The 57,671-nt window shown below is 41.0% G+C and carries 57 protein-coding genes (2 of these 57 cut by a window edge); 49 read left to right on the forward strand and 8 right to left on the reverse strand.

The window, feature by feature from the left end:
- The 30 genes from glpX to fabZ form a co-directional block, all read left to right on the forward strand.
- Positions 1-807, forward strand: partial view of a class II fructose-bisphosphatase gene (gene glpX / locus ACFSY7_RS04235; RefSeq protein ID WP_020189086.1) — the 3' portion only. It extends 162 nt beyond the left edge of the window; only the last 807 of its 969 coding nucleotides appear in the window; its start codon lies off the left edge, out of view; its stop codon occupies positions 805-807.
- A gap of 184 nt (positions 808-991) precedes the next feature.
- Positions 992-2,275 carry a transcription termination factor Rho gene (rho, locus tag ACFSY7_RS04240; protein ID WP_020189087.1) on the forward strand — a complete coding sequence of 428 codons (1,284 nt, stop codon included), beginning with the start codon at positions 992-994 and terminating at the stop codon, positions 2,273-2,275.
- Positions 2,276-2,434: 159 nt separating this feature from the next.
- Positions 2,435-2,635 carry a 50S ribosomal protein L31 gene (gene rpmE, locus ACFSY7_RS04245; protein ID WP_020189088.1) on the forward strand — a complete coding sequence of 67 codons (201 nt, stop codon included), beginning with the start codon at positions 2,435-2,437 and terminating at the stop codon, positions 2,633-2,635.
- A gap of 212 nt (positions 2,636-2,847) precedes the next feature.
- Complete coding sequence (locus ACFSY7_RS04250; RefSeq protein ID WP_020189089.1) at positions 2,848-3,450, forward strand: thymidine kinase; 603 nt, start codon at positions 2,848-2,850, stop codon at positions 3,448-3,450.
- A gap of 156 nt (positions 3,451-3,606) precedes the next feature.
- Entirely contained in the window at positions 3,607-4,686 is a 1,080-nt protein-coding gene (prfA, locus tag ACFSY7_RS04255) for a peptide chain release factor 1 (protein WP_020189090.1), read from the forward strand.
- The gene (gene prmC, locus ACFSY7_RS04260; protein ID WP_380146971.1) at positions 4,670-5,533 is read left to right on the forward strand and encodes a peptide chain release factor N(5)-glutamine methyltransferase; all 864 of its coding nucleotides are present in this window, start codon (positions 4,670-4,672) and stop codon (positions 5,531-5,533) included. Before prfA ends, prmC begins: the two co-directional genes overlap by 17 nt.
- 16 nt (positions 5,534-5,549) lie before the next feature.
- Entirely contained in the window at positions 5,550-6,575 is a 1,026-nt protein-coding gene (locus ACFSY7_RS04265; protein ID WP_020189092.1) for an L-threonylcarbamoyladenylate synthase, read from the forward strand.
- Positions 6,576-6,713: 138 nt separating this feature from the next.
- The gene (locus ACFSY7_RS04270; RefSeq protein ID WP_020189093.1) at positions 6,714-7,145 is read left to right on the forward strand and encodes a low molecular weight protein arginine phosphatase; all 432 of its coding nucleotides are present in this window, start codon (positions 6,714-6,716) and stop codon (positions 7,143-7,145) included.
- Between the two features lie 12 nt (positions 7,146-7,157).
- Entirely contained in the window at positions 7,158-8,441 is a 1,284-nt protein-coding gene (locus ACFSY7_RS04275) for a methyl-accepting chemotaxis protein (protein WP_380146972.1), read from the forward strand.
- Positions 8,442-8,745: 304 nt separating this feature from the next.
- Positions 8,746-9,189, forward strand: a complete 444-nt coding sequence (rpiB, locus tag ACFSY7_RS04280) for a ribose 5-phosphate isomerase B (protein WP_020189095.1) — start codon at positions 8,746-8,748, stop codon at positions 9,187-9,189.
- Between the two features lie 12 nt (positions 9,190-9,201).
- A complete protein-coding gene (locus tag ACFSY7_RS04285) occupies positions 9,202-9,759 on the forward strand; it encodes a TIGR01440 family protein (RefSeq protein ID WP_126990935.1) in 558 nt (185 codons plus the stop codon).
- A 44-nt stretch (positions 9,760-9,803) separates the two neighbouring features.
- Entirely contained in the window at positions 9,804-11,057 is a 1,254-nt protein-coding gene (gene glyA / locus ACFSY7_RS04290; RefSeq protein WP_020189097.1) for a serine hydroxymethyltransferase, read from the forward strand.
- A gap of 361 nt (positions 11,058-11,418) precedes the next feature.
- Positions 11,419-12,048 (forward strand): uracil phosphoribosyltransferase, encoded by a 630-nt coding sequence (gene upp / locus ACFSY7_RS04295; RefSeq protein WP_020189098.1) that lies wholly within the window; start codon positions 11,419-11,421, stop codon positions 12,046-12,048.
- 18 nt (positions 12,049-12,066) lie between these two features.
- Entirely contained in the window at positions 12,067-13,173 is a 1,107-nt protein-coding gene (gene wecB, locus ACFSY7_RS04300; protein WP_020189099.1) for a non-hydrolyzing UDP-N-acetylglucosamine 2-epimerase, read from the forward strand.
- A gap of 485 nt (positions 13,174-13,658) precedes the next feature.
- Positions 13,659-14,030 carry an ATP synthase subunit I gene (locus ACFSY7_RS04305; RefSeq protein WP_020189100.1) on the forward strand — a complete coding sequence of 124 codons (372 nt, stop codon included), beginning with the start codon at positions 13,659-13,661 and terminating at the stop codon, positions 14,028-14,030.
- A 36-nt stretch (positions 14,031-14,066) separates the two neighbouring features.
- The gene (gene atpB / locus ACFSY7_RS04310) at positions 14,067-14,780 is read left to right on the forward strand and encodes a F0F1 ATP synthase subunit A (protein ID WP_380146973.1); all 714 of its coding nucleotides are present in this window, start codon (positions 14,067-14,069) and stop codon (positions 14,778-14,780) included.
- Positions 14,781-14,856: 76 nt separating this feature from the next.
- Positions 14,857-15,078 carry a F0F1 ATP synthase subunit C gene (gene atpE / locus ACFSY7_RS04315; RefSeq protein ID WP_020189102.1) on the forward strand — a complete coding sequence of 74 codons (222 nt, stop codon included), beginning with the start codon at positions 14,857-14,859 and terminating at the stop codon, positions 15,076-15,078.
- Between the two features lie 212 nt (positions 15,079-15,290).
- Positions 15,291-15,815: a F0F1 ATP synthase subunit B gene (atpF, locus tag ACFSY7_RS04320; protein WP_020189103.1), complete on the forward strand. Its 525-nt coding sequence runs from the start codon at positions 15,291-15,293 to the stop codon at positions 15,813-15,815.
- The gene (locus ACFSY7_RS04325) at positions 15,812-16,348 is read left to right on the forward strand and encodes a F0F1 ATP synthase subunit delta (protein ID WP_020189104.1); all 537 of its coding nucleotides are present in this window, start codon (positions 15,812-15,814) and stop codon (positions 16,346-16,348) included. The genes atpF and ACFSY7_RS04325 overlap by 4 nt, the downstream gene beginning before the upstream one ends.
- Positions 16,349-16,377: 29 nt before the next feature.
- Positions 16,378-17,898 (forward strand): F0F1 ATP synthase subunit alpha, encoded by a 1,521-nt coding sequence (atpA, locus tag ACFSY7_RS04330; protein WP_126990933.1) that lies wholly within the window; start codon positions 16,378-16,380, stop codon positions 17,896-17,898.
- A 44-nt stretch (positions 17,899-17,942) separates the two neighbouring features.
- Complete coding sequence (gene atpG, locus ACFSY7_RS04335) at positions 17,943-18,797, forward strand: ATP synthase F1 subunit gamma (RefSeq protein ID WP_020189106.1); 855 nt, start codon at positions 17,943-17,945, stop codon at positions 18,795-18,797.
- Positions 18,798-18,848: 51 nt separating this feature from the next.
- Positions 18,849-20,273 carry a F0F1 ATP synthase subunit beta gene (atpD, locus tag ACFSY7_RS04340; RefSeq protein WP_020189107.1) on the forward strand — a complete coding sequence of 475 codons (1,425 nt, stop codon included), beginning with the start codon at positions 18,849-18,851 and terminating at the stop codon, positions 20,271-20,273.
- A 25-nt stretch (positions 20,274-20,298) separates the two neighbouring features.
- Positions 20,299-20,706 (forward strand): F0F1 ATP synthase subunit epsilon, encoded by a 408-nt coding sequence (locus ACFSY7_RS04345; protein WP_380146974.1) that lies wholly within the window; start codon positions 20,299-20,301, stop codon positions 20,704-20,706.
- Between the two features lie 580 nt (positions 20,707-21,286).
- Positions 21,287-21,532 carry a DUF1146 family protein gene (locus ACFSY7_RS04350; RefSeq protein ID WP_380146975.1) on the forward strand — a complete coding sequence of 82 codons (246 nt, stop codon included), beginning with the start codon at positions 21,287-21,289 and terminating at the stop codon, positions 21,530-21,532.
- 316 nt (positions 21,533-21,848) lie between these two features.
- Positions 21,849-23,156 carry a UDP-N-acetylglucosamine 1-carboxyvinyltransferase gene (murA, locus tag ACFSY7_RS04355; protein WP_380146976.1) on the forward strand — a complete coding sequence of 436 codons (1,308 nt, stop codon included), beginning with the start codon at positions 21,849-21,851 and terminating at the stop codon, positions 23,154-23,156.
- Positions 23,157-23,466: 310 nt separating this feature from the next.
- Complete coding sequence (gene mreB, locus ACFSY7_RS04360) at positions 23,467-24,480, forward strand: rod shape-determining protein MreB (protein WP_380146977.1); 1,014 nt, start codon at positions 23,467-23,469, stop codon at positions 24,478-24,480.
- Between the two features lie 16 nt (positions 24,481-24,496).
- Positions 24,497-25,333, forward strand: a complete 837-nt coding sequence (locus ACFSY7_RS04365) for a flagellar hook-basal body protein (RefSeq protein WP_126990929.1) — start codon at positions 24,497-24,499, stop codon at positions 25,331-25,333.
- A gap of 13 nt (positions 25,334-25,346) precedes the next feature.
- Positions 25,347-26,192, forward strand: a complete 846-nt coding sequence (locus ACFSY7_RS04370; protein WP_380146978.1) for a flagellar hook-basal body protein — start codon at positions 25,347-25,349, stop codon at positions 26,190-26,192.
- Between the two features lie 21 nt (positions 26,193-26,213).
- The gene (locus ACFSY7_RS04375) at positions 26,214-26,510 is read left to right on the forward strand and encodes a DNA-directed RNA polymerase subunit beta (protein ID WP_380146979.1); all 297 of its coding nucleotides are present in this window, start codon (positions 26,214-26,216) and stop codon (positions 26,508-26,510) included.
- A gap of 53 nt (positions 26,511-26,563) precedes the next feature.
- Positions 26,564-26,998: a 3-hydroxyacyl-ACP dehydratase FabZ gene (gene fabZ, locus ACFSY7_RS04380; protein WP_020189115.1), complete on the forward strand. Its 435-nt coding sequence runs from the start codon at positions 26,564-26,566 to the stop codon at positions 26,996-26,998.
- A 34-nt stretch (positions 26,999-27,032) separates the two neighbouring features.
- Here fabZ and ACFSY7_RS04385 read toward each other — a convergent pair whose 3' ends face one another.
- Positions 27,033-27,461: a YwpF family protein gene (locus ACFSY7_RS04385; RefSeq protein WP_380146980.1), complete on the reverse strand. Its 429-nt coding sequence runs from the start codon at positions 27,459-27,461 to the stop codon at positions 27,033-27,035.
- Between the two features lie 179 nt (positions 27,462-27,640).
- On the opposite strand from ACFSY7_RS04385, the gene ACFSY7_RS04390 reads away from it, so the two are divergent.
- Positions 27,641-28,060: a single-stranded DNA-binding protein gene (locus ACFSY7_RS04390; RefSeq protein WP_083851411.1), complete on the forward strand. Its 420-nt coding sequence runs from the start codon at positions 27,641-27,643 to the stop codon at positions 28,058-28,060.
- Positions 28,061-28,185: 125 nt separating this feature from the next.
- Here ACFSY7_RS04390 and tnpB read toward each other — a convergent pair whose 3' ends face one another.
- The 3 genes from tnpB to ACFSY7_RS04405 all read right to left on the reverse strand — a co-directional run bounded on the left by tnpB (position 28,186) and on the right by ACFSY7_RS04405 (position 33,838).
- Positions 28,186-29,331, reverse strand: coding sequence for an IS200/IS605 family element RNA-guided endonuclease TnpB (gene tnpB / locus ACFSY7_RS04395; RefSeq protein ID WP_380146981.1), 1,146 nt, complete (start codon positions 29,329-29,331; stop codon positions 28,186-28,188).
- 173 nt (positions 29,332-29,504) lie between these two features.
- Positions 29,505-32,270 carry a DEAD/DEAH box helicase gene (locus ACFSY7_RS04400; RefSeq protein WP_380146982.1) on the reverse strand — a complete coding sequence of 922 codons (2,766 nt, stop codon included), beginning with the start codon at positions 32,268-32,270 and terminating at the stop codon, positions 29,505-29,507.
- A complete protein-coding gene (locus tag ACFSY7_RS04405) occupies positions 32,267-33,838 on the reverse strand; it encodes an SWIM zinc finger family protein (RefSeq protein ID WP_380146983.1) in 1,572 nt (523 codons plus the stop codon). The genes ACFSY7_RS04400 and ACFSY7_RS04405 overlap by 4 nt, the downstream gene beginning before the upstream one ends.
- A gap of 297 nt (positions 33,839-34,135) precedes the next feature.
- Between ACFSY7_RS04405 and ACFSY7_RS04410 the strand changes: the two genes are divergently transcribed.
- From ACFSY7_RS04410 to ACFSY7_RS04475, 14 genes are all read left to right on the forward strand, one after another.
- The gene (locus ACFSY7_RS04410) at positions 34,136-34,582 is read left to right on the forward strand and encodes a transcriptional regulator (RefSeq protein ID WP_020189120.1); all 447 of its coding nucleotides are present in this window, start codon (positions 34,136-34,138) and stop codon (positions 34,580-34,582) included.
- 138 nt (positions 34,583-34,720) lie between these two features.
- Positions 34,721-35,551: a flagellin N-terminal helical domain-containing protein gene (locus ACFSY7_RS04415; protein ID WP_380146984.1), complete on the forward strand. Its 831-nt coding sequence runs from the start codon at positions 34,721-34,723 to the stop codon at positions 35,549-35,551.
- Between the two features lie 377 nt (positions 35,552-35,928).
- The gene (locus tag ACFSY7_RS04420; RefSeq protein ID WP_020189122.1) at positions 35,929-36,744 is read left to right on the forward strand and encodes a basic amino acid ABC transporter substrate-binding protein; all 816 of its coding nucleotides are present in this window, start codon (positions 35,929-35,931) and stop codon (positions 36,742-36,744) included.
- A 110-nt stretch (positions 36,745-36,854) separates the two neighbouring features.
- Complete coding sequence (locus ACFSY7_RS04425; protein WP_233600585.1) at positions 36,855-37,511, forward strand: amino acid ABC transporter permease; 657 nt, start codon at positions 36,855-36,857, stop codon at positions 37,509-37,511.
- Positions 37,512-37,523: 12 nt separating this feature from the next.
- The gene (locus tag ACFSY7_RS04430) at positions 37,524-38,252 is read left to right on the forward strand and encodes an amino acid ABC transporter ATP-binding protein (protein WP_020189124.1); all 729 of its coding nucleotides are present in this window, start codon (positions 37,524-37,526) and stop codon (positions 38,250-38,252) included.
- A gap of 302 nt (positions 38,253-38,554) precedes the next feature.
- A complete protein-coding gene (locus tag ACFSY7_RS04435) occupies positions 38,555-39,721 on the forward strand; it encodes an aminotransferase class I/II-fold pyridoxal phosphate-dependent enzyme (RefSeq protein WP_020189125.1) in 1,167 nt (388 codons plus the stop codon).
- A 184-nt stretch (positions 39,722-39,905) separates the two neighbouring features.
- Positions 39,906-40,619, forward strand: coding sequence for an IspD/TarI family cytidylyltransferase (locus ACFSY7_RS04440; RefSeq protein WP_380146985.1), 714 nt, complete (start codon positions 39,906-39,908; stop codon positions 40,617-40,619).
- The gene (locus tag ACFSY7_RS04445) at positions 40,619-41,644 is read left to right on the forward strand and encodes a ribitol-5-phosphate dehydrogenase (protein WP_020189127.1); all 1,026 of its coding nucleotides are present in this window, start codon (positions 40,619-40,621) and stop codon (positions 41,642-41,644) included. Before ACFSY7_RS04440 ends, ACFSY7_RS04445 begins: the two co-directional genes overlap by 1 nt.
- Complete coding sequence (locus ACFSY7_RS04450) at positions 41,632-42,765, forward strand: CDP-glycerol glycerophosphotransferase family protein (protein WP_020189128.1); 1,134 nt, start codon at positions 41,632-41,634, stop codon at positions 42,763-42,765. The genes ACFSY7_RS04445 and ACFSY7_RS04450 overlap by 13 nt, the downstream gene beginning before the upstream one ends.
- Positions 42,766-42,796: 31 nt before the next feature.
- Positions 42,797-43,972, forward strand: a complete 1,176-nt coding sequence (locus ACFSY7_RS04455; protein ID WP_020189129.1) for a CDP-glycerol glycerophosphotransferase family protein — start codon at positions 42,797-42,799, stop codon at positions 43,970-43,972.
- 12 nt (positions 43,973-43,984) lie between these two features.
- Positions 43,985-45,523 (forward strand): glycosyltransferase, encoded by a 1,539-nt coding sequence (locus tag ACFSY7_RS04460; RefSeq protein WP_380146986.1) that lies wholly within the window; start codon positions 43,985-43,987, stop codon positions 45,521-45,523.
- Between the two features lie 346 nt (positions 45,524-45,869).
- Entirely contained in the window at positions 45,870-46,439 is a 570-nt protein-coding gene (locus ACFSY7_RS04465) for a TetR/AcrR family transcriptional regulator (protein ID WP_380146987.1), read from the forward strand.
- An 84-nt stretch (positions 46,440-46,523) separates the two neighbouring features.
- Positions 46,524-49,829, forward strand: coding sequence for a YhgE/Pip family protein (locus tag ACFSY7_RS04470; protein ID WP_380146988.1), 3,306 nt, complete (start codon positions 46,524-46,526; stop codon positions 49,827-49,829).
- Positions 49,830-49,968: 139 nt separating this feature from the next.
- Positions 49,969-50,796 (forward strand): methyl-accepting chemotaxis protein, encoded by an 828-nt coding sequence (locus ACFSY7_RS04475; RefSeq protein ID WP_380146989.1) that lies wholly within the window; start codon positions 49,969-49,971, stop codon positions 50,794-50,796.
- 48 nt (positions 50,797-50,844) lie between these two features.
- On the opposite strand, the gene tagD is transcribed toward ACFSY7_RS04475, so the two are convergent.
- Together tagD and ACFSY7_RS04485 are read right to left on the reverse strand one after the other, a co-directional pair.
- A complete protein-coding gene (tagD, locus tag ACFSY7_RS04480; RefSeq protein WP_020189133.1) occupies positions 50,845-51,234 on the reverse strand; it encodes a glycerol-3-phosphate cytidylyltransferase in 390 nt (129 codons plus the stop codon).
- Positions 51,235-51,247: 13 nt separating this feature from the next.
- On the reverse strand, positions 51,248-52,399 hold the full coding sequence (locus ACFSY7_RS04485; protein WP_020189134.1) for a CDP-glycerol--glycerophosphate glycerophosphotransferase: 1,152 nt from the start codon (positions 52,397-52,399) through the stop codon (positions 51,248-51,250).
- Between the two features lie 278 nt (positions 52,400-52,677).
- Here ACFSY7_RS04485 and ACFSY7_RS04490 point away from each other — a divergent pair, with 278 nt between their 5' ends.
- The 3 genes from ACFSY7_RS04490 to ACFSY7_RS04500 are packed head-to-tail and all read left to right on the forward strand — an operon-like array spanning position 52,678 to position 55,893.
- Entirely contained in the window at positions 52,678-53,487 is an 810-nt protein-coding gene (locus ACFSY7_RS04490; protein WP_126990922.1) for an ABC transporter permease, read from the forward strand.
- A gap of 11 nt (positions 53,488-53,498) precedes the next feature.
- Complete coding sequence (gene tagH, locus ACFSY7_RS04495) at positions 53,499-54,296, forward strand: teichoic acids export ABC transporter ATP-binding subunit TagH (protein ID WP_380146990.1); 798 nt, start codon at positions 53,499-53,501, stop codon at positions 54,294-54,296.
- A gap of 52 nt (positions 54,297-54,348) precedes the next feature.
- Positions 54,349-55,893, forward strand: a complete 1,545-nt coding sequence (locus tag ACFSY7_RS04500) for a glycosyltransferase (protein ID WP_380146991.1) — start codon at positions 54,349-54,351, stop codon at positions 55,891-55,893.
- A 229-nt stretch (positions 55,894-56,122) separates the two neighbouring features.
- Here the strand turns inward: ACFSY7_RS04500 and ACFSY7_RS04505 are convergent, their stop codons facing one another.
- Together ACFSY7_RS04505 and ACFSY7_RS04510 are read right to left on the reverse strand one after the other, a co-directional pair.
- Entirely contained in the window at positions 56,123-56,320 is a 198-nt protein-coding gene (locus ACFSY7_RS04505) for a hypothetical protein (protein ID WP_380146992.1), read from the reverse strand.
- A gap of 69 nt (positions 56,321-56,389) precedes the next feature.
- Positions 56,390-56,944, reverse strand: coding sequence for a thioredoxin family protein (locus ACFSY7_RS04510; protein ID WP_380146993.1), 555 nt, complete (start codon positions 56,942-56,944; stop codon positions 56,390-56,392).
- Positions 56,945-57,058: 114 nt separating this feature from the next.
- On the opposite strand from ACFSY7_RS04510, the gene ACFSY7_RS04515 reads away from it, so the two are divergent.
- Positions 57,059-57,671, forward strand: the start of a protein-coding gene (locus tag ACFSY7_RS04515; RefSeq protein WP_380146994.1) for a glucosaminidase domain-containing protein. Its footprint extends 914 nt past the window's final position; only the first 613 of its 1,527 coding nucleotides appear in the window; the start codon lies at positions 57,059-57,061; its stop codon lies beyond the right edge, outside the window.

Raw genomic sequence — 57,671 nt, forward strand, 5'->3', positions numbered from 1 at the left:
ATCGGTGAAGGCGAAATGGACGAAGCGCCAATGCTTTACATCGGTGAAAAATTGGGTTCTGATAAAAACGGTCCACAAGTGGATATCGCAGTTGACCCTCTTGAAGGCACAAACATCGTTGCTGCAGGTAGCGGGAATGCTTTAACAGTATTAGCAATTGCAGACCGTGGTAACTTACTTCATGCACCTGACATGTACATGGAAAAAATCGCAGTTGGTCCTGAAGCAGCGGGCATGGTTAGCATCGATGCTTCTGTGACAGACAACTTAAAAGCAGTAGCTAAAGCGAAAAACAAAAATGTAGAGGACGTTGTAGCAACTTTATTAAAACGCGAACGTCACCAAGGTATCGTCGATGAAATTCGTGCAGCAGGTGCTCGCATTAAATTCATCAACGATGGCGACGTAGCAGCAGCTATCAACACTGCATTTGATGAAACTGGCGTGGATATTATGTTCGGTACTGGTGGAGCTCCAGAAGGCGTTATCGCAGCTGTAGCACTTAAATGCTTAGGCGGCGACTTCCAAGGTCGTTTAGTACCGTCTAATGACGAAGAAGTAGCTCGTTGCGAAAAAATGGGTATCGCAGTAAACACTGTGTTAAACATGGATGACCTTGTAAAAGGTGATGACGCAATCTTCGCAGCAACGGGTGTTACAGATGGCGAACTTTTAAAAGGTGTTCAATTTAAAGGTGGTCACTGTACAACTGAATCAGTTGTTATGCGTGCTAAATCAGGAACTGTTCGCTTCGTAGAAGGACGTCACCGTTTAGATAAAAAACCAGATCTTTACATCAAAGACTAATTTAATTTTATATACGATAACAAAGAGGTTGCCTGTATGGGCGACCTCTTTTTTTGCATGCAAAGATAAGTTTCTTTTTCGGTGTGTAAATCGTATAATAGGGAAGTATATGTACAACTAAAATTTACCAAAACTATACACATTTCGATAAAGAAAAATTCAATGTAAGAGTGGTGTACTCAAGATGGCTAATTTAACAATGTCACAGCTTGAAAATATGACGCTAAAAGAGCTTTATGCGCTTGCACGCGAATATAAAGTGTCATACTATAGCAAGCTCACAAAAAAAGAATTAATTGTCGCGATTTTAAAAGTGCGCGCAGAACGCGAAGGCTATTTCTATATGGATGGCGTGTTAGAAATCATTCAACAAGAAGGCTTCGGCTTTTTGCGTCCCATTAATTATTCGCCTAGCTCGGAGGATATTTATATTTCCGCTTCACAAATTCGTCGCTTCAGCCTACGTAATGGTGACAAGGTGGCAGGGAAAGTACGTCCACCGAAAGAAAACGAACGTTACTACGGCCTACTACATGTAGATGCGGTGAACGGAGAAGACCCTGAAACAGCGAAAGAACGTGTGCATTTCCCTGCACTCACACCGCTATACCCAGAGCGTCAAATTAAGCTTGAAACAACAAAAAATAAATTATCAACGCGCATTATGGACTTAGTGGCACCTGTTGGTTTTGGTCAACGTGGCTTAATTGTTGCACCGCCAAAAGCAGGGAAAACATCTTTATTAAAAGAAATTGCGAACGCCATTACAGAATTGCATCCGGAATCGGAGTTAATCGTCTTATTAATTGATGAGCGTCCAGAAGAAGTAACCGATATTGAGCGTTCTGTAAATGCAGACGTCGTATCGTCGACCTTTGATGAGCTACCAGAGAATCACGTGAAAGTAGCCGAGCTTGTGCTTGAACGTGCGATGCGTCTTGTCGAGCATAAACGTGACGTCATTATTTTAATGGATTCGATTACGCGTTTAGCGCGAGCATACAATTTGACTGTGCCACCAAGTGGTCGTACACTGTCAGGAGGTATTGACCCGGCAGCATTCCACCGTCCGAAACGTTTCTTTGGTGCGGCGCGTAATATCGAAGAGGGCGGTAGCTTAACGATTTTAGCGACTGCACTTGTTGATACAGGTTCGCGCATGGATGAGGTCATCTATGAAGAATTTAAAGGTACGGGGAATATGGAGCTTCATTTAGACCGTTCATTAGCAGAGCGTCGTATATTCCCAGCGATTGATATTCGTCGCTCAGGAACACGTAAAGAAGAGCTACTTCTTGAAAAAGACCAGCTCGATAAATTATGGGCGATTCGTAAAACATTTTCAGATTCATCCGATTTCACAGAGAAGTTTTTACGAAAACTACGCTCAACAAAATCGAATGTGGAGTTTTTCGAATCACTGAACAATAAATCAAAAGAGCAACGAAATGGTCGCGGCTTAATTTAGAAAAGAAATAATCATTGCATTGATTAAAGAAATTTGTTATCATATTTTCATAATGCAAATATTGTGTGTTGCATATACGGCGTTTCAATGGGTCGTGTAAGGCAACCGTATATACTAACTCTGTTCCAGATGGTTCAGGGCGAGAGGAGAACATTAACTATGAAACAAGGTATCCACCCAGATTTCAAACAAGCAACTGTAACATGCTCATGCGGTAACTCTTTCACTGTAGGTTCAGTAAAAGAAACTATTAACGTCGAATTCTGTAACGAATGTCACCCATTCTACACAGGTCGTCAAAAATTCGCATCTGCTGACGGTCGTGTTGATCGCTTCAACAAAAAATACAACCTTAAATAATTTTTATTTAAGTAGAAAATATGCCTGCTATGCACATGTTGCGTAGCAGGTATTTTTCTTGCCTGCGATACGAAAATCGTGTAGTATAAATTCCGTTATTACTTAAAGATTTTCGTTCGTACATAACAAATAATTATTAAAAAAAGAGCAGTACGTGAGCTCTTTTTTGTTATGATAGAGAGTAGATATTTTTAGAAGGGAGCCTATACACCATGTACGTTATGTCTCAAAATGGCTGGGTTGAAGTAATTTGCGGCAGTATGTTCTCTGGAAAATCGGAAGAACTGATCCGCCGTGTGCGCCGCGCCCAATTCGCAAAACAAAAGATTGCGGTATTCAAACCGAAGATTGACAATCGCTACAGCGAGGAAGCGGTCGTAAGTCACAACGGTACGACAGTTATTGCACATCCAATCGAAAAAACAGAGGAAATGTGGTCTTATATTGATGATGAGTACGATTTAATCGCCATCGATGAAGCACAATTTTTCGGAGAAGATATTATCGAAACGGTTCAAAAACTTGCAGATCACGGCTTCCGTGTTATCTTAGCTGGTTTAGACCAAGACTTTAAAGGGGTTCCATTCGGGCCAATGCCATTCTTAATGGCGATTGCGGAGCAAGTAACGAAACTACAAGCAGTATGTAGCGTTTGTGGGTCACCTGCAAGCCGTACACAGCGCTTAATTAATGGTGAGCCTGCGAAAGCAGATGATCCCGTTATTTTAGTAGGTGCTTCAGAAGCCTACGAGCCACGTTGTCGTCATCATCACTATGTACCAACCGGTGCAACGCAATTAGATGAAGTAAAATAATGACCTAAAAAGACGCTTTCGTAGTAAAATGAAGAAAGTGCAATTTTTGAAAAGAGTAGCATGTGTTACTCTTTTTCTTTATACTAATTGAGGAAGTAATTTAACTTTAATGAAAAATAAATAATAGATAGAACAGAAAGGAATAGGTGAAAGTATATGTTTGATCGCCTACAAGCAGTAGAAGACCGTTATGAACGTTTAAACGAGCTTCTTAGTGACCCAGATATCGTATCTGACTCAAAAAAATTAGCCCAATTTTCAAAGGAACAATCGGATATTCAAGAAACCGTAACTGTTTATCGTGAATATAAATCAATTAAAGAACAAATCCAAGATGCGAAAGATTTAATTGATATGGAAGATGATCCTGAAATGAAGGAAATGGCACAAGAGGAATTAAAAGAACTTGAAGTGCAAATTCCTGATTTAGAAGAAAAAATGAAAATTTTATTAATTCCAAAGGACCCGAATGATGGTAAAAACATTATCATGGAAATTCGTGGTGCAGCGGGTGGCGACGAGGCGGCTTTATTCGCAAACTCACTATTCCGTATGTACAGCAAATATGCTGAAACACAAGGTTGGAGAACAGAAATCGTTTCTGCTAACCCTACTGAGCTTGGTGGTTATAAAGAAATCGTTATTATGATTTCAGGTAGCGACGTTTACTCTAAATTAAAATATGAAAGTGGCGCACACCGCGTACAACGTGTTCCGGAAACAGAATCACAAGGTCGCGTGCACACATCTACAGCAACGGTTGTTGTAATGCCAGAAGCTGCTGAAGTTGAACTTGATTTACAAGATAAAGATATCCGCGTTGATATTTATCATGCATCAGGTGCCGGTGGTCAGCACGTCAACAAAACGGCATCAGCTGTTCGTATGACACATATTCCAACAGGCGTTGTTGTTGCAATGCAAGATGAACGTTCACAACTTAAAAACCGTGAAAAAGCGATGAAAATCCTTCGCGCACGTGTTTACGATAAATTACAACAAGAAGAACAATCAAAATACGATGCAGAACGTAAATCAGCTGTTGGTACAGGTGACCGTTCAGAACGTATTCGTACGTACAACTATCCACAAAACCGCGTAACGGATCACCGTATCGGATTAACAATCCAAAAATTAGACCAAATTATTGACGGTAAACTAGATGACGTTATCGATGCATTAATTATGGAAGAACAAGCTAAAAAATTGGATGCTCTAAATGAACAACGATTCTAAGCGAGTTTTTGAGGCCCTTGATTGGGCTTCTTCTATTTTAGAGGAAGCAAATTGTGAGACGCGTGTCGGTCAGCTGCTGATGCAGTATGTGTTGGATGTGGATTATACGCATTTAGTGATGGCGATGCAAGATGAGGTAGCGACGGCTGACCTTCAAAAATTTGAAGAGGCTGTGCATACACATATTGGTGGTATGCCTGTACAGTACATTACACATCATGAGGAATTTTACGGTCGTTCATTTTATGTCGATGAAAATGTCTTAATTCCACGTCCGGAAACGGAGGAGCTTGTTCATTATTCATTGCAGCGTATGCGTAAATTATTTGGTCATGATGATATTCAGGTGGCAGATATCGGCACAGGCAGTGGTGCGATTGCGATTTCAATGAAGAAAGAATGTGCGAAGCTTCATGTGACAGCAACGGATATTTCAGCGGCAGCACTAGCGGTAGCGAAGCGTAACGCTGAGGCACTAGAGGCGGATATTCAGTTTCTAGAAGGGGATTTAACGGCGCCGATTGCACATCAAAAATGGGATGTTGTATTGTCGAATCCACCTTATATCGCACAGTCAGAAGTGGCTGTCATGGATGATTCCGTCATTAAGCATGAGCCACATACTGCATTATTTGCAGAGGAAGATGGATTGATTTTATATCGTAAGCTAGCAGAGAATCTACCAGCACTGATGAATCGACCTGGACTAATTGGCGTTGAGATTGGCTATCTACAAGGGAATGCAGTAGCCGGCTTCTTCCGTCAGCATGTTGAACATGCAAAAGTCGAAGTTGTGAAAGATATGTTTGGGCAGGACCGTATGGTATTTTGCGAATTAACTAAGTAAGTGAGGAATCAACAACATGGAAACGAAACGAGTAATCGTAGATGGCGTAACAGAAGACCCTGCTTTTGACGAGGCAGTGGCGTTATTAAAAGCAGGCGAGGTTGTCGCATTTCCAACCGAGACCGTGTATGGCCTTGGTGGTATTGCGACGAATGATGCGGCCGTAACCGCAATTTATGCTGCGAAGGGTCGTCCGTCGGATAATCCGCTAATCGTGCATATTGGCGCCTTTGACCAACTGGAGCGTTATGTTGATAACATTTCAGAAAAGGCGAAAAAATGTATGGATGCATTTTGGCCGGGTCCATTAACGGTCATTTGTCATGTGAAGCCTGGTGCGCTATCTGAAAAAGTAACAGCTGGTCTTGATACAGTAGGCATTCGTATGCCAAATCATCCTGTTGCCTTACGATTATTACGACAATTGGATGAACCAGTGGCTGCGCCAAGTGCCAACACAAGTGGGAAACCAAGTCCGACCGAGGGCGTTCATGTTGAGGAAGACTTAACAGGTCGCATTCCACTGATTTTAGATGGCGGTGCGACAGGCATTGGTGTGGAATCAACGGTTATCGATTTAACACTTAATCCCCCAACGATTTTACGTCCGGGCGGTATTACGAAAGAAATGTTCGAAGCGGTCATTGGCCCCGTCAATGAGCCAACGCATATCGAGCAAAAAGCCGGTGCCCCTAAAGCGCCAGGTATGAAATATACCCATTACGCGCCAGATGCACCTGTGCTTTTAATCGATAACGATGAAGTAGCAGTAAAAGAGGCACTAGCAGCGCTTCATGCGGACGGCAAAAAGGTAGCACTCCTTGCACCCGACCATTTTGGAAAACTTGAAGCGGATTGGTTCTTCACATTCGGTGATGGGACACATGAGCAGATGGCGGCCCATTTATATGATGCACTGCGCGCGTGTAATGCGACCAATGCTGATGTCGTTTTAGCGACGGTAACGGATAAAAATGATATGGGTTCAGCGATTATGAACCGTCTTGAAAAATCAGCAGGCGGTCATTGGTACGAAGGCTAACCCCTAGAATAGAAAAAGAGAGGTTTTGACAGTTGCCATTTCATATGCCTACTGTCAAGGCCTTTTTTTTGTGATTTTTGACTTAAAATAGCTTATAATCAATGTAATTAGAACGATGAAAGAAAGGTGGAGAAGACAATGAATATTTATTTCATTTGTACGGGAAACACATGTCGAAGTCCGATGGCGGCCGCGATTTTAGCAGCCAAAAAATTAGAAGGTGTTGAAGTAAAATCAGCAGGAATTTACGCAATGCCAGGAGGTGTGATGTCTACAGGTACGACACAAGTACTACAAGAGGAAAATATGTGGATGCCACACACAACATCAGCCGTTACGCCAGATGATTTAGCATGGGCCGATTTAATTTTAACGATGACCGTATCACATAAAAATGGTCTTCTTCAAGCATATCCTCATGTAGCAGATAAAACGTTCTCACTGAAGGAATATGCGCTAGACCAAGACGGGGATGTAAGTGATCCTTACGGTGGTTCGACCGCAATTTATCGTGAAACATTTAAAGAGTTATCAAAGCTGATTGATGTGATCGTAGAAAAATGGCATTAGAGGAGGAATTGTATGGAAAGTCGTGTGAAGTTTGGTTTGCGGAAAAAATTGATTGTATTTGTGGTGGCGCTGGCCATCGTTACATACAGCATTAGCTTTCTTTTCATTGAATATGTACAACCAATGTTTTTCCCGGAGACAAATCGAAAAGTATTTGAAATCGTTACATATGCACTTGGTATTATTTGGTCAGGTATTTTAGCTGGGGTTTTAGGTGTTATTTTAGTGCGACCGCTTCAGCAACTAGAGGAAGTGGCGAATGCGGCCGCGCGTGGTGAAATTGGTCGTGATATTGATATTCCAAAAACGAATGACGAAATGGAATCCCTTGCGAAGGCTTTCCAAACGATGCTTGTCAATTTACGCTCAATGGTTGCGCGTATCGAGGATAATTTTGAAGCGACGAATACGAGCATGCAAAAATTATCATCAGGTACGCAGCAGGCGACGGCACAAACCGATGCTATCGCGAAAACGATTTCGGATATTTCAATTGGTGCTGAGCAATCATCGAATGCGGTACAGTTTACAGCAAACTCATTAGAAAATGTACGCGATATTACGAACTCAGTGAGTGATTATGTGGATGTTTCACAATCAACTTCAAAATTAATGGTTAAAGAATTGACGGCTGCGACAGAGCAGATTAATTTACTCGTAGATGGTGTACAAAATATGGTCGATAATAATCGTCAATCACTTGAAGAAATTTTACAGCTTGAGAAAAATGCGACGGAAATTGAACATATTATTCAGCTTGTGAGCTCAATTGCAGATCAGACAAATTTACTTGCGCTAAATGCATCGATTGAAGCGGCACGTGCAGGGGAGCATGGGAAAGGCTTTGCGGTCGTTGCCGAGGAAGTACGAAAACTAGCGGATGGTAGCTCAGAAGCCGCGCATAATATTACGGATTTAATTCATAAAATGCAGGGTGATGTAAAAACGGTCGTTGCGTCGATGCATGAGCAGGTGACAACAACGGAAAAAGAGGTGGCACGTGTTGCCGCGACAACTGAGGCAGTAGATGGTATGACGACGATGATTCATGAGGTAGCGAAGTCGGTGACAGAGATTTCACATCTTGCAGATGAGCAGCGTAATATGCTTGAACAAACCACCGCACAGTCACAGGAAGTAGCAGCCATTGCGAAGCAAACGTCCGTCGGCACACAGGATGTTCAGCAGGCGACTGAAAAACAAGTAAAAGCGATTGATGACATGAATCGATTAATGGAAGATGTAAATTATCAAACTCGTGAGTTATATGAAGTCATAGCGAAGTTTCAACGCTAGTGAATGAAGTGCTCGTTTACGAACAAATTTAAGGCAGTCATGTAAGATGATTCTGTATTTGATACAGAATCATCTTTTTTAGGTTGTGCAACAATGAAATACTTGGTAAAATACGAATTATCCGAGTAGATTAATCTTTTAAATCGCTAATTTTATTTTAAAATACATATGTTCACTTATTTATGAACTTAAATGTTCGCTTTTTAGCGAAAATTTATTCCTGAAATTCATCTCATAATGATGTTATTCTCTTGAAATAAGTGGTACACTGATTTTGACTAAGATTAAGAAATGAGGGATAACTGTGAAAATTGCAATCGCATCTGATCACGGTGGTAACAACTTACGTAAAGAAATTAAAGGACTTTTAGACGCAAAAGGTTATGAATATACTGACTTCGGTCCAAAAGAGGACGGCTCAGTCGATTATCCGGACTTCGCGATGCCAGTAGCAGAAGGCGTAGCGAGCGGCGAATTTGATAAAGGGATCCTAATTTGTGGTACAGGTATCGGTATGTCAATTGCGGCGAACAAAGTAAAAGGCGTACGTTGTGCGTTAGTTCACGATACATTCTCAGCAAAAGCAACACGCTGTCATAATGATTCAAACGTTATCGCAATGGGTGAACGTGTTATCGGCGCTGGCCTAGCATTAGACATCGTTGATATTTGGTTAGCGACAGATTTTGAAGGCGGTCGTCACGAGCGTCGCGTAAGCAAAATCACAGAAATCGAAGCAAAAAACTAAGAGGTGACAAGCATGACGCTACAACAAATCGAAACCGAGCTTCAAACGTTACTCGATGAATTTGTAGAACAGGCACCACTTAAAAAAGGCCAACTGTTCGTCATCGGGTGTTCAACATCTGAAGTGAAAGGTGAAAAAATTGGCACAGCGGGTGGCATGGAGATTGCAGAAGCATTATTCCGACCACTTCAAAACTTCGCAAATGAACAAGGTGTTTATTTAGCTTTTCAAGGCTGTGAGCATTTAAATCGTGCCATCACACTAGAGCGCGCGGCAGCCGAAAAATATGGTTATGAAGAAGTAGCAGTCGTTCCGGTGCGTAAAGCTGGGGGCTCGATGTCAACCTATGCATATCGTCATTTGGAAGATCCAGTTGTCGTTGAGGAAGTACAGGCACACGCAGGCATCGATATTGGGCAAACGCTCATCGGTATGCATTTAAAACGCGTGGCTGTTCCGATTCGTACATCGGTGAAAACAATTGGTGAGGCAGTTGTTACAGCAGCGAAAACACGTCCGAAATTAATCGGCGGTGAACGCGCAGTTTATACGTTAGAAACATCTGAATAGGATGTTCATATAAATTAAAAAAGATTTTAGGGGGAAAAAGAGTAATGGCAAAACTTGCAGCACAAGAAAATTTAAAAGCACAAGATTCAGCAGTATTTGAAGCGATGGAAAAAGAGTTTGCGCGTCAACAAGCAAACATCGAATTAATCGCATCTGAAAACATCGTTTCAGCAGCAGTTATCGAAGCGCAAGGCTCAGTACTTACAAACAAATACGCAGAAGGTTATCCAGGTAAACGTTACTATGGTGGCTGCGAATTCGTTGATATCGTTGAAGATATTGCGCGCGATCGTGCAAAAGAATTATTCGGTGCAGAACATGTAAACGTACAACCACACTCTGGCGCACAAGCGAACATGGCTGTGTACTTCACTGTTTTAGAACCAGGCGATACAGTGCTTGGTATGAACCTTGCTCATGGTGGTCACTTAACACATGGTAGCCCAGTCAACTTCTCTGGCGTTCAATACAACTTCGTTGAATACGGTGTAACAAAAGATACAAACGTAATCGATTATGAAGATGTACGTGCAAAAGCATTAGAGCACAAACCAAAATTAATCGTTGCAGGTGCTAGTGCATACCCTCGTCAAATCGACTTCGCAAAATTCCGCGAAATCGCGGATGAAGTAGGCGCATTATTCATGGTGGATATGGCGCATATCGCTGGTCTTGTAGCAGCAGGCCTTCATCCAAATCCAGTACCATATGCGGACTTCGTTACAACGACAACACATAAAACATTACGTGGTCCACGTGGTGGTATGATCTTAACTTCAGAAGAATGGGCTAAGAAAATTGATAAATCAATCTTCCCTGGTATCCAAGGTGGTCCATTAATGCACGTTATCGCTGGTAAAGCAGTTGCTTTCGGTGAAGCATTACAGCCTGAATTTAAAGAATACGCACAACAAGTGATCAACAATGCAAAAGCGCTAGGCGAAGCATTACAAGCTGAAGGTATCGACCTTGTTTCTGGTGGTACAGATAACCACTTACTTCTATTAGATGTACGCTCACTAAACCTAACTGGTAAAGTAGCCGAAGCCTTACTTGATGAAGTAAACATCACAGCAAATAAAAATGGTATCCCATATGACCCTGAAAAACCATTCGTAACTTCAGGCGTACGTATCGGTACTCCAGCTATTACTTCTCGTGGCTTTGTAGAAGAGGATATGAAAGAAGTAGGCGCATTAATTGCGGCTGTTCTTAAAAATCCAGAAGATGCAGCTGTTAAAGAAGATGCGAAAGCACGCGTAAAAGTTTTAACAGATAAACACCCAATCTACGCTTAATTATTAAAATGGACGATGATCTTTTCCAAAGGCCATGTTTGTACATGTTTTTTGGTGCGCTTTCTAATAGGGGAGTGCAAGGTCATGGTCCATTTTTTTATTTTTCCGTGTTTAATTATTATTTTTTGTGAAATTATGAAGAGGGGAGAATAGAAGAGGATGCTAGAAAATACTAGTTTCTTCTATATAATATATCTATTCTTGTAGTTTGTGGATTTTAATAGGACATTGGGCAGTATACAGCAACTTCAAAAAATATAGTTTCATTGGCATAAAATTGATTTTCCATTGAAATGACATAAAAGAAAGCGCTTTTTCTGCTATAATAGATAAGATAATTATTTATAGGGAGTGTTTAACCTTGGGTAAAGTATACGTCTTTGACCATCCATTAATTCAGCACAAATTAACTTTTATTCGTGACAAAAATACAGGTACGAAAGAATTCCGTGAACTAGTAGACGAAGTTGCTACATTAATGGCATTTGAAATTACACGTGATATGCCGCTTGAAGAAGTGGAAACAGAAACACCAGTTGTAACAGCAAAAACAAAAGTTTTAGCTGGTAAAAAAATGGCAATCGTGCCAATCCTACGCGCAGGCTTAGGTATGGTAGATGGTATGTTAAAACTAATCCCAGCTGCAAAAGTAGCACATATTGGTTTATACCGTGACCCAGAAACATTACAACCAGTGGAATACTATGCAAAATTCCCAGCAGATATTGAAGAACGTGACTTCTACGTTGTTGACCCAATGTTAGCAACAGGTGGTTCTGCAATTGAAGCAATCAACTCACTTAAAAAACGCGGTGCGACAAGCATTAAATTCATGTGCCTAATCGCAGCTCCAGAAGGCGTAGAAGCACTTCAAAAAGCACACCCAGATGTTGATATTTACATCGCAGCAAAAGATGAAAAATTAAACGACCACGGCTACATCGTTCCTGGTTTAGGTGATGCAGGAGACCGTTTATTCGGTACTAAATAATTAGAGGACGGTGTAGAAATGTCGAAGTTGAAAGTCATGACAGTTTTTGGAACAAGACCGGAAGCCATTAAGATGGCCCCACTCGTACTAGAACTGAAAAAGCACGAAGAAATCGAAACAATCGTGACGGTGACAGCACAGCATCGAGAAATGCTCGACCAAGTGCTTGAAACGTTTAAGATTACACCAGATTATGATCTGAACATCATGAAAGCTCGTCAAACGCTAATCGATGTCACAACACGTGGCTTAGAGGGGCTAGATGCTGTAATGAAAGAAGCTCGTCCAGATATCGTGCTTGTACATGGAGATACATCAACGACATTTGTTGCAAGTCTTGCAGCATTTTACAATCAAATCCCAGTCGGGCATGTAGAAGCAGGACTTCGCACGGGCAATAAATATTCACCATACCCTGAGGAGATGAATCGTCAGCTCACAGGTGTCATGGCGGATATTCATTTTGCACCAACTGAACAAGCAAAAGAAAACTTACTTCGTGAGAATAAGCAGGAAGACGCAATCGTCGTTACAGGCAATACAGCCATCGATGCTTTAAAGACGACGGTCGACGATTCGTACACGCATCCGATTTTAGAGAAGCTAGTAGGGGAGCGCATGATTTTACTGACAGCACATCGTCGTGAAAATCTTGGCGAACCGATGCGTCATATTTTCGGGGCGATTAAGCGCCTGCTTCAAGATCACGAGGATGTGGAAGTTGTGTATCCCATTCATCTGAACCCTGTCGTGCGAGAAATCGCAACAGACGTACTAGGGGGGGAGAGCAGAGTACACTTAATCGAACCACTTGATGTGTTCGACTTCCATAACTTTGCTGCTAAGTCCTTCATGATTATGACGGACTCTGGTGGTGTACAAGAAGAGGCACCTTCTCTAGGGAAGCCGGTACTCGTTTTACGAGATACGACGGAACGGCCAGAAGGGATCTCGGCAGGAACGCTGAAACTTGCGGGTACTGATGAGGAACAAATTTACCGATTAGCTACAGAATTGCTGACAGATGAGCAAGCCTATAAAAAAATGGCCCATGCCTCAAACCCATACGGGGATGGACATGCGTCAGAACGTATTGTAAAAGCGCTAATTACTTTCTTACAATAATAGTTAGTGAAAAAGACAGCGTGTTCTCTCTTTTCAATGTAGGAAAAAAGCTCGCTAAGGTGTTTAAGAAACGTTGTTATAACAACGTTTCTTAAATTTTACACAAATTTGTCAACAAATCGACAAAAGTTATTTGCTTGTGAAGTTTTTCACTCTAAGCAATTGACATGAAATATTCACTATTGTATGCTAACAAAGGGTTAAAAATGGTTAAGCTTATTATGGCTCTACTCTATCTTTTATCGGAAAAGTCACTAGGATGTGGGAATACCTATTTTTGAAGAAAAAATACGATTATTCGCATATTTATTGGTGTTTCTTTAGACGTTAAAAGAATGAAAAGGGTTTCCTAAAAGCTTAGCGCTCACATATAGGGAGCTCGTTTCCCTCCCGCATTTGTAGTTTAATGCTACTTATCCGGTAACTTACCGGTGGTCAGCTAGTACTTCCATCATTCGAAAAAAGATTCAGGAGATTAAAGGCCAATGGTAGAAATGCATCTCATTTATAGAAGATTAAAAAAGATTGTTCTTTTGTTTCTTCTCGTATGCGCGTTAGGCTGGTTTTTTACGACATATCAACAAGTATTCGCTGGTCTCGCAGTAGGTGCGCTTTGCGGTCTATTTAATTTTTGGAATCTGGTCCGGAAAATGGAAAGCTTTGGTCGTAATGTAGAGCAGGGGAAAAAGACGCGTTCTTTAGGTACCCTTATTCGCTTCGCTTCTGGTGTGTTAGGTGTTGCGCTTGCGCTCACGTATCCGCAGTATATTAGCGTTGGCGGCACGATCATTGGATTAATGATTCCGTACGTTCTGCTATTAGTGGACAGGATCGTATTTCATTTAAAAAACCAATAAGCTCGGCGCATTCGAAAGAGAGGTGAACACACAGAAATGAATCACTTAAATCCGTACAGAGAGTTCATGGGATTAGGTTTCAATCCAGCTAACTTAATGATGATTACAATTACTTGTTTAATCGTATTATTAATCGCTGTCCTTGCGACACGTAAGTTAGCAATGAAGCCAACTGGTATGCAAAACTTTATGGAGTGGTTAATGGACTTCGTAAGAGGCATTATCGGCAGCAACATGGACTGGAAAACAGGTGGTAAATTCCATATTCTAGGGATTACATTAATCATGTTTATTTTCGTAGCAAATATGTTAGGTTTACCATTCTCAGTCCAAATTGATGGTTACTTATGGTGGAAATCACCTACAGCCGATCCAGCAATTACATTAACTTTTGCAGTCATGATCATTGTTCTTTCTAACTACTATGGTATTAAAGCACAAGGGATTGGCGGCTACGCGAAAACATTCTTCACACCGATGTGGTGGTTATTCCCAATCAAATTGATCGAGGAATTTGCCAACACGTTAACATTAGGTCTTCGACTTTATGGTAACATCTACGCAGGTGAGGTTCTTTTAGGCTTACTTGCAGGTCTTGCAAGCATGTGGAGCGGTGCTGGTATTATCGCAGCAATCATTCCAACATTAGCATGGCAAGGTTTCTCAATCTTCATCGGTACGATCCAATCGTACATTTTCGTTATGTTAACAATGGTTTACATGTCTCACAAAGTGAGCAAAGACCATTAGTATAAAAATTGTCTAGGAAACTAGGCAGCTGACAACCAAAAAAAATTTTATTATTTCCAAGGAGGAAAACATTACAATGGCAGGTTTAGGTTTAATCGCAGCAGCATTAGCAGTTGGTTTAGGTGCACTTGGTGCAGGTATTGGTAACGGTCTTATCGTAGGTCGTACAGTAGAAGGTATCGCTCGTCAACCAGAATTAAAAGGTCTTTTACAAACAACAATGTTCATCGGTGTCGCTTTAGTAGAAGCATTACCAATCATCGCGGTAGTAATCGCATTCATCGTAATGAACAAATAATTTCAATTACGATAAAGATGGCGAAGTATTCCTTCGCCATTCCTTTATGTTTTTCCAATAACCTTCTGAGTTACAAGGTTTCTAGCGATAGTTTAGGCGTAGCTCATTTGATTTAACTATTAGTAGAACAAGTGTGTTTTACTTTTTATAACATGTAAGATTTGTGTGTGTAACAATGAATTTTATAAGCTCTTGAAGGGAGTGAAACAATCGTGTTTCTAGATCATCTAGTACTAGGAGCTGCCGGACACCAAGGTGTGAACTGGGGTGATATCGCATTTACCCTTATCATGTTCATTATCTTAATGGCAATCCTTAAGAAAGTTGCATGGGGTCCTTTAATGGGTATCATGCAAAAACGTGAAGAACAAGTCGCAAATGATTTAGACGAAGCTGCAAAGAATCGTCAAGAATCTCAACAACTTTTAGAAGAACAACGTAGCCTTTTAAACAAATCTCAAAACGAAGCACAAGCGATTGTTGAAAACGCTAAGAAACAAGCTGAAATGCAAAAACAAGAGATTGTTTCTGCAGCTAAAAATGAAGCTGTGCGTTTACAAGAATCTGCTAAACGTGATATCGAAGCAGAACGTGAAAAAGCTATCGCTGCAGTACGTGAAGAAGTGGTATCACTTTCAGTACTTGCTGCTTCTAAAGTTCTTTCTAAAGAAGTATCTGAACAAGATAATCGTGCTCTTATCGAAGAAACGATTGCGAAGGCAGGGGAAGCTCGATGAGTCAATCACCAGCAGCTAAACGCTATGCCGAAGCACTTTTTCAATTAGCGAACTCTACGAATTCTGTTGAAGCTGTTACAGCTAACGTCGCAGAAATCAAAAAGGTTTTAGGCGAAGATAATGGCCTTATGGTTTTATTAGATTCTCCTCAAATCCCAGCTACGCAAAAACGTCAACTGTTTGATACAGTTTTCGCTGGCGCAGAGCAAATCGTGCTTAACGCACTTAAAGTAATCCTTGATAAGGGTCGTATCCACGAGTTACCAGCAATCATTAGCGAGTACATGACACTTGCTTACAATGCATCTGGTGCTGCGGAAGCTGTTGTTTATTCAACAACTACCCTAACTGAAGATGAACTTAATCGTATTTCAGCTACTTTTGCTAAAAAAGTTGGCAAAGATACGCTTCATATTACAAATGTAATCGATCCATCATTACTTGGTGGTATCAAAGTACAAGTAGGTAATTTAATTTATGACAGCACTATTGCTACTAAATTAGAAAGCTTAAAACGTACATTAATCGGATAATCCGAAAACAATTTTGAGAGGTGACAAACGTGGGCATCAAAGCTGAAGAAATCAGTGTACTTATTAAACAGCAGATGGAAAATTACCAATCTGAAATGCAAGTAAGCGAAGTAGGTACAATCATCACTGTTGGTGACGGTATCGCTCGTGTTCACGGTCTTGATAACGTTATGTCAGGCGAACTTTTAGAGTTCTCTACAGGCGTTCTTGGTATGGCACAAAACTTAGAAGCAAATAACGTAGGTATCGTTATTCTAGGTCCAAGTGATGGTATCAAAGAAGGCGACGAAGTAAAACGTACAGGCCGTATTATGGAAGTTCCAGTTGGTGAAGAACTAATTGGTCGTGTTGTAAACACATTAGGTTTACCAGTTGATGGATTAGGTCCAATCAACACAACAAAAACTCGTCCTATCGAAAGCCCAGCTTTCGGTGTAATGGCTCGTAAGTCAGTAGACCAACCATTACAAACAGGTATCAAAGCAATCGATGCATTAGTTCCAATTGGCCGTGGTCAACGTGAATTAATCATCGGTGACCGTCAAGTAGGTAAAACATCTGTAGCAGTTGATGCAATCATCAACCAAGCTGACCAAGATGTTATTTGTATCTATGTTGCTATCGGTCAAAAAGAATCTACAGTTCGTAACTTAGTAGAAACTTTACGTGCACACGGTGCATTAGACTACACAATCGTTCTTACTGCAGCAGCATCTTCTCCATCTCCAATGTTATACCTAGCTCCTTATGCTGGTGTATCAATGGCGGAAGAATTAATGCTACAAGGTAAAGACGTATTAATCGTATATGATGATCTTTCTAAGCAAGCAGCAGCTTACCGTGAACTGTCATTATTATTACGTCGTCCTCCAGGTCGTGAAGCTTACCCTGGTGATGTATTCTACCTACACTCTCGTTTATTAGAACGTGCAGCTCGTCTTAACGAAAACTACGGCGGTGGTTCAATCACAGCTCTTCCATTCGTTGAAACACAAGCTGGTGATATCGGTGCTTACATCCCAACAAACGTAATCTCTATCACAGATGGTCAAATCTTCTTACAATCTAACTTATTCAACTCTGGTGTACGCCCAGCGATCAACCCAGGTCTTTCTGTATCTCGTGTTGGTGGTTCTGCGCAAATCAAAGCAATGAAAAAAGTTGCCGGTACATTACGTCTTGACTTAGCTCGTTTCCGCGAACTTGAGTCATTCGCACAATTCGGTTCAGATTTAGATGAAGCGACTACTCGTAGCTTAGAACGTGGTAAACGTACTGTTGAAGTTTTAAAACAAGACTTAAACAAACCAATCCCAGTTCAAAAACAAGTTGCAATCATCTACGCATTAACTAAAGGATTCTTAGATGACGTTCCGGTACAAGATATCGTACGTTTCGAAAACGAATTCAACTTATGGTTAGATGCTAACGATGCAGGCCACAAAAACATTTTAGGTCAAATCAAAGATACTAAAGGTCTTCCAGCAGATGAAGATATGAAAGCTACTATTGAAGCATTCAAAAAAACTTTCGCTCGTTCAGCTGAATAATCTTTCTTGTGACTAACTTAAAATAATAAGGTGGTGAAATATCAATGGCAACATTACGTGAGGTCAAACAACGTATTAACTCTACGAAGTCTACTTCAAAGATTACGCAAGCAATGCATTTAGTATCATCTTCTAAGATGGCACGTGCAGAGCGTAACGCGAAAAAATACGTTCCATATATGAATAAAATTCAAGACGTGGTAGCTGCAATCGCTAACGGTACAGCTGCCTCTCACCCAATGTTAGTAGAACGTCCTGTTAAGAAGACGGCGTATATCGTCATCGCTTCTGACCGTGGACTTGCTGGTGCTTATAATACGAATTCAATTCGTACAGCAATCACTGCAATGGAAGACCGCAAACAATCGAAAGATCAAGCAGTCATCTTCGCAGTAGGTCGTATGGCATCAGACTTCTTCACGAAACAAGGTTATAACGTAGTCGATTCTGAAATCGGTTTACCAGACCAACCTGCTTTCTCTGACATTAAACGTATTGCTCGTACTGCTGTTGGTATGTTCACAGATGGTCAAATTGATGAAGTAGTAATGTGTTATGCGCATTTCGAAAATGCCGTTTCACAAGTGTTCACTGAACGCAAATTACTACCAATCACTGATATCGCACCAGCTACTACAAATGCTTCTTACGAATTCGAGCCATCAGGCGAAGAAATCCTTGAAGTATTACTTCCACAATATGCGGAAAGCCTAGTATACGGTGCATTATTAGATGCGAAAGCTAGTGAACATGCTGCACGTATGACAGCAATGAAAAACGCAACAGACAACGCTAAAGAATTAATTAATGACTTAACAGTATTGTATAACCGCGCGCGTCAAGCGGCGATTACACAAGAAATTACAGAAATCGTTGCAGGTGCAGCTGCCTTAGAATAGGCTCTCACTATGCACTGATCCCTGTAGATTTTGATAGGAGGGAAACGCATAATGAACACAGGACACGTTCTTCAAATTATGGGTGCCGTAGTCGATGTACAATTCGGCGAAGGTACACTACCAGAAATTTATAACGCGCTAACTGTAGAAATTAACAAACCTAACGAAGAACCTACTATTCTTACATTAGAAGTAGCTCTTCATTTAGGTGACAACGCTGTCCGCACGATCGCAATGGCATCAACTGATGGCTTACGTCGTGGTGCAGTCGTAACTGACACAGGTGCTGCAATCTCAGTACCAGTAGGTGAAGAAACTCTAGGCCGCGTATTTAACGTACTAGGCGATCCAATCGATTTAGAAGCAGGTAAAGAACCAGTACCAGCTTCAGTTCGTCGCGATCCAATTCACCGCGAAGCTCCAAAATTCGATGAATTATCTACTTCAGTAGAAATTCTTGAAACAGGTATTAAAGTAGTCGATTTATTAGCTCCTTACATCAAAGGTGGTAAAGTCGGTCTATTCGGTGGTGCCGGTGTAGGTAAAACCGTTTTAATCCAAGAATTAATCAACAACATCGCCAAAGGTCACGGCGGTATCTCAGTATTCGCTGGTGTTGGTGAACGTACTCGTGAAGGTAATGACCTTTACTACGAAATGACTGACGCAGGCGTTATCACTAAAACTGCGATGGTATTCGGTCAAATGAATGAGCCACCAGGTGCTCGTATGCGTGTAGCACTTTCTGGTCTTACAATGGCAGAATACTTCCGTGATGAAATGGGTCAAGACGTACTTCTATTCATAGATAACATCTTCCGTTTCACTCAAGCAGGTTCAGAGGTTTCAGCATTATTAGGTCGTATGCCTTCTGCTGTAGGTTACCAACCAACTCTTGCAACTGAAATGGGTAAATTACAAGAACGTATCACTTCTACTAACAAAGGTTCTGTTACTTCTATTCAAGCGGTATATGTACCAGCCGATGACTACACTGACCCGGCTCCAGCTACAACATTCGCTCACTTAGACTCAACAACTAACCTTGAACGTAAATTATCTGAAATGGGTATCTACCCTGCGGTTGACCCATTAGCTTCAACTTCTCGTGCATTAGCACCTGAAATCGTTGGTCAAGAACACTACGACGTAGCTCGTAAAGTTCAATCAACATTACAACGCTACAATGAATTACAAGATATCATCGCTATCTTAGGTATGGATGAATTATCTGATGACGATAAAGTATTAGTTGGCCGCGCACGTCGTATCCAATTCTTCTTATCTCAAAACTTCCACGTAGCAGAACAATTCACTGGTCAAAAAGGTTCTCTTGTTGCCGTGAAAGATACTATTCAAGGTTTCAAAGAAATTCTTGAAGGTAAATACGATAAATTCCCTGAAGAAGCTTTCCACTTAGTTGGTGGCATCGACGACGTTATCGAAAAAGCTAAAGGCTTAGGCGTAACACTTTAATCAAAGGGACTAGGAGGAAGAAAATATGAAGACCACTGTAGTCAACATTGTCACTCCTGACGGTCCTGTATACGATTCAGCAGCTGCAATGGTAAGTGTTCGTGCTACATCTGGGGAAATGGGGATCTTACCAGGTCACATTCCTACAGTAGCACCACTTGCTATTGGTATTGTACGCGTGAAAACTGCGGACAATAAAACGGAATTAGTAGCTGTTACTGGCGGTTTTGTAGAAATCCGTCCTGAACAAGTTACTATTCTTACACCATCTGCTGAAGTTGCCGAAAATATTGACCTTGCTCGTGCGAAAGAAGCACTTAAACGTGCGGAACAACGCCTGCAAGCGAAAAAAGACGGCATCGATGTTAAGCGCGCTGAGTTAGCTCTTAACCGCGCGATAAATCGTATCAACGTTAAAGAGGGTAACATTTAAGCTCTGTGCTTACTATATAAAACGAGTAGATTTCCGGCCGGGATCTACTCGTTTTTTTTATTCACAGGGACGTGAATAGTTCTGCGTTGCCGCAGGGACGCGGCGGTTTTAGCAGAACCTCATCTTCTTCCGGATGCGAATAGTTCTGCGTTGCTCCTAGGACGGGAGCGAACTTAGCAGAACCACATAGAAAAATGGATGGAAGCCGTTCTGCGTTGCCGCAGGGATGCGGCGGTTTTAGCAGAACCTCCTTTATAAAAGCATTAGGATTCAGTCAGTTCCTTTTAACGTACTACAAAAAAACTTCCTTTATATAGAAGCAACTAACCACAGGAAAATCCATCTCAAAGAATATGTATATGAAGGAATGAATACATCGTAATAGAGAGGGAAAACATTGTTACGAATTAGCGGATAAAGTCAATTTTCTTTCCGAAGCTTTCTGTCGAAAAAATACATCAAATCCATTAGAATATAATATAGAAGAAACTCAAAAAAACTCGACTATGTCTTAAGCAGCAATTAGTCGAGTTTCTATTTTTTAAACTAGGTAATCATAATGAATTGGAGGTTAAGTAGTATGGGTGAGATCTCTACATTAATTGGGCAGAACGCACTGTTCAGTTTATTGTCACATATCTTTTTCATGGCAATTACATTTTATGGATTACAAAGTTTAATGTACAGCCAGTTTTTCAAAAAAAATCATGTCTTTCAAACGCGACTCATTTTAATTCTATTAAGTATTGCCATCGGAGGAGCGGCATCTAGGGTTTTCTTGGAATTTACAGGGTGGGCCAAGCAGCTTAGTTATTTATTTTCGTAAACCGTTTATATTTTGATATAATAGAAACCTGATTGAAAATTTTTTTCTTATAACCTAAGTTGTTTAATTTTATATGACATGAATAATTTACTATTTCCTGGGGAATAATATGATGGAAGTAGGCATCGGTAATAGATTTATGTTAAAATTTATAAAGGCTAATTGAAATTGGTGTTTTGGATGCTTGTCAATCCATAGAAAACCATGTATCATTATATGTGTTTTGCTACTAATAATTGACAACAGACATTAATAATGAATAATGAATAGATGATGAAAATTTTTTTGATATAAATACATTCGGAGGGACAAAAAAGTGGAAAAAATCGTTGTAAAAGGCGGCAATGTTTTGAACGGTACAGTACGAGTAGAGGGCGCTAAAAACGCTGTATTACCAGTACTTGCTGCAACATTACTGGCATCAGAAGGAAAAAATATAATTAAAAATGTACCAAACTTATCAGACGTATATACAATTGATGAAGTGTTAAAAAGCTTAAATGCAGAATTATCATACGATCCAGAAACAAACATTGTAAATATCGATGCATCTAACGAAATTAACTCGGAGGCACAATTTGAGTTTGTACGTAAAATGCGTGCTTCAATCTTAGTAATGGGTCCACTATTAGCTCGTAACGGTTTTGCTCGTGTAGCAATGCCAGGTGGCTGTGCAATCGGTTCTCGTCCAATCGACATCCACTTAAAAGGTTTCGAATTAATGGGTGCTAAAATTACAATGGGTCACGGTTATGTAGAAGCGACAACAGATGGTCGTCTTAAAGGTGCTAAAATCTATATGGACTTCCCATCAGTTGGCGCAACTGAAAACTTAATGACAGCCGCAGCACTTGCAGATGGTACAACAGTTATCGAAAACGCAGCACGCGAACCAGAAATCGTTGACCTTGCAAACTTTATCAACGAAATGGGTGGTAAAGTTGTTGGTGCAGGTACAGACAAAATCCGTATCGAAGGTGTAGAAACATTACACGGTACAACACATAGCATCATTCCAGACCGTATTGAAGCAGGTACTTTCATGGTAGCCGCAGCAATTACTGGTGGCGATGTTATCGTTGAAAATGCAGAAGTTGAGCACATGACAGCTCTAGTAGCGAAAATGCGCGAAATGGGCGTTGAAATTACAGAACTTGAAGATGGTGGCGTTCGCGTTCGCGCAACACATCCTTTAAAAGCAACAGATGTAAAAACAATTCCACACCCTGGGTTCCCAACTGATATGCAATCACAAATGATGTCTCTAATGCTAGTTGCTAAAGGTAGCAGCATGGTGACTGAAACTGTATTTGAAAATCGTTTCATGCACGTGGAAGAATTCCGTCGTATGAACGCAAATGCGAAAATTGATGGTCGCTCAGTAGTAATCGAAGGTCCTACACAATTACAAGGCGCAGAAGTTGCAGCAACTGACTTACGTGCAGCCGCAGCACTTATTCTTGCAGGTCTTGTAGCAGAAGGCGTAACACGCGTTTCTGAACTAAAACATTTAGATCGTGGCTATGTAAACTTCCACGGTAAATTAAAAGCTTTAGGTGCAGATATTGAACGTATCGACACTGAAACAGAAACTACAGACGAAAAAGAACTTCAAAAAGCTTAATCACGCTATTATTTATTTTAAATTTTAACTAAAGCTAAGAAGTGTCTAGAGAGGTTGGCCGTTGCCAATCTCTCTTTTTTATATCTTAAGCCTTACATAGAGTAGATAACTATTATTTAATATTGATATATTAGGACTAATTTCGTTGTGATAACTAACGTTTTGCGTATGAAAGCCTTATAAATTTCACTAAATATACTCTATATTCGTCTTTAATACCTATGATACACTAGTGTGAGTTACGTATGGAATCCAATGAATGTTTTGACGAAATATAGATTATTTACGACATGAAAGGGGAAACATGAGGATGTTTTCAAATGATATCGGTATCGATTTAGGAACGGCGAACGTATTAGTGTATGTTAAAGGACAGGGTGTTGTATTAAATGAGCCTTCAGTCGTAGCGCTAGATCAAAAAACAAAGAAAGTATTAGCTGTTGGTGAAGAAGCGAGACGAATGGTTGGCCGTACGCCAGGTAATATTATAGCAATTCGCCCTCTACAAGACGGAGTTATTGCAGATTTTGATACGACAGAGGCGATGCTGACGCATTTTATTCGCTCACTGAATTTAGGTGGACGCTGGTCAAAAAAACCCCGTATTTTAATTTGCTGCCCAACAAATGTGACGCAAGTTGAGCAAAAAGCGATTCGTGATGTGGCACAACATGCAGGTGGTGCAATGGTTTTCTTAGAAGAGGAGCCTAAGGTAGCTGCGGTTGGCGCTGGGATGGATATTTTTCAGCCATACGGCAATATGGTCATCGATATTGGTGGCGGTACATCGGATATTGCGGTGTTATCGTTAGGTGGCGTTGTGACATCACAGTCCTTAAAAATTGCCGGCAATACATTTGATGCCGATATTGCAGAGTACGTTAAAAAACAGTATAAATTATTGATTGGTGAACATACGGCAGAGCGTATTAAAATAGAGGTTGGGACCGCTGTGAAAGGTCTTCGCAGCGAAGTGACAGACATTCGTGGACGAGATATGATGAATGGCTTACCACGTACGGTGCAAATTTCTTCAGATGAAATTTTTGACGCACTGTGCGATTCGATTCGACATATCGTACAAGGCGCAAAAAATGTACTCGAAAAAACACCACCAGAGCTATCAGCGGATATTATTGACCGCGGCATTATGCTCACAGGTGGTGGTGCCTTACTTCATGGCTTAGACCAACTATTAACTGACGAATTATTCGTACCGGTATTTGTGGCGGATAATGCCATGAGCTGTGTAGCGGATGGCACCGGTATTTTATTAGAAAATATGGACCGTATTTCAAAAACGAAAAAAACGATTGAGGCTTAACGAGGAGGTATAAACGATGTTTAAAGGGTTTTACACAGCTACAACAGGGATGATTGCACAGCAGCGCCGTACAGAAATGCTCTCAAATAATATTGCAAATGCATCAACGCCAGGCTATAAGGCGGATCAATCGACGGTGCGCGCATTTCCGAATATGCTGCTGTCAGCAATTGAGAAAAACGGAAAGGCCAATTTACAAAATGGTTTTAATCCTATGTCCGTCCAGCAAATCGGTACACTCGGAACGGGTGTCTATATGCAGGAAACGATTCCGGATTATACACAGGGGCAATTAGTGCAAACGGATTTAAAATCAGATGTCGCATTAGTTGATGAATATTTACCAGTTCGAGGCGATGGAAGCCGCACAGGTGGGCTATATTTCCGTCTACAAACAGATGGCCAGGAAGCGTATACTAGAAATGGGAACTTTACTGTTGATAGCCAAGGCTCGCTCGTAACATCGGGCGGTAACTATGTGTTATCAACAACAGGAGAGCCGATTCGAGTGACATCAGATGATTATACAATCACAGAGGATGGTCGCGTACTCGAAAATAATGAACTTATTGCGCAAATTGACGTCGCATATGTAGAAGACCCGGATAGGTTAATAAAACAAGATAATGGGTTATACTATACAGAGGATGGCAATGAATTAACATCAGCGTATGATGATAATGATATTGCGTTTTCTATGCGACAAGGCTATATTGAGCAATCAAATGTTGATGCAGGCTCGACAATGACCGAAATGATGTCCGCTTATCGCTCATTTGAAGCGAATCAAAAAATGCTACAAGCTTATGACCGCAGTATGGATAAGGCGGTTAATGAGATTGGGAAAGTATAGGGGGCAGAAATAAATGGTTAATCGTACGATGCTGTCAGCAGCGAATACAATGTCGCAATTACAATCGAAAATTGATATTATTGGGAATAACTTGGCGAATACAGATACGTCAGGGTATAAGTCTAAGAATGCTACATTTGGTGAGCTATTATATCAACAATTTAACAATGACAAGGCAGACGAAGCACCTCGTCAGACAGCTTTAGGCATTCGTATGGGCGTTGGCGCGCAAATTGCGCAAACACAGCTTGTAACGAAGCAAGGGAGCTTAAAAACGACAGATCGCTACTTGGATTTTGCCTTTACCGATGAAAATCTTTTCTTCAATGTGCAAATGAATAATCACCAGCTAGATGGCGAGCCAGCACAAATTGTTTGGACAAGACAAGGGGACTTCCAATTGTCTGCAAATGACGATGGCACGTCAAATTTAGTCGATGAAAGTGGTAACGATGTGCTCGATGCAGATGGCGAGCCGATTCAATTTAAAGGTGATTTAAAGGACATTCGCATGGACAATAACGGTGTCATGCAAGTGGCGTATACAGATGGCTCAACAGAGCGTATTGCATTTAGTGTCACAAAAGTGAACCGTCCAGAAATCTTATCGCATTTATCAGGCACGTATTTTACACTTCCTGAAAATGCTGGCGACCTAGACGTTGATGGAGCGATGGAACAATTAGTTGGTAATAATCGAAATCAAATTGCGCTTGAAAATGGTGTGATTGAATCGTCAAATGTTGATACATCGAAGGAAATGAGTGACTTGATTCAAACACAGCGCTCATATCAATTTAATGCTCGTACCGTTTCGATGGCGGACCAAATGATGGGACTTGTAAATAGCATTCGATAACAGAATGAAGGAGTTATTTGAATGACAGAGGAAACAAAACAAACGCGTATGCAAAAGCGTCAGGATCGTAAAGTGAAGAAAGAAAAACGCGTACAAGAGGAGCTACCACAAGATGTGCTAACAGAGCAACCCGTCGTATCGATTGGATTTGCTTCATGGATTACACGAATTTTAATCGTTGTTGTATTATTTTTAGTCGTGGCGCTAGTAGGCTCAATGATTGGCTATGGTGTGATTGGTGATGGTAATCCATTACAAGTATTAACCCCTGGAACATGGACGCACATCTTTGACATCATGAATGGTAAAATGGATTAATTATGGTATACTATTAGTATCAGGTAATAAATTACTGGGAGGTACTAATTTTTATGTTAAATGCATCAGAAATTCAAGCAATTTTACCGCACCGCTATCCGTTTTTACTCGTTGATCGTATTACGGAAATGGAAGAAGGGGTACGCGCTGTTGGTTTAAAAAATGTCTCGGTTAATGAACCATTTTTCCAAGGGCATTTCCCTGGATATCCAGTAATGCCGGGTGTATTAATCGTTGAGGCACTTGCACAAGTTGGTGGCGTTGCGCTACTTTCTAAAGATGAATTCAAAGGGCATTTAGCCTTTTTAACAGGAATTGATAATGCGCGTTTTAAACGCCAAGTAACTCCTGGCGATCAATTAAAAATGGAAGTTGAATTCACAAGACTACGTCGTCAAATGGGCAAAGGACATGCTACTGCGACAGTTGATGGTGAGCTTGTTTGTGAATGTGATATTTTATTTGCAATTGGACCGAAAGCAGAATAAAAAAAGAAGGCTTCCAAAAGGAGGCCTTCTTTTTTTAAGCTTTTATGCGCGGGCGACGTTTCATATCATGTTGGAATTGTGTCAGTAATTCCTCGCCAGTGAGCCCGGTACTAATTAAGTGCGCCAATAATAGCTCGGCGTATTGCTGACGATTTTGCGTTTTCAATGTGCCTTTAAATAAAATCGATAAACGGCCATCACTCGTATGTTCGAGTTGCTGTACGAGCACGCGGAATGCAGCGGGCTCGTTGTCTGGATACGAAATAACAGCGCGTGCCTCTAAAATCGTATCCGTACCAATGTACGCTTTGAAATCATCCTCATAGCTTGCATCTACGAGGATTTCGAGCACCCATGATTGGTGGCTACTTTCTTGGTTAATAATAATACCATCTTCAAGCGGGTATTTTTTAAAGCTATCGTTTTGAAACACTTCAAAGGACATCAATTTAAACGTTTTCACATGATTCATCGCCTTTCGTTATAAAGAGTCGTATTAAAAGTATACCATATGCGATATTTGAGAAAACAGCCGGTGCAAAGAGAGAAAAGTGCGCATCGCTTTGAAATCATCTGCAAAATGATGTGATTTTTCATTTATGACGATTCGAGCTTTAAAGGCCTCTATCGTATAGTAAGCGCATGGAGGTGATTCAACTGAATCAAGTTGCTTGTGTTGGACGAATTACAAAGGATTTAGATGTACGCTATGTTGGTGATAAACAGCAGGCAGTCGCACGCTTTTCAATCGCTGTATCTCGTAATTTTAAAAATAAACAGGGAGTGATTGAGGCTGACTTTTTATCATGTAATGTATGGGGGAAAGATGCTGAAAATATGCAGAAATATTGTGGCAAGGGGTCCCTCGTTAGTGTGATAGGCCGCCTGCAAAGTAACTCATACACGAATAAACAAAATGAACGCGTCTACACGACGGAGATTGTCGTTTCAGATGTACGCTTTTTATCATCAAAGAAGAAAATCACAGATGGAAATTCACCGATGCTACCTGATGCTGAGCTGCTATCGCATTTTACGACACCAGAAAATTTACCCGTTTGAACTACCCCCACTTAGCGTTTTCACGATCTCGCTTGAAGTGGGGGATTCCTACGAACAGTGCATGCTTGTTCCTCTTTGCTCGAAACAGCGGCTTCACTTCTATTAGTAGGCTAGCCCCGTAGTCCCTACGGTTGGGTTGCTTCAAAAAGGCGTAATCCTTCTGCTAAAATGTTGCGACTTGCATTGATGTCGCGGTCGAGTGTCGTGTGACATGATGAACAAGTCCATTCGCGGATTTCTAAGGCTTTCTTGCCATCATGATGCCCACATACATGGCATAGTTGGCTTGATGGGAAGAAGCGATTGGTTTTCACGATTGTTCGGCCATACCACTTCGCTTTGTACATCAGTTTTTGCACAAACGAAGACCAGGATACGTCACTAATCGCTTTTGCTAGTTTATGATTTTTCAGCATGCCTTTGGTGTTCAAATCTTCGATACAAATGACATCGTACTGACGAATGAATGCCGTCGTCAACTTGTGTAAGAAGTCCTCTCGCTGAAACGCCACTTTTTCACGCAAACGCGCCACTTTACGGCGTTGTTTTTGGTAGTTCATGCAGTCTCGTAAAACCTGGTTGTCTTTTTTCGCTTGTTCGTAACGGCGTGAAAGTTTTCGTTGCTCACGTTTTAACTTTTGTTCCATCTTAGCCGTAAAGCGTTGGTTATCCACTTTACGCGCATCCGAAAGAATCGCGAAATCGGTAATGCCTAAATCAATGCCAATTGCTTGATGTGTTTTTGGCAGGGGGTGAAATTCGGGGACCTCGCACGTAATGGACACCGAGAAACGACCACTCGCGTGATAATGAATCGTTGCGCGCATAATCCGTCCTTCGAGCGCGCGTGTTTGTTTGAATTTCACGAGTCCTAGTTTGGGTAACTTGATTTTGTTACCGACAATCGCGATATTATGATTCGTATTTTTAGTCGTATAGCTTTGCACGGCGTTTTTCTTGCTTTTGAAACGCGGATAGTTGTTTTGTTTCTTGAAAAAACGCCCAAATGCATCCACAAGCTGTTCACAGGAGGTTTGTAGGGCCACACTATCTACGTTGCGCAACCAGGCTGTGTCGTCCTGTTTTTTCAGTTTTGTCAGCAGTTTAGACATACTGGAGCGATTTAAGCCTTTTCCTTCTTCTTTGTATGTTGTATTCCATAATGAAAGAAAATGGTTATAGACAAAACGACAATGACCGTGCGTTTGATGAATCAACGCTTGTTGGTCTTTGTTCGGATAGAGACGAAATGGGTATGCTTTGTAGATCATGGCGAACACCTCCTTGTTTGCCTTCTAGTTTAACACAAACAAACGTTCTATTTCTACTTTTAAGCACCGCATTCATCACCCACCTACTCGCTCCACGCGTTGAGGAGGGTGTCTTCTGCGAAAAAATGATAAAAAAAGGCTCCCTGTATTCGTAGGGAGCCTTGCGTCATTCATTAGAAGGAGAAGCTTAGTAAGTCTTCGAGTTCCTTATCATTTAATTCGGTCAGCCAATTACTTGACTGAATAAGCTGTTCAGATAAAGCTTGTTTTTCCGTTAGTAACGCATCGATTTTTTCTTCAATTGTGCCCGTCGTCATAAATTTATGCACATGGACAAATTGCGTTTGACCGATACGGTAGGCACGGTCTGTTGCTTGATTTTCAACGGCAGGGTTCCACCAGCGATCGGCGTGAAGTACATGGTTTGCGGCTGTTAAGTTTAAGCCCGTCCCACCCGCTTTTAATGACAGAATGAAAATAGGGAAGTCCCCACGCTGGAAGGATTCGACGAAATGGTCACGCTGCTGCTTCGGCATACTTCCTGTTAGGAACGGCACGTCGATATCATACAGCTCAGAGAAGCAGTGCTGCATTAAATGCCCCATGCCAATGTATTGTGTAAAGATTAAGCATTGCTCACCGTTTTGCACGATTTCGGCACCGAGTGATACGAGACGCTCTAATTTTTCAGAACGATGAATCATATCCTCCGCATTATCAAATGGCTCTTTTAAGTAAAGGGCCGGGTGATTACACAGTTGCTTTAATTTGCCGAGCATTTTTAAAATAAGCCCTTTGCGTTCAAAGCCCGTTAGCGTTTCAAGCTTATGCATCGTTTCTTGAATATAGCTTTCATAAAGAACGGCTTGCTCCTCGGTTAATGGACAATATTCACGCTGCTCAATTTTATCTGGTAGATTCAGTTGAAGCTCTGGATCTTGTTTTGTTCGACGTAATAAGAACGGCTGGATTTTTCGGCGTAGCTGCTCTTTCACTTCATCATTATTATCACGCTCAATTGGCGCGATAAAGTTTTCTTGGAAGCGCGAGAAGCTACCAAGATAGCCTTTGTAAATAAAGTCGAAAATCGCCCATAGCTCAGACAGACGGTTTTCAACAGGCGTTCCTGTTAGGGCAATATGATGTGTACCGCGTAAACGACGAATTGCTTTTGATTGCTTCGTATTCATATTTTTAATATTTTGGGCTTCATCAAGCGTCACATTCGCCCAGGCTAAATCTTCTAGCATCTCAATATCCTGTGTCACCGTACCATACGTCGTCAAAATGATTTGGACATTATCGCGTTCGATCGTTTGCATGAAGTCCTGCTCTTTTAAGCGTTTTGCACCGTAATGCAAATACGTATTCAGAGAAGGCGCAAAGCGTTCTAATTCTTTTTGCCAGTTTCCTAGCACCGATGTCGGACAGATGATAAGCGTTGGTTCTGTCGCCGTTTCGTATACATGCAGTAAATACGAAATAAGCTGAATCGTTTTCCCAAGCCCCATATCATCCGCTAGGCAGGCACCGAATTTTTGCTCACGCATAAATACAAGCCAGTCAAAGCCGACCTGCTGATACGGACGTAGCTCAGCATGCAATGTTTTAGGCAGTGGAATTTCAGGAAGTCCCTGCTTATCAATGATTTTTTGCATATAATCTTTTAGCGAACGCTGTAGCTCAAATTGCAGCACAGGGTCATCTAAATAATCTTCCTCTTCTAATTCAAGTGGAATCGTCAAATCCTTGCCGATATCTTTAAAGAGTAAATCGCGCACCGTCCAGTTTTCGTTTTCGGCTTTCTCCATCAGCTTGCGTATTTCTTGCATCCATGCTGCATCCACGCGAATCCATTCTGTACCTGCACGAATAAACTCACGATTTTCAGCGACCATTTTTTCAAAATCATCCGCGCTGACCTCGTGCCCATCAAGTGATAGCTTCCAGTTGAATGTTAAAATCTCATCCAGACCAGCTGCTGATTTATAGTTTGAGGCAGTAGAGGCGCTTGCCTGTACTTTCATACGTGATTCTTTTAATTCTTTTAGCCAACCAGGCAGAACAATTTCAAAGCCAAGTGCCTGTAAGTAAATAAAGTCGCTACGTAAAAATTCACGCACATCACGATCTGCTAATTTCACATGGATAAATTGTGCATTCGTTAGATTTTCACCATATATTCTTCTCTGTAGTAACTTCAGCATTTGCGATTGCAGCTCACGTACTTGAGCGCTATAGTCGGCCCACTTAGAGGGTAATGCGTTTTCAATGGATAGTGCTTGTTTACGTGCTGGCACAGCCCAGTAGCTCGCTGATTTTTTCGCACGTAGTACGGTTTCTAGTGTCCAATCGCTTTCGCCTTCTTCGGGCTCACTTAGACGTAATGCGACAACGAGTGTATCATCAATTTGTTTATCTTGAAGCGGCCAGCCACCATCTTTAAATAATGGAATCAATGCGTCTAAATCGTCAAAGCGTAAGCCCTCATCGACAAGCTTCTGCGTTAGGGCAAGCTCTAGCAGATGATTGATTTCTTTATCCTCTAACGAAAGGTGAATCGTATCCTCTTTTAATGACACATAATCCCAAAGCGAAGGGCTATACCAATAATTGCCCGCACGTGTTGCCGCATCTAGTACATCTTGGTCATGCAGTGATTTCCCGCTATACGTTGCGAATGGGTGAAGCTGATTAGGGGAGAATAGCTCGATCATTTCAAGTGGTGATAATAAAATCGAATCCTCTGTTGTATTAGCTGTTAAGCCGAAAAAGCCACGCTCATAGCGGAAGTATAAAAAGGGTACCCAGTCCTCCGCTTTTAATGCTGTACCAGTTGAGGCATCATATGCAGAAAGCGAGTAGACATGATTAAATTCTGAGATTTCTAGCATAAATGACTTTAAAAAAGTGCTTGGTACATGCTTTGTCATTGTCATAGCATTAAGTTTCCTTTCTCGATTTCTTCTTGTAAGGCACGTAAACGCTTATAACTTTGTTTTAACGTCGTTACATAATCATTCCAAAATTCATTTTTCGCCGATTTTTTCGCGGCAGTTTTCATCTTTTTCCATACACGAACGGCCTGTTTATAATGCTGACGTGATTTTTGATTCACTTCATTCATCGCAAGCGTATGATAAAGCGGCAGTAGGGCCTCTGGTTTTTGCTCAAGCATATCGCGTAGCCCACAAAGCTCTAAGTAGCTAAGTGAAGAGGGGAAGCGCTGATGGAGGGCAGACCATTCGATATAACGTTCTTTTTTTATTAAATAGCGTGAATACGGCTGAATGCCATACATGCCAGAAGCGGCAAATAGCAATTCATTTTCCTCATCTGTTAAATTAATTTGCTTACAAAGCTCGTTAAATTCATTAACAAATGCGGAACGATAGCGCGTCGCTAGCCATTCATTAATAAAGGCATCGACATGTGGAAGCATCGCGCGCACAATCATCGCAAGCATATCGTCATAGCCGTTACGATTCGCAAAATGTGCTAAATCGGTCCACACAAGTAACTGCTTCGCCTCAATCGACTCAAGCATCGCCGCAAAGTCATCGCGTTTATCAAGCATAATGTAAAACATCGCATACACCGCATTGATGTCGACATCGTCTGCAATATGACGCTCATTTTGTAGCATTAAAAGCTCTGCCTCACGTGAGCGTTTATCCTGAAACATCGATTCCCAGAACAACGTATAAATAGTTAAGCGCTCATCAAAATAGCCTTCCTGGTGCAGCAAGAAGTAATTGACGACCTGCTGTAGGCTCTCATAAAAAGGGTCCAACGCAAAAAGGCGTGATTTATTCGCGCATTGGCGAATAAATTCTTTCATTTTATCTGCCTCATGCTCAATGAAATTAATATAAAATGAGCGAGAAGCTTCTGTTGACGTGCTTAAATGCTTCCACGTATGCGACAATAGCGCAACATGTGTGAAGAGCTGATACATACTGCTCCATTCACGCTCAAGCGGGGTATAGCGGAAAATTTGCTGTTGCATATCTGAAAAAATACTTTCTAGTAAATACGGATTAAGCTTTTGTTGATTGTATAAATTTTGGCGATACACTTGTTGTACAAGCTTTAGCCATGACTCCGGTGTACGTTCTTCATTTAAAAGGCGTAGCTGTACACTTTTTTTGTTCCGAAAATCTTCTAACCACTGCGATAATGAATCGACATATTGATAAAGCGTAAACATCGCTGCTAATTGGTGGCGGCAAGGTTTTTTTGTCGGGCAGTCGCATGATAATTTCTCATCCTCTACGACGATTGTAACCGTCGGCGTACCAGCATCTTGCACAGCAAATTGTAGACGTCCCAATTCAGCGCGGAAGCTGCGTAATTTTACATAGTTGTGGCGTGCTAAGAAGGCAGCACGGCGAACCGTTTCCTCATCCTGTTCATTCGAGGAATCGAGTTCAAGGCTAAGTTCTAGCATTTTATTGCGTAAAAAATCTTCATATAAATGAGCGATTTCTGAAACGTTTGTATTCATGTTTATAATCCCGTCCTCAAAAAAAATCTTTCTCTCCATTATATGCCCATTCAGGTGATGCGTAAATGTTTTCGATTGAAACAACATTTCTTCTAGTTAAAATGTTGGATTTCAATCAGAATATGTGTGAAAACATGTAAATGGTGGTATTATATAAGTAGTCAGAATATTGCAATAGGACAGTGCGTGACTTTCCTCATGATTCATCCTCAATTCTTATTGCAAGATATCGATCACTTAATAGGACTCCGTTAGCATTAAGGATTAATCATTCCTTGTTAAAAGGAGGGGAACAGCATGTTACAAATCCGTCGAATCGAACCGTTCTATACAAAACGCGTAGGGGACCGTTTAAAACTTGTGTTTGCCTATCAATATTTCTCCGTGTTAAAAGATGATGAGTTATTTAATTTTATTCCAGTCGAAGGGAAAGAGATTATTATTAATCTCAAAACGCTACAAGTCGAAAACTTATCCGATGTTTTCGTTTTTCAACGAGGTAGCCGCTTTATCCGCCTACCGTTGTATCAATTATTGCTCGTCTCTAACATCCATGATCATCTTCAAAAGATTTTAGATGACCTAGAGCTGAAAAAAGAGCAGAAAGAGGCACGCGCAGCGGCACACTCAGAGTTTGAGCTGTTGTTTAATGAAATGGAAAACCAAAATCGCCTCCACTTAATTGATGTAGCGCTCGATCGTCGGGATAAAAATTTATTTGATGACTTAACCAACATGCGTTAAAGGAGCGATTGACATTTTAAAAAGTTACTACAGTCAATAACAGGCATCTATGTAATCGCTCATAGATGCCTGCTTTTTTGTCGAAAAAAAGGTCACTGTGCCGATAGTAGAAGTAGGACAAAGAAGGGAGGCGTAATGATGAGAATTGGTGCATGGTATGGCCAGGGCATGATGATTTGGGGCAATATGAATCGCCAGTGGAATGCAGCATCGAAGGCGCTTGAACGACTATCAACCGGCTATCGCATAAACCGAGCAGGCGATGACCCAGCAGGACTGGCGATTTCTGAAAAAATGCGTGGCCAAATTAGTGGACTGAATATGGCATCGAAGAATATACAGGATGGCATCTCAATGGTTCAAACCGCAGAGGGTGCGCTTAATGAGACACATGCAATGCTACAGCGCATGCGTGAATTATCCGTGCAAGCGGCGAATGATACGTTGACGGATGACGACCGCGCACGCATTGATGTGGAGTTTCAGGAACTTAAAAAAGAAGTAACACGTATTTCGACGGATACGGAATTTAATACACGCAAATTATTAAATGGTGATAATGCGACGACACCACTGAAAATTCAAGCTGGTGCGAGTGCAGGACAGACAATTGATTTAACGATGAATGATATGAGTGCGGATGCGATTGGCATCACAGACGCGTCGATTGCGACACGGGACGAGGCAGATGCGTCGATTTCCACGCTTGATGCTGCGATTAAAAGTGTATCGATGGAGCGGTCACGTCTAGGTGCGTATCAAAATCGGATGGAACATGCCTATAATGTCAACGTCAATACCGCGGAAAACGTAACAGCCGCCGAGTCGCGTATTCGTGATGCGGATATTGCGAAGGAAATGATGAACTTTACGAAGGCGAATATTTTACAGCAAGCCGCACAATATGCGATGGCAATGCATATGCAGACGGCACAAGGCATGTTACAGCTATTAAAAATGAATGGATGAACGCATAAAGTGCTTTTGAAAGGGAATATTCTTACAAAAGCATTTTTTCATTGCATAATACAAACGAATAAAATAAAATAAAAGTGTATAAATATACATTAAACAACATGATATTTCACTAATAATAGTAAAAAGTTCAAAAAAATGGCGTTAAAGCAACGTTTACTAGCGAGAATCGTCAATTGAAATATGTATATATATGCTGTTGTGTATACGTTATTTATTCATAAATGCTGTATATTACTTAAAAATATTGAATAATACACTCATTTTAATGTAAAAATATTAATTTTTATGTAGACAGATGAATAAAAATAAACTATAATTCATATATAATAAATATTCGAAAAAAGAATTCCGAGAGGGGATAGCGAGACATGAAGAAATGGTTAGCAGCATTCTTATTAGTCGTTGTAACTGCAGCACTTGCAGCATGTGGCGGCGGGGATGATAAAAAAGATTCACAAACAACACTTGAAAAAGTAAAAGAAGAAAAAACATTAGTAGTAGGAACAAATGCAGGTTATTACCCATTTGAAATGTTTGATAAAAACGGCAAAATGATTGGTTATGACATGGACGTTGCGCAAGCTATCGCTGATAAAATGGGCGCAAAATTAGAAGTAAAACAACTTGGCTTTGAAACATTAATTCCATCATTAAATGCTGGTAAAGTCGATTTAGTCTTAGCGGGTATGACAATTACCGATGAACGTAAAAAGACAGTTGAATTCGCGGATTCATACTATACAACAGGTCAGGCAGTAATGGTCGGCAAAGACAGCACAGCAAAAGAAATTAAAGATATCGATAAAAAAGGCAATAAAGTAGCTGTTCAAATCGGTACAACAGGTGCAATTGTTGCAGCAAAAGAAATCAAAAACGCAACAGTTCAAGAATTTGAAGATTTCCCAACAGCAGCAATGGCTGCACAACAAGGTAAAGTTGCAGCGGTTGTCTATGATGAGCCAGCAATCCAAATCTACGAATTACAAAACAAAGGTAAAGTTGTGAAACTAGATGGCTTACTTGCAGCGGATGATCTTGGTATCGCAGTGAAAAAAGGCGACACAGAGACAGTTGACTTTATCAATGAGTACTTAAAAGAATTTAAAGGTTCAAAAGAAGAAAAAGAACTTCAAAAGAAATGGTTCAACAATGCTGATTGGATGAACAATGTAGACGAAGAATAATCATTTTTAGTTCATAGACTTTTGACGAGAAGAAGGGATGAGAATCCTTTCTTTTTCGTTTTTTTATTATAAGAAGGTTTCGATTATAGGAGGTTAATGTATTGAGTAGCATGTCTTGGGACTGGAGCGTTGTTTCTGATAACTGGGAAGTATTGATGTTAGGCGCTTGGTTCACGATTAAAATTTCATTTATAGCCCTGATTTTTAGTTTGCCAATTGGTATTATTGTAGGCTTCGGTCGAATTGCGAAAAACCCTGTCATTCGCTTTTTAGCTGGAGCATATGTTGAGATTATGCGTGGTGTACCACTATTAGTTTTATTAATGTGGATTTATATTGGTTTAGGTGATGTTGTAAACGTTGAGACAACGGTTGCAGCAGTCATCGGTTTAGCAACATTTAACGGTGCCTTTTTAGCGGAAATTTTCCGTGCAGGTGTCCAAGCAGTGCCAAAAGGTCAAATGGAGGCAGCGCGTGCGAGCGGTATGACGAGTGCACAAGCGATGCGCTACATTATTTTACCGCAAGCAGTTCGTCGCATTATGCCACCATCTGCCTCACAGTTCATTATGTTAATTAAGGATTCATCTTTAATCTCTGTTATTGGTGGCGTTGACTTAATGCTAAAAGGTAAAAACTTAGTTGCAACAACATTAAAACCATTAGAAATTTATACGGCGATTGCTGTCATTTATTTCATCATGACGTTCGTGCTATCATTAGTTATTCGTTACTTCGAAAAACGTATGATGGATAAAGAGCAGTAGGAGGTAAACATCATGATTTCAATTAAAAACGTCAATAAAAGCTATGGTGACCACCATGTGCTAACAGATATTAATTTAGAAGTACCAAAATCAAACGTTATCGCGCTTATCGGGCCAAGTGGTGCCGGTAAATCAACGCTTATTCGTACGATTAATGCACTTGAAACGATTGATAGCGGCGAAATTATTGTCGATGGTATTTCCATCCATGATAAAAAAACAAACATTAACAAAGCACGTACGAATATTGGCTTCGTATTCCAAAGCTTTAATTTATATCCGTTTAAAACGGCACTTGAAAATGTCACGATGGCCCCAATGAAAGTAAAAGGCTTATCGAAGGAAGCAGCAGAAAAGCGCGGTAAGGAATTACTAACGCAGCTTGGTTTAGGAGATAAATTTGACGCTTATCCAGGTCGTCTATCAGGCGGTCAGCAGCAGCGTGTCGCAATCGCACGTGCCGTTGCGATGGACCCAGAAGTTATGCTATTTGACGAGCCGACATCAGCACTTGACCCAGAGATGGTAAAAGAGGTGCTTGATGCGATCCGTAGTTTAGCAGATGCCGGTATGACGATGGTCGTCGTGACACATGAGATGGGCTTTGCAAAAGAGATTTGTAATGACATCGTGTTTATGGCTGAGGGTAAAATTGTCGAAGTAGCACCACCATCTGAATTCTTTACAGCACCAAAGACTGTGCGTGCACAAGAATTTTTAAAAGCAGTATTAAATCATTAATCTGTGACAAAAGAGGAGGCTGGGACATACGTATAAAAACAACCGTTCATATGAGCATAAGAAAAGCCGGAATCGCGCTGTAGCGCGGTTCCGGCTTTTCGTTGCGAACGCTAAAAAGAAAAATGACGTGTTTTGTCCCAGCCTCTTTTTTGTGCTAAAAATTTGATGTGCCGTACCAGCCAACTTGACAGAATGAAGTATTTGTATTTCTCTTTACGTCATATAATTGTATAATAAGGACAAATTCAAAAAACGTGTTTAAAAGCACGTCATTTATAAGGAAAAGAAGGATTGATTGACTCATGTCATTAACATTAAATAGCGAAGCAACACAACTTCGTATCTCTGGAATTCGTGAATTTTCAAATCAACTAGTAGATTACCCAAATGCCTTAAACTTAACAATTGGCCAACCAGATTTTCCAACGCCTGAAGCTGTGAAGCAAGCTGGTATTCGTGCGATTGAAGAAAATAAAACATCGTACTCTCCGAATGCCGGTTTGCTTGAATTGCGTCAAGTGACGGCGGCGTATTTCAACGAACGCTACAATTGCAATTACAACGCAAATGAAGTGCTCGTAACCAATGGTGCAACACAGGCGATTGACGCGGTATTACGTACGATTATCGAGCCAGGGGATGAAATCATCCTATCTGCACCAATGTATGCAGGTTATGTTCCAATGATTGAATATGCAAAAGCAAAACCTGTATTTTTAGACATCACGGAAACAAATTTTGAGCCAGAAGTCGATGCCTTAAAAGCATTGATTACGCCAAAAACGAAAGCGATTTTATTTAACTTCCCGTCAAATCCAACCGGTGCAACGGTAAGTCCAGAACGTATGGATGCGTTAGCTGCGTTTTTAGCAGAGCAAGATATTTATTTAATCTCCGATGAAATTTATAGTGAAATCACATTTGAAGGGGAATATCGTTCATTTGGTAGTTACCCTGCACTGAAAGATAAGCTATTCTTAATTTCGGGGTTATCAAAATCACATTCGATGACAGGCTGGCGCATTGGCTTTATCCTAGCACCTGAAGCATTGACGGATATTACGGTAAAAGTAAATGCCTTCAATATTTTATGTGCAGCGGTACCAAGCCAGTACGCAGCAATTGAGGCACTTACAGGCTCAAAAGACGCGCCAATCGCGATGACAGCGTCTTATAAAGAACGTCGCGACTACATTTATGGTCGTCTAGTAGAGATGGGACTTGAAGTACACAAGCCAAATGGTGCGTTCTACATTTTCCCTTCTATTAAACAATTTGGCATGAGCTCTCATGAATTTGCGACACGCTTATTAAAAGAAGCGGGCGTTTGCGTTGTACCGGGCGCTGTATTTGCGGCAGAAGGTTATTTACGTATTACGTATGCTTATGCATTTGAAACATTAGTTGAAGCGATGGACCGCCTCGCTGCATTTGTTGAAAAAGTACGCGCTGAGCAAGCATCACACTAATTATCGCAACCCAAATCGACATTTAGACGTTCTAAATGTGAAGAAAACGCCTTCAAAATGTATTTCAACTGTATAACAATACGGATGTTTCTATGTTTTTGAAAGGTATTTATGCTATTCTTACTTTTAGAGATAAATTCCAAAAATAATAATAATTAATTTTATAATCAATGAGGTGCTATACATGATTTATGCAGGTATTTTAGCAGGTGGTAAAGGAACTCGTATGGGTAACGTACCAATGCCTAAACAATTTTTAACATTAAATGATAAAGCAATCATCATCCATACATTAGAGAAATTTATTCTAAACAATCGTCTAGATAAAATTTTCATCGCGGTACCAAAAGATTGGGTTCAATACACACGCGATCTTGTGAAAAAACATCAACTAGATTTACCAAAAGTTGAAGTAATCCAAGGCGGCGCAGACCGTAATGACACAATCATGAATGTCATCGCAGCAATCGATAAGCAAAACGGCTTAAACGACGACGATATTTTAGTAACACATGATGCCGTACGTCCATTCTTAACACACCGCATCATCGAGCAAAATATCGATGCAGGTCTTGAATTTGGTTCAGTTGATACAGTGATCGAAGCTATCGATACAATCGTTGAATCACAAGACGGCGAATTTATTACACAAATTCCAGTGCGTAGCCATATGTTCCAAGGCCAAACGCCACAAACATTCAACATCAAAAAATTACAAGAGCTTTATAATAGCCTGTCTCAAGATGAAAAAGAAATCTTAACAGATGCATGTAAAATCTTCGCAATCAAAGGTGAGAAAGTTAAATTAGTACGTGGTGAAAGTTATAACATTAAAGTGACAACGCCTTACGATTTAAACGTGGCGAATTCAATTTTAAAAGGAAGTTTAGATAAATAATGATTAACCAAATTTATCGATTAGTATCTGCTCGCCAGATCGAAGTAACTTATAAGGACCGTGCAATTTCTTCTGACCACGTCGTTGTACGTCCAACTCACCTTTCAATTTGCGCTGCAGACCAACGTTACTACACAGGAACACGCGGCGAAGAAGCGATGAAGAAAAAATTACCGATGGCATTAATCCATGAAGGTGTAGGGGAAGTCGCTTACGACCCAACTGGTGAATATGCAGTCGGCACAAAAGTTGTTATGGTACCGAATACACCAACAGAGGAAGACCCATATGTAGCAGAAAACTACTTACGCTCTAGTAAGTTCCGTTCTTCAGGCTACGATGGCTTCATGCAAGATTATGTGTTCTTAAATCGTGACCGCTTAGTCGTATTACCAGAAGATATGAATATGGAAGTAGCGGCATTTACAGAATTAGTAACTATCGCTACGCATTCAATCGCTCGCTTTGAACGCAAAGCAATTAAACGCCGCGGTACATTTGGCGTTTGGGGCGATGGAAACTTAGGTTTCATCACATGTCTATTATTAAAATACATGTACCCAGACTGCAAAGTAACCATCTTTGGTAAAACACAATATAAATTAGACCACTTCTCATTCGTTGACGAAAAAATCTTCATTAACGAAATCCCTGAGGACTACATGGTAGACCATGCATTCGAATGTGCTGGCGGTAAAGGTAGCCAATACGCAATCGACCAAATGATCGACCACGTACATCCTGAAGCAACACTTTGCTTATTAGGTGTAAGTGAATATCCTGTAGAAATCAACACACGTATGGTCCTTGAAAAAGGCTTAACACTTGTTGGCTCAAGCCGTAGTGGTGCTGTTGATTTCCAAAAAACAGTGGATCTTTATAAAGCACATCCTGAAATTCCTGAGTACTTATCGACATTAGTTGGATACACACAAGAAGTGACATCTGTTAAAGACATTATCACTGCCTTTGAAAGTGACTTATCTAGCTCATGGGGTAAGAGCGTCATGTTATGGAAAATCTAAAAAAGACAATCCAATATACAATCCAAAGAATCTATAAAGCAATTTATAGATTCTTCTATTTCGTTTTAGAGCAAAAATCGATTGATGAGAAAAAAATTGTCGTCTACACCTATCGCTCGAATCAGCTAGAGGGCAATCTAAAGGCCGTCGTGCGTGAAATCCAAAAGACGCATCCGGAAATGCATATCGAAATACGCAAGGCACCTAAGCAAATGGGACTTGCGTTATTTAAAGAGCTTCCGGCTATCGCTAATGCAAAAATGGTGTTACTAGACGATTATTTCTTACCGGTTTATCTAATAAATCCACGTAAAGAAACAAAATTCGTTCAATTATGGCATGCAGCAGGTGCATTTAAAAAATTCGGGTATAGTACGAAGGATACGAAATTTGGACCGTCCTCACAGTATTTAAATATTGTGCCTGTCCATATGCATTATTCGCATGTCTATGTATCATCAAAGGCGGTCGTACCGTATTACGCAGAAGCGTTTAATATGTCGGAAAATCAAGTGTATCCACTAGGGATTCCGCGTACGGACCTACTCGGTGAGGAAGTTGTGCCGAGTGATGCATTAACACCGGTTCAACTAGAGCGCTGTAAAGTATTGATTGCGCCAACGTATCGTGCGAAAAGTGGCCAAAGTGAGTCGAACCTAGACTGGCTCGCTGTGCTACAAACGATTGCACCGCAATTAGCGCCCCATATTCAGCTTATCGTTATGCCGCACCCGTATTCGGACCGTACTGAGTGGAGTGTGTTGACACAATTTGATAATATCGTGCTCGATTATCAGCACCCATTAAATGAATGGATGCCAATAGCAGACGCATTTATTACGGATTATTCATCAGCGATTTTTGAATTTGCATTATTCGAACGCCCACTTGCACATTACGTGCCAGATTTAGCGGAGTATACAGCAAGCAGAGGGCTTTATCGTCCACTTGAAGCTATTTCGGATGGTACGATTTTACAAGAACAACACGCGCTTGTTTCTTGGATTAACAACCGCAAGAAAAATGAACAGTATGATACATCGCGTATGGTGGAGTTTAATTTCAGCCACACAGAGGATGTATCGAAAAAAATCGTACAACATCTATTTGAATCCAATTAAGGATGATTTTGTTTCGAAAAGAGGTAGACAAATGGCAACAAAAAAGAAGAAAAAAGAATCGTTTAAGAAAAAGTTAGACCGTAAATTTAAAAAAGAAATTTTCCAAGCGATGTATAAAGGTTTCTCGATGCTCCCAATTCAAAAAAATAAAGTATCGATTCTATCAGATAGCCGTAAAGATTTAAGTGATAACTTCCAAATGGTTTATGATGAGTTACAACGTCGTGAGAACTATAAGTATTACTTTTTATTAAAACCAAGTGTGAAAAAACGTAAACGCTACATTGAAATTATTCAATTAGCGTACAATATCGCTACATCAAAAGTTATCATGCTCGATGACTTTTACCCAATGATTTATCCACTGAAAATCCGCAAAGGTGCCGATTTAATTCAAATTTGGCATGCAGTTGGGGCGTTCAAAACGTTCGGCTTTAGCCGTATGGGTAAGCCAGGTGGTCCAAAGCCAACGTCTGTATCGCATAAAAACTATACAAAAGCGATTGTAAGTTCAAAATATGTCGCACCGTTTTATGCAGAGGGCTTTGGTATCGACGAATCAAAAGTTGTGGCAACAGGTGTGCCGCGTACGGATGTATTTTTCGATGAGCAATACAAAGCAGATAAACAAGCGATGATGTACGGAAAATATCCAGAGCTTGAAGGCAAGCATGTGACATTATATGCGCCGACATTCCGTGGTAATGGCCAAACAAGTGCCCACTTCCCACACCATATGCTTGATTTCGATAAATTATATGCGTCACTTGGCGAAAACGATGTGTTCTTAATTAAAATGCATCCATTCGTTAAGAAGAAATTTAAAATTCCAGTAGAATATCGCGATAAAATTAAAGATTTCACAAAATATCCTTCTGTTAATGATATTTTATTTATTACCGATATTTTAATTACCGACTACTCATCTGTTTGCTTCGAGTTTGCGTTATTAAACAAACCGATGATCTTCTTCTGCTTCGACTTAGAAGAATACGTGGCATCACGCGATTTCTACGTATCCTACGACGAATTTACACCAGGAGATGTCGTACGTAATACCGATGAGCTTGTTGCGTCAATGAACAAACATCGTGCAGACGAGGTAGTCGATTTAACGGAATTCACCGATAAATTCTTCGATGATTTAGATGGTAAGTCTACTGAACGTGTAGCACAGCTTGTTATCGATTGTATGAACCGCAAGTAGGAGTGAGAAGCGATGACAAAACGCACAGTATTTATGGTTGTATGGGATGTAGATGTTCATAAGGGCGGCATCAATAGTGTCATGTTCCGTCGTACCCATATGTTTAATAACGAGCGCTACCGCAGTCATATCGTGACGTTCGATGATAAGCAGTATGGCTATGCGGAGGTTGAAAAACAGTTGCATGACGACGGTCGACTTGATAGCGAAGCTTCTATTATTAATGTCTATGATTATTACCGCAAGAAAATGACGCGCGATAAAAATGTCAGTGACGAGGACCGCGAGCATTACGAGCAGCTTCATAAGCGTGAAGAAAAGGGCTATAAAATACAGGATGATGAGCAGGCGACGCTGTACTTTTTAAATGGCCAGTTCGTAAAGCATAAAAAGTGGGATACGAACGGACAACTTGCAAGCATTGATTACTATTATTCAAATACGCGTGTCATCGCTTATACCGAGGAGTACCATCCTGAGGGCTATTTGATTCGTAAATCGACGTACCACCCGAAAAACGGGGGGCTCAATCAGATTTTACATTATACGCCGGATGGTCATTGCTACTTAGCGCGCTGGTTTAATTCAGGCACAGGCAAGCAGCAGCGTATTGTGTTGTTTGGCACCGATAAAAAAGAAGTTGTGTCATTTGAAAATAATACGGAGTTTCACGCATATTTCTTAGAAGAGCTTGCAAGGGCTGAGGATACGAAGCCATACTTTATTTGTGATGGTCCTGGTTCTGCGACGAAGCTTCAAAAGATGTCGCCATCACTTGCGCATCGGATTTACGCCATTCATACAACGGTGTATGAAGAGCCATTTACGCAGGGGAGCGAGCTGAAGGACAATCATAAGCGTTTATTTGCGAATAAAGAAGCGCATGTACCGGTTGTCGTGTTAACCGAGCATCAAAAAGCCGATTTAGAAGCGGATTTTGGCGATAACTTTGATTATCATGTCATTTCACATGCGATGAATGTGCGCCAAAATGTAGTAGAGAAGAAGCCATTTGTTGCGTCGATTGTTAGTCGACTAGCACCTGAAAAACGTATCCATTTAGCGATTCGTGCATTTAAATTAGTTGTGCGAGAAGAGCCGGATGCGATTTTGAATATTTATGGTACAGGTGATGAAGAGCCTGAGCTACGTAAGCTGGTTCGTAAATTAAAATTAACGAATCATGTGTTCTTCAAAGGCTATACGACCAATGCGGATGATGTGTTTGCAGAGTCGCAATTTACGATTATTACGTCGCTTTATGAGGGACAATCACTTGTCGCGCTAGAGGCGTACGCAAATAAAACAGCGGTTGTCGCATTTGACATTAACTACTTAGTAGAAGAAATGTACGATAATCCGAAGCTCGCATCGATTGTACCAGATGGCGACAAGGAAGCCTTATCGGATGCGATGATTGAATTATTTAAAGACCCAGCGCGTGCAAAAGCGATGGGTGAGGCAGGGCATGAACTTGTCAAAAATCACTATCATTTTGTGGATCAGTATAAAAAATGGGATGCCTTATTTTCAGAACTAGCAGCAAAATAATCGCTTTAGCTGAAAAAAAGCATCGATGGAGTGCAGGAAAGTCATTTTTCCGCACTTTTTTTAGGCCATTTTTTTGTGTTGGCGCATGTTATTGAGTACAAGCTCGTCAGATGATAGATTAGGTATAGAAGAAGTTTCACCAGCTTCTTCTACCTTAACCCATTCACTTTTTTCGAAAGAAAGCGCATATCCCGGCGCTTTTTTTTCGTTTGTTAGAAATCAATCCATCGTTCTTTTACGCAAAACGGTTGAATTTTTTTAGAATCGTGATAGAATAAATGACTAGATGACCGGATTAGGTTTCTGGTCAGTTTTAGAGAAAATACGAGAGAGAGAGTTGAGTGACATGGATCGCCGTACAGAAATTATCGAAGCAGCACGTCAGTCATTCACTTTATTTGGCTATAAAGCAACGACAATGGACCAAATCGCAAAACTTGCAAAGGTCGGTAAGGGCACGATTTATACGTTCTTCAAAAACAAGGACGTATTATTCGAACATATTGCGCTTCAAATGGTTGCAGAGATGAAGCGAGAGGTAGAAGCGGTTATTGATCATGACCTACCATTTACGAAAAATGCACATCATGTGTTAATGAAAATTTTAGAATTTCGTGAGATGCATAAGCTTTATGCCAAATTAATTGAAGAAGAGAAATCAATGAACACACCAGAAGTTCATACGATGATGACGAAGATTGAGGATGCGCTGCTATCGTTCTTAGAGGAGCGAATCGAGTATGCGGTGTCAAAAGGTGAAATGGTCGCAAATGATACGCGATTAGTGGCGTACTTGTTGCTGAAAGCTTATCTTGCAGTTGCCGTTGAATGGTCAGATTATCATGAAAATGAGCTGACAGAAGAGCAAATTATTGAGCTTTTCCAAGGTACGATTTTTAGAGGGCTTACACCCTAATCGTATTTTTTTGCTCAAAAATGACTAATTCAAGAAATGGGTCAGTTGGTATTTCCGAATATAAAATAAAGGAGGGTCACATGCATGTTTAAAGAAGAATGGAAGCAGATTTTTTCAAATAAAATGCTCATGATTTCATTAGCAGCCATTTTATTTGTTCCAATCATTTACGCAGGCATGTTCCTATGGTCTTTTTGGGACCCGTATGGCAAATTAGATAAAGTACCTGTTGCTATCGTCAATCAAGACGTTGGGGCAAAGGTAGAAGGCAAAGAATTAACAGTCGGTGATGACTTAGTCGATGAATTGCTGAAAGATAAAAGTTTAGATTTCCATGAGGTAACAGAGGAACAAGCGCAAAAAGGGTTAGATGATCGAAAGTATTATATGACGATTGAAATCCCAGAAAACTTCAGTGAAAATGCAGGAACTTTATTAGATAAAGACCCTGAGAAAATGACACTGAAATATAAACAAAACCAAGGCTTAAACTTCTTGGCATCGCAAGTTACTAATTCAGCGATGGAAAAAATTCGTACGAAAGTGAATACAAAAGTAGCCGAAACGTACTCAGAGCAATTATTCGATAACATTAAAAAAATGAGTGATGGCTACGGTGACGCTTCAAAAGGTGCGAAAAAATTAAAAAATGGTTCTAAAAAATTAGCCGATGGGACAACGGATTTACAAGACGGTATTCTTCAATTGAAGGATGGCTCGATCCAACTGAATACAGGCGCTGCAGATGCGGAATCAGGTGCTACAGAGCTACATAGCGGGATCGTTTCAGCAAAAGACGGTGCACTTCAACTTGATACAGGGATTGGCTCTGCGAAAGATGGCTCCAATCAATTAGCAACAGGGATTACATCAGCGAAGGATGGCTCACAACAATTAGCGGATGGTGCAACATCTGCAAAATCAGGCTCTGAGCAATTAAATACAGGAATTACGTCAGCGAAAGACGGTTCACAACAGCTAGCAGACGGTGCTACTTCCGCGAAGGACGGTTCGAAGCAGTTGAAAGACGGCATCGGTTCAGCCAAAGATGGCTCACAACAGCTAGCAGACGGTGCGAAATCTGCAAAATCAGGGTCTACACAATTGAAAGACGGGATTAACTCTGCGAAAGATGGTTCACAACAACTAGCAGACGGTGCAAAATCAGCAAAATCAGGTTCTAAAAAACTTGAAGACGGTGCAAAATCAGCGACAACAGGTTCTGAAAAAGTAGCGGATGGTGCAAAAAAAGTAGCAAGTGGTGCTAGTGACTTAGCCGATGGTGCAGGTCAGTTCCAAGATGGCACACAGCAATTAGCCGATGGTGCGACAAAGCTTCAAAAAGAAGGGACAGGTAAGCTTGTCACATCACTTACCGAACAGCAGCCACAAATCAATGAATTGAATAAAGGTGCAACTGATTTATCAACAGGATTAAATACTTTAAATGAAAAAATCCCGTCTCTTGCAGATGCGGCCAATCAATTAGCGATAGCATTAGATGCGGTTCCAACATCAACAGATGAGACAGCACCACTGAAAGATGCAGTCGAAAAAGCAAATGCGGTCACAGCAGATGGCGCACAAACAGCAGCCAATGCAGACGCAAGTGCACAAGCATTAGTTGATCAAATTAATGCCTTAGAAATAGACGAAAGTCAAAAAGCGGCATTACTTGAAGCGGCAAATGCGACAAAGGATGCCACAGCAAAAGCAGCGACTGCAGCGAACTCAACAGCCGATGCTCAAAAAACAATTTCTGATACAGCAAGCAATCTACCATCAAAAGCGGACGTAACTGAAAATGCGAAAGCATTATCAAAAGCTGTTGCGGAAGGTTTAAATGGTACAGAGCAAACAGTCGGAATTAAAGGCGCTGTGAATCAATTAGCAGCAGGCTCAGATGAATTAGCAGCAGGAACAACGAAACTTGCAGACGGCTGGGATAGCTCAATTGCTGGCGCTAATGAATTAAATGATAGCGCGAAACAATTAGCAAGCGGTGCCACTGAATTAAACAGTAAAGTGCCTGAATTACAAAAGGGCGCAAGTGAATTAAGTGACGGCGCTTCAGCAGTCGCAACCGGCGCGACCGATTTAAATAGTGGCCTTAGAAAACTTTCAACAGGTGCAACTGATTTAAATAAAGGTCTCGGTACACTGGCAACCGGCGCGACTGATTTAAATGGCGGCCTTGGTCAACTTCAAACAGGTGCGACAGATCTTAATAAAGGTCTCGGCACACTGGCAACAGGTGCGACTGATTTAAACGGTGGCCTTGGAAAGCTTCAAACAGGCGCGACCGACCTTAACAATGGTCTCGGTACACTGGCAACAGGAGCGGGCGACTTAAACAATGGTTTAGGTCAACTCCAAACAGGTTCAAACGATTTAACAACTGGCTTAGGTCAGCTCACAACAGGTGCTAATGACTTAAATGGTGGTCTAGGTCAATTACAAACAGGTGCAGGTAACCTACAATCTGGTATGACACAATTAGCAGATGGCTCTGGCTCACTTGTATCTGGTCTTGGTCAATTAGATGAAGGTTCCAATTCACTGAAAACAGGTCTCGGTGATTTACACAAAGGTACAGGAGACTTAGCAGACGGTTCTACGGAACTTGCTGATGGCTCTACTAAATTACTAAACGGTCAAAATGACCTAACAGACGGTTCGAAAGAGCTTCAAACAAAACTTGCAGATGCCAAAGACGAGGCAGATGTCGATGCAGATGAAAAAACATACAATATGGAAGCAGAGCCAGTCGAGCTTGATAAGAAAGAGCAAAACGCGGTAGAAAACTACGGTACAGGCTTTGCACCATACTTTATCTCAATGGGTCTTCTCGTTGGGGCACTTGTTATTACGGTTATTTTCAATGTGACACATCCTGCCGTACAGCCAACAAGCGCAAGTGCGTGGTACTGGAGTAAAACGTCTGTCTTACTTGTGATGGGCTTCTTCCAAGCAATCATCATCGTAACAGTCGTGAAATTATTCCTTGGCCTCCATACAGAAAATCTCTTTGCGGTCTATCTCATGGCGCTTGTCGCAAGCTACACGTTCATTGGACTTGTACAAATGCTCGTATCGATCTTCAATGATGTCGGTCGTTACATTATGCTTGTGTTTATGGTGATGCAATTAACATCAAGTGCGGGTACATTCCCACTTGAAATGCTACCAAGCTTCTTCCAAAAATTAAATACATTCATGCCAATGACGTATTCAATTCAAGGATTTAAAGCAGCTATTTCAACAGGCGATATGCCGTTCTTCTGGAAAAATATCGCGGTACTTGTTGTCGTAGCAATCGTAGCTTATGCGATTACATTTATGTACTTCCTATTAGTATTTAAAAAACGCCATAGTGCGGTAAAACAATAATTTATAATAGAGTGAATCCATTATATTAGGTATTCACTCTATTTTTTTGCGATAAAATAGTCTTTTGTAATTTATTTTTGTAAAATATTTGGAAATATGTTTTACTTTAGTTATAGATGGGTAAAAGGAGGGTTTAAATATGAATCAAATTGACGCATTAGTATTGGCTGCGCCATATATTCATCAAATTTTACGTGGAGAAGCGATTGTTGCAGTCGCAGATAAAAAAAGCGACACGATTGTTAAATATTTCGCAGGTCGTAATGTAGATTCAGGCTATGTGGATGGGCAGACGGTAAATCCACAAGACAATAATGTATATACGGCATTTAGTGGTCGTAATGCCGATGTGTATATCGACAAAAATGTTTATGGTGTTGCGATTAATGCCTTTGCATTTCCAGTACGCGAAGGACATGAAGTAGTCGGTGCATTAGCGATTGGTTTACCAGTAGAGCGCGAGGAAAAAATTAAAGGCTATTTAGAGCAAATTAATAAGATTGTGTCCAATCTTCAAGACAATGTGCACACGATTGCATCGCACTCAGAAGAGCTTGCGGCATCGAGTGAAGAAGTCGCCTCGCAAGCAGAGCATGCACTTGAAAATGCGGCGCAAACGAATGCAATTACGGGCATGATTAAAGATGTGTCGCGTCAGACGAATTTACTTGGCTTAAATGCGTCAATTGAAGCGGCGCGTGCAGGACAATACGGCGCTGGCTTTAATATTGTGGCACAAGAAGTCCGCAACCTTTCAGAACAAACGGCAAAATCAACGGTTCAAATTGAAACAGTTATTCAACGAGTGCAACAAGATTTGTCAAAACTGCAAGCAAATATTGAGCAAATTTCAACAGCTTCTGAAGAGGAAGCAACACTCGTACAAAATTTTAGTCATGTAATTGAAGATTTACACCGTTTAAATGATGAGCTGACGAATTTCTTTAAAGAATCAGCAGTGATGTAACAAAAAAGCACTCAACAGCCTGTTGAGTGCTTTTTTCCTCTTTTTAATTTAATGCTCGCTTAAATCTGATTTCACTTTCGTTGTAGAAATACCATCTGTGCGCGGAAGATAGATGACTTCGCAGTATTCTTTTAAGAAGTCAAATTCACCCTCCCAGTCATGACCCATGACGAACGTATCGACGTCGTATTTTTGAACGTCTGATATTTTTTGCTCCCAGTTTTCTTCTGGAATCACGAGGTCCACGTAACGGATGGCCTCTAAAATCTGTTTGCGTTGCTCAAACGGGTAATACGCTTGCTTATGCTTCATCGCATTAAACTCATCTGTGGAAATGGCAACAATTAGCTTGTCACCGAGGGCTTTCGCACGACGCAAAAGATTTATATGTCCGACATGCAGTAAATCGAATGTTCCGTATGTAAGAACGGTCTTCATTTACAAATCACTCCTATTTCAGTAAGTAGTCTACAAGCTTTTGTGCGGTATGACCGTCTGAGTAGCAATTCCACTTTGCAGCAAATTGCTCAACCTGTGGTAAATCAAAGTCCATATGCATCAGTGTGTGCACAAGCTCCTCGTCGCTATCAACGACGGGACCTGGCACAACCTGGTCATAGGAATCCCAAAAACCGCGGCTCATTTGGTACTGTTCTAAATCATATGGGTAAAAAATTTGTGGCTTGCCAAGAAGTGCAAATTCGTACGGAATCGATGAATAATCACTCACCAAGTAATCGGTGACAAGCAGCAAATCGTTTACGGATAATTTGTTTGCTACATTGATAATATATGGATGACGGAAGGCATTTAAGTCATGCACGACCGCTGGATGCAATTTAATCACTAATCGATAGTCATCGCCAAGCTGTGATGCAATTTTGACGAAATCGAGTGGGATTTGTTGCTGTGATAATTCATTGTCACGGAAAGTCGGTGCGTACAGAACGACCTTCTTACCGCGCAACTCTGGATACGTGTCGTACACCTTATCCATTGTCTCGTTCTTTGCTTTCTCATCAAAGAAGAAATCAGTACGTGGAATACCTGTGTGTAAAAACGCATTGCTCTCTTTTTGGAATGCTCTCGCAAAAATTTGAGCCATAAACGGTGAGCCAACGACAATCTTATCCATTTCCTCATACACCTTTGCAATACGCTTTATTGCTCTTGGTGTGCGATAAGTCAAGCTTGGGTCGGCCATCCCAAATTTCTTTACGGCACCAGCCGCGTGCCAGAGCTGAATGACTTCCACTTCGTCGTTAAAATGACAGACGCTAAGAATGGCGGCATAGTTGTCGATTAGGACAGTGCGCGCCGTAGCAAGTCGTTTCAAGCCGCGCAAATACTCAAAAGGCTTTGTCGGCTTAAATGAAACAATTTCGCCTACACCAGCGTCTTTAAAAGACGTTTTACATTTGCCGGTTTTTAAAACGACAACATCCTGATAGCCTCGTCGACCAAGTTCTTTCGTGACATATTCGGCATTGTCACCGAAATCACATAAAAAAACGATGTTATTTGTTTTTTTAGACAGCTTAAATGTGTTAAAAAAGATTTTATTGACGATTAAAAAGAGGGTAATGATCCATTCTTTTCTCATACAGTCACCTGTTTTCTAGATAGAATTGAAAACCCTATCGCCTATTATAGCGCAAAATTGAGCTCGATTGAACAAGAGCTTTTCACTAACAAAGAAGCAGAAAAAGGAAATAAGGCTTCAAAATAAGAAATTTACAGTGAAAATGACATGTTTTACAACCCGTCAAAAGGTAGAGAGATTTCGACAAAATTCTCTTTTTTCGCAAGTTTCAGCGAATGTTCTATGTTATACTATGATGTGGATTATTAACCTAATTTCGTGGAATTGAGGAACACTACATGAAAGATTTAATCAAAATCGTAAAAGAGCAAATCAGCTCCTTTTACTTGATTCAGCGTTTGGCAAAGTTCCAAATGCGAATCGATAACAACAACAATTATTTAGGCGTTGTCTGGGAAGTGTTAAATCCAGCAATCCAAATGGTGATGTATTGGTTTGTATTCGGTTATGCAATGAACCGTAATGAACCAATTGATGGCATGCCATATGTCCTTTGGATGCTCGCCGGTATTTCATTCTGGTTCTTTATCAACAAGGCCATTTTAGACGGCTCAAAGTCGATTTACCAGAAGTATAATACCGTCGCCAAGATGAACTTCCCACTATCAGCCATCCCTAGCTACATTATTACAAGCAAATTTTACAGTCATCTAGCGCTCGTTGGAATTATTATGATTGTTTTCTGGTTTAGTGGTTACTTACCAACTATCTATTATATACAGCTTCTATTCTTTATCCCACTAAGCTATTTATTAGCCTTTTCGATTACGCTTTTAACGTCGACATTAACCGTCGTTGTGCGTGATTTACAAATGCTAATCCAATCATTACTACAAGCGATGTTCTTTATCTCGCCAATTTTATGGGATCGTTCAGACAAATTTCCTGACTGGCTAGCGAACATCTTGCAGCTGAATCCGTTTTACTTCCTAGCAAATGGCTACCGCGCCTCATTATTAAACGGCGAATGGTACATCATTACGCACTGGGAGCTAACACTTTATAATTTAGCACTTATTTTCGTGTTCCTATTCTTAGGCGCGAAAGCACACTTCAAGTTCAGAACACGCTTCTCTGACTTCATTTAGGAGGATTTACGGTGGCAAAAACAGTTATTTTAAAAAATGTGACGAAAACGTATTCAATGTATGAATCGAAATCCGAGCAACTCACCGACCTACTTCTTCCATTTAAAAAGAAGAAAGGGCGTAAGTTCGATGCGATTGAAGGCATTACGTTTTCAGTAGAAGAAGGCGATATCGTCGGGCTTGTCGGCATTAACGGCTCCGGTAAATCGACGCTATCAAATATTATCGGCGGCCTCACACCTGCCTCTTCAGGCGAAGTCATCGTTGAAGGGGAAGTAAGTGTCATCGCCATTAAGTCTGGTCTATCCAATAATTTAACAGGTAAAGAAAATATCGAGTTTAAATGTTTATTGATGGGCTATAGTAAAGAAAAAATCGAGGAAGTTATGCCAGCAATCATTGAGTTTTCAGAGCTAGGCGATTTTATTAATCAGCCTGTAAAGCAATACTCAAGCGGGATGAAGGCAAAACTAGGCTTCGCGATTAGTGTCACAGCAGACCCAGATGTTATCGTCATTGACGAGGCATTATCGGTTGGGGACCAAACCTTTACAGACAAATCATTAGCTAAAATGATGGAATATAAAAAACGTGGCAAGACGATTTTCTTCGTCAGCCATAATACAAAACAAGTCGAGAACTTCTGTACGAAAATCGCTTGGATTGAAGGCGGTCATTTACGCGAGTTTGGACCAACCAATACGGTCATGAAAAACTACCGCACCTTCATACGTAAATATAATAAGTTATCTGAAACAGAACAGAAGGCCTTTCGTGATAGCCTTGCCGCAGGACGAAAGCATGACTAAACAAGGGGCTAGCCAATTACTGGCTGCCTCTTTTTAATTGGGGGAACGAACAATGCGAAAAACCATTTTCCTAACGATGTGGAACTTATCAATCAAACCATCGGGCATGAATCGCTCGGTTTTTAAACAAGCAAAACAATTTTTAAAGCATGGCTACCAGCCGGTCATTTTAACGATGGATTTTTCATTTGATTATCCACAAATCACGCGTGAATTAAAGGCATTCGGCTTTATTCCAGACGCAGTGCCCGTGTTGAATGTCTATGATTATTACGCTGAAAAATTTAACGAAAAATCAATGTCTGCCGCACAAAAAGCCTATTACGAAAACAGTATCACGAAGTTTGAAGAGGGCTACTGGGTAGAGGATAATGGCGATACCGCGCGCTACTTTGTCAACGGCGTCTATACGAAATATAAGCGCTGGGATAAAAATGGGCAGCTCATGATCGTCGATGAGTTCGATGACAACCGCGTGCGTACAAGCCGCCGCGAGTTTCACCCGGATGGCTATTTAGCCCGCGAAACACTATATCACCCGGCGAATAATAAACGAAATCAGGAGCGCTACTTTACACATAGCGGCTTTTGCTATTTAACGATTTGGTACAACAATGAAACAGATCGTCAGCAGTCCGTTTTCCTATTTGACCCGAGCTATTCAAAAGCGATGGTCTTCCCGTCGATGAAGCAGCTACAAACTGCGTGGATCGATGAATTAGTAAACCTAGAAGCAGTGAAGCCAATCATTATTGCAGAGCAGCCTTCAACAGTCGAGCGCGTGAGCAATCTTGAACATGACAATGCCAGCCGTATTTATATGCGTCATACAAGTCATGTCGAAAGCTTCGAGCCACTTGTAATGGAGAAGGATGCCGCCATTTTACTGCAGGTGATGCCAAAGGGTTATCCAATCGTCGTGACGACAGAAGCACAGCGCCGCCACCTAGAGCAAACGATTGGCGACCGCGAGAATGTGTTCGTCATGCCGGATTACTTTGAGTCAACGGAGCCAGATGTCGTGCGTGATATGAAAAAATTCGTCTCCGTGTCATCCTATGATGCAGGGCATGCAACGAGTGAGTTAATCGAGGCTTTTAAGGCCGTGGTCGACAAGGACCCAGAGGCGAAATTAGCGCTTTACGGCAAGCTAACGAAGCAGCGTAAAGAAGCGATGAATAAACAAATCGCGAAGCTGCAGCTAAAAGATGCCGTCACTGTACATGGCTATCAATTAAATATTGATGAGGTGCTAGCAGGTGCTGCGGCTAATGTGATTGTGTCAGAATCCGATGGTCAGTCATCGAGCATTGGCGAAGCATTCGCTAACGGCACACCAGTCATTGCCTACAATGTGGCCTTTGGTGCAGCCGAAGCGATTACAGACGGTGAAACTGGCTTGCTTGTTGACGCGCATAATGTCGAGGCACTTGCAGAAGCCATGATTGACATGCTCGATGAGGAGAAGGCGAAGAAAATGGGCGCGGCAGCGAAACAGCAGGCCGAAGCGCGCTACACAGCAGAGCTTTACAGTAAAAACTGGCTTGCGCTGCTTGATCATATCGAGGCATATACGCCAAAAGCGCCGTTAATTTAATAAAGAAGGAATTGTGCATAGAGAACTGACCCACGAAAGTGAGACAAAGAAAAAGACAATATCTTTCAGCTAAATTTGACGGACGCTTTCCTGGGGCATGGCGGAAGCCTCCTCGCTCGCAAGCTCACTGCGGGGTCTTCCACTCATGCTAAGGGCTAGGGCTCCCCTAGGAGTCGCCGTCAAATTCTTATTTACGATCTTTTTTGTATACACCATGCCGTTACCTTTATCAAATGTGATAGTTCATACGGGCGTTATCAGCGGGCGTGTCTTTACAGGACATGCCCATGATAGCGCCTTTTTCTTTGTCTGCTTGCTCATACTCATCTACAATTTCTTCATCTACTGTCTGTTTAGATGCACCTTGGTCTTGTGCGACAAAATTATCTCTCGTCGAATACGCTTTTTTCGTCCAAAAAAAAAACACTTCCAACGATTTTTCTTCGTGAAAGTGTCCTTTTGTTCTTATATTGTTCCAGATGGTTAAGTTATATCCTTATAATGCCGCGGTTACGACGCGTTTAATATCTTCATACACCCATGACCAGCATTGTGATTCGGCGATGTATTTTTGTTGAAGGCCACCGTATAGCGCTTTTTCAGCTGCTGCATAGTCTTCGTCTTCTTTTGGCGGAAGCTCAGCGCGACCATTCACGACTAATAATTGAAGCTCTGGTGCACGAGGACCCCATTTTGCGACAACCTCGCCAGCTTCATTTAATACTAAATAAATCGGAATCGCACGGCCACCATTTGTTAAATAGTTGTCGATTAAATCGGTATCTGCATCACGGAAAGCGGCGCGCATTTCGATACCAGCGGCCTCCGCAATTTTTAGCATGATCGGGTTGTTTAGCATCGCATCGCCGCACCAGTTTTCAGTGATTGCTAAAATTTTATGACCTGCTAAACGCTCCGCAAAGCCGTCATTCGGTACGTCGAACTGGTTATAAATTTTTTCAGTGCCTTCCTTTAAAAAAGGTACGTCCATTTGTGCAATATAGTCGTGCATTGGTAGTGCTTCGTCAAAATATTGTTGTTCAGTTTTCATGATAATTCCTCCCTTTTTCTTTATTGTGCCTGATAGCTGGGAACTTTTACAACTAGAAAACCTCAAGAACTAGACGATATGTAGAGTAGTGAGAATGAAAGAAGGTATAGGAATATGAAAACATGGTTGCTCGCACTTAGTATGATGATCGGCTGCTTTTTATTTTTAGAAATGCCGGCCGATGCCACCGAGAAAAAAACAAATCAAATTGCACAGCTGACGAGCAGCAAGGTGTATATTTACAAAAAAGCAGATGCGAAGGCATCAAAATCAAAGGCGGGGAGTCGCGCAAATCACTCGTATTATGTGCGCCGCGTGGACGGTACATTTTACCGTATCGAGCAGGGTTCTAAAACGATTGGCTGGGTTAAAAAAAGTAATCTAAAGCTGTATAACCGAAAAACGATTTCGGCGAAAAAGGACGTCAAATACATTATTGGCCTACAGAAGGCATATGCCATGCCACTCGCGCGTGACACAGAGGTAGTCTACGATTTGTCACAGTACGTCGCCAAAAAAATCACGATGGTCCAGTACGAAACCATTGGCACCGAAAATTGGTATAAAGGAAAAATGGGCGGTAAATACGTCTGGTTCCCAGAAGATTCGGTGACGATGTACGGCTATGCTGCGATGAATTTACATAAGGCATCCTCCATTTCAGCGAAGGAGATGCGCGCCTTTTTACTGACGAAGGGCAAGACGCCAGACAATATTTTGTATAAGC

The organism is Kurthia populi (genome assembly GCF_042686175.1).
Classification (GTDB): Bacteria; Bacillota; Bacilli; order Bacillales_A; family Planococcaceae; genus Kurthia; species Kurthia populi.

Coding starts and splice junctions, on each gene's coding strand:
- rho (WP_020189087.1), top strand. CDS start 992: ATGGCTAATTTAACAATGTCACAGCTTGAAAATATGACGCTAAAAGAG.
- rpmE (WP_020189088.1), top strand. CDS start 2,435: ATGAAACAAGGTATCCACCCAGATTTCAAACAAGCAACTGTAACATGC.
- ACFSY7_RS04250 (WP_020189089.1), top strand. CDS start 2,848: ATGTACGTTATGTCTCAAAATGGCTGGGTTGAAGTAATTTGCGGCAGT.
- prfA (WP_020189090.1), top strand. CDS start 3,607: ATGTTTGATCGCCTACAAGCAGTAGAAGACCGTTATGAACGTTTAAAC.
- prmC (WP_380146971.1), top strand. CDS start 4,670: ATGAACAACGATTCTAAGCGAGTTTTTGAGGCCCTTGATTGGGCTTCT.
- ACFSY7_RS04265 (WP_020189092.1), top strand. CDS start 5,550: ATGGAAACGAAACGAGTAATCGTAGATGGCGTAACAGAAGACCCTGCT.
- ACFSY7_RS04270 (WP_020189093.1), top strand. CDS start 6,714: ATGAATATTTATTTCATTTGTACGGGAAACACATGTCGAAGTCCGATG.
- ACFSY7_RS04275 (WP_380146972.1), top strand. CDS start 7,158: ATGGAAAGTCGTGTGAAGTTTGGTTTGCGGAAAAAATTGATTGTATTT.
- ACFSY7_RS04285 (WP_126990935.1), top strand. CDS start 9,202: ATGACGCTACAACAAATCGAAACCGAGCTTCAAACGTTACTCGATGAA.
- glyA (WP_020189097.1), top strand. CDS start 9,804: ATGGCAAAACTTGCAGCACAAGAAAATTTAAAAGCACAAGATTCAGCA.
- wecB (WP_020189099.1), top strand. CDS start 12,067: ATGTCGAAGTTGAAAGTCATGACAGTTTTTGGAACAAGACCGGAAGCC.
- ACFSY7_RS04305 (WP_020189100.1), top strand. CDS start 13,659: ATGGTAGAAATGCATCTCATTTATAGAAGATTAAAAAAGATTGTTCTT.
- atpB (WP_380146973.1), top strand. CDS start 14,067: ATGAATCACTTAAATCCGTACAGAGAGTTCATGGGATTAGGTTTCAAT.
- atpE (WP_020189102.1), top strand. CDS start 14,857: ATGGCAGGTTTAGGTTTAATCGCAGCAGCATTAGCAGTTGGTTTAGGT.
- ACFSY7_RS04325 (WP_020189104.1), top strand. CDS start 15,812: ATGAGTCAATCACCAGCAGCTAAACGCTATGCCGAAGCACTTTTTCAA.
- atpG (WP_020189106.1), top strand. CDS start 17,943: ATGGCAACATTACGTGAGGTCAAACAACGTATTAACTCTACGAAGTCT.
- atpD (WP_020189107.1), top strand. CDS start 18,849: ATGAACACAGGACACGTTCTTCAAATTATGGGTGCCGTAGTCGATGTA.
- ACFSY7_RS04345 (WP_380146974.1), top strand. CDS start 20,299: ATGAAGACCACTGTAGTCAACATTGTCACTCCTGACGGTCCTGTATAC.
- ACFSY7_RS04350 (WP_380146975.1), top strand. CDS start 21,287: ATGGGTGAGATCTCTACATTAATTGGGCAGAACGCACTGTTCAGTTTA.
- mreB (WP_380146977.1), top strand. CDS start 23,467: ATGTTTTCAAATGATATCGGTATCGATTTAGGAACGGCGAACGTATTA.
- ACFSY7_RS04365 (WP_126990929.1), top strand. CDS start 24,497: ATGTTTAAAGGGTTTTACACAGCTACAACAGGGATGATTGCACAGCAG.
- ACFSY7_RS04370 (WP_380146978.1), top strand. CDS start 25,347: ATGGTTAATCGTACGATGCTGTCAGCAGCGAATACAATGTCGCAATTA.
- ACFSY7_RS04375 (WP_380146979.1), top strand. CDS start 26,214: ATGACAGAGGAAACAAAACAAACGCGTATGCAAAAGCGTCAGGATCGT.
- fabZ (WP_020189115.1), top strand. CDS start 26,564: ATGTTAAATGCATCAGAAATTCAAGCAATTTTACCGCACCGCTATCCG.
- ACFSY7_RS04390 (WP_083851411.1), top strand. CDS start 27,641: ATGGAGGTGATTCAACTGAATCAAGTTGCTTGTGTTGGACGAATTACA.
- tnpB (WP_380146981.1), bottom strand. CDS start 29,331: ATGATCTACAAAGCATACCCATTTCGTCTCTATCCGAACAAAGACCAA.
- ACFSY7_RS04400 (WP_380146982.1), bottom strand. CDS start 32,270: ATGACAATGACAAAGCATGTACCAAGCACTTTTTTAAAGTCATTTATG.
- ACFSY7_RS04405 (WP_380146983.1), bottom strand. CDS start 33,838: ATGAATACAAACGTTTCAGAAATCGCTCATTTATATGAAGATTTTTTA.
- ACFSY7_RS04410 (WP_020189120.1), top strand. CDS start 34,136: ATGTTACAAATCCGTCGAATCGAACCGTTCTATACAAAACGCGTAGGG.
- ACFSY7_RS04415 (WP_380146984.1), top strand. CDS start 34,721: ATGAGAATTGGTGCATGGTATGGCCAGGGCATGATGATTTGGGGCAAT.
- ACFSY7_RS04420 (WP_020189122.1), top strand. CDS start 35,929: ATGAAGAAATGGTTAGCAGCATTCTTATTAGTCGTTGTAACTGCAGCA.
- ACFSY7_RS04425 (WP_233600585.1), top strand. CDS start 36,855: ATGTCTTGGGACTGGAGCGTTGTTTCTGATAACTGGGAAGTATTGATG.
- ACFSY7_RS04430 (WP_020189124.1), top strand. CDS start 37,524: ATGATTTCAATTAAAAACGTCAATAAAAGCTATGGTGACCACCATGTG.
- ACFSY7_RS04435 (WP_020189125.1), top strand. CDS start 38,555: ATGTCATTAACATTAAATAGCGAAGCAACACAACTTCGTATCTCTGGA.
- ACFSY7_RS04440 (WP_380146985.1), top strand. CDS start 39,906: ATGATTTATGCAGGTATTTTAGCAGGTGGTAAAGGAACTCGTATGGGT.
- ACFSY7_RS04445 (WP_020189127.1), top strand. CDS start 40,619: ATGATTAACCAAATTTATCGATTAGTATCTGCTCGCCAGATCGAAGTA.
- ACFSY7_RS04450 (WP_020189128.1), top strand. CDS start 41,632: ATGGAAAATCTAAAAAAGACAATCCAATATACAATCCAAAGAATCTAT.
- ACFSY7_RS04455 (WP_020189129.1), top strand. CDS start 42,797: ATGGCAACAAAAAAGAAGAAAAAAGAATCGTTTAAGAAAAAGTTAGAC.
- ACFSY7_RS04460 (WP_380146986.1), top strand. CDS start 43,985: ATGACAAAACGCACAGTATTTATGGTTGTATGGGATGTAGATGTTCAT.
- ACFSY7_RS04465 (WP_380146987.1), top strand. CDS start 45,870: ATGGATCGCCGTACAGAAATTATCGAAGCAGCACGTCAGTCATTCACT.
- ACFSY7_RS04470 (WP_380146988.1), top strand. CDS start 46,524: ATGTTTAAAGAAGAATGGAAGCAGATTTTTTCAAATAAAATGCTCATG.
- ACFSY7_RS04475 (WP_380146989.1), top strand. CDS start 49,969: ATGAATCAAATTGACGCATTAGTATTGGCTGCGCCATATATTCATCAA.
- tagD (WP_020189133.1), bottom strand. CDS start 51,234: ATGAAGACCGTTCTTACATACGGAACATTCGATTTACTGCATGTCGGA.
- ACFSY7_RS04485 (WP_020189134.1), bottom strand. CDS start 52,399: ATGAGAAAAGAATGGATCATTACCCTCTTTTTAATCGTCAATAAAATC.
- ACFSY7_RS04490 (WP_126990922.1), top strand. CDS start 52,678: ATGAAAGATTTAATCAAAATCGTAAAAGAGCAAATCAGCTCCTTTTAC.
- ACFSY7_RS04500 (WP_380146991.1), top strand. CDS start 54,349: ATGCGAAAAACCATTTTCCTAACGATGTGGAACTTATCAATCAAACCA.
- ACFSY7_RS04510 (WP_380146993.1), bottom strand. CDS start 56,944: ATGAAAACTGAACAACAATATTTTGACGAAGCACTACCAATGCACGAC.